Source organism: Streptosporangium sp. H16, from assembly GCF_051918855.1.
Lineage (GTDB): Bacteria > Actinomycetota > Actinomycetes > Streptosporangiales > Streptosporangiaceae > Streptosporangium.
Genome location: NZ_JBPXMD010000031.1, coordinates 1 through 57,671, shown reverse-complemented (window position 1 = coordinate 57,671; position 57,671 = coordinate 1). Strand labels below are relative to the sequence as shown.

The 57,671-nt window shown below is 70.6% G+C and carries 42 protein-coding genes and 1 pseudogene (1 of these 43 running past the window's edge); 20 read left to right on the top strand and 23 right to left on the bottom strand.

Annotation, left to right across the window (positions count from 1 at the left end; translation table 11 throughout):
• On the top strand, positions 1–1,485 hold the 3' portion of the coding sequence (locus ACTOQ2_RS35160; RefSeq protein ID WP_440105143.1) for an RICIN domain-containing protein. Its footprint begins 831 nt before the window's first position; the window shows 1,485 of its 2,316 coding nt (coding positions 832–2,316); its start codon lies off the left edge, out of view; its stop codon occupies positions 1,483–1,485.
• A 117-nt stretch (positions 1,486–1,602) separates the two neighbouring features.
• Here ACTOQ2_RS35160 and ACTOQ2_RS35155 read toward each other — a convergent pair whose 3' ends face one another.
• Both ACTOQ2_RS35155 and ACTOQ2_RS35150 read right to left on the bottom strand, forming a co-directional pair.
• Positions 1,603–8,853 (bottom strand): RHS repeat-associated core domain-containing protein, encoded by a 7,251-nt coding sequence (locus ACTOQ2_RS35155; protein ID WP_440105142.1) that lies wholly within the window; start codon positions 8,851–8,853, stop codon positions 1,603–1,605.
• A gap of 216 nt (positions 8,854–9,069) precedes the next feature.
• Positions 9,070–11,070, bottom strand: a complete 2,001-nt coding sequence (locus ACTOQ2_RS35150; protein ID WP_440105141.1) for a beta-galactosidase — start codon at positions 11,068–11,070, stop codon at positions 9,070–9,072.
• A gap of 33 nt (positions 11,071–11,103) precedes the next feature.
• Here ACTOQ2_RS35150 and ACTOQ2_RS35145 point away from each other — a divergent pair, with 33 nt between their 5' ends.
• Positions 11,104–11,283: a hypothetical protein gene (locus ACTOQ2_RS35145; RefSeq protein WP_440105140.1), complete on the top strand. Its 180-nt coding sequence runs from the start codon at positions 11,104–11,106 to the stop codon at positions 11,281–11,283.
• A gap of 199 nt (positions 11,284–11,482) precedes the next feature.
• Here ACTOQ2_RS35145 and ACTOQ2_RS35140 read toward each other — a convergent pair whose 3' ends face one another.
• Positions 11,483–13,750 (bottom strand): rhamnogalacturonan lyase, encoded by a 2,268-nt coding sequence (locus tag ACTOQ2_RS35140; protein WP_440105139.1) that lies wholly within the window; start codon positions 13,748–13,750, stop codon positions 11,483–11,485.
• Between the two features lie 764 nt (positions 13,751–14,514).
• Between ACTOQ2_RS35140 and ACTOQ2_RS35135 the strand changes: the two genes are divergently transcribed.
• Entirely contained in the window at positions 14,515–15,990 is a 1,476-nt protein-coding gene (locus ACTOQ2_RS35135; protein WP_440105138.1) for a family 43 glycosylhydrolase, read from the top strand.
• A gap of 222 nt (positions 15,991–16,212) precedes the next feature.
• Here ACTOQ2_RS35135 and ACTOQ2_RS35130 read toward each other — a convergent pair whose 3' ends face one another.
• Positions 16,213–17,583 carry an RICIN domain-containing protein gene (locus ACTOQ2_RS35130; protein ID WP_440105137.1) on the bottom strand — a complete coding sequence of 457 codons (1,371 nt, stop codon included), beginning with the start codon at positions 17,581–17,583 and terminating at the stop codon, positions 16,213–16,215.
• A gap of 329 nt (positions 17,584–17,912) precedes the next feature.
• Between ACTOQ2_RS35130 and ACTOQ2_RS35125 the strand changes: the two genes are divergently transcribed.
• From ACTOQ2_RS35125 to ACTOQ2_RS35115, 3 genes are all read left to right on the top strand, one after another.
• Complete coding sequence (locus tag ACTOQ2_RS35125) at positions 17,913–18,101, top strand: hypothetical protein (RefSeq protein ID WP_440105136.1); 189 nt, start codon at positions 17,913–17,915, stop codon at positions 18,099–18,101.
• A gap of 934 nt (positions 18,102–19,035) precedes the next feature.
• Positions 19,036–20,949 (top strand): hypothetical protein, encoded by a 1,914-nt coding sequence (locus ACTOQ2_RS35120; protein WP_440105135.1) that lies wholly within the window; start codon positions 19,036–19,038, stop codon positions 20,947–20,949.
• The gene (locus ACTOQ2_RS35115; RefSeq protein WP_440105134.1) at positions 20,946–22,070 is read left to right on the top strand and encodes a substrate-binding domain-containing protein; all 1,125 of its coding nucleotides are present in this window, start codon (positions 20,946–20,948) and stop codon (positions 22,068–22,070) included. Before ACTOQ2_RS35120 ends, ACTOQ2_RS35115 begins: the two co-directional genes overlap by 4 nt.
• A gap of 11 nt (positions 22,071–22,081) precedes the next feature.
• Here the strand turns inward: ACTOQ2_RS35115 and ACTOQ2_RS35110 are convergent, their stop codons facing one another.
• A complete protein-coding gene (locus ACTOQ2_RS35110) occupies positions 22,082–23,980 on the bottom strand; it encodes a DUF2264 domain-containing protein (RefSeq protein WP_440105133.1) in 1,899 nt (632 codons plus the stop codon).
• A 228-nt stretch (positions 23,981–24,208) separates the two neighbouring features.
• Between ACTOQ2_RS35110 and ACTOQ2_RS35105 the strand changes: the two genes are divergently transcribed.
• The 6 genes from ACTOQ2_RS35105 to ACTOQ2_RS35080 all read left to right on the top strand — a co-directional run bounded on the left by ACTOQ2_RS35105 (position 24,209) and on the right by ACTOQ2_RS35080 (position 31,062).
• Positions 24,209–25,222, top strand: coding sequence for a hydroxyacid dehydrogenase (locus tag ACTOQ2_RS35105; protein ID WP_440105132.1), 1,014 nt, complete (start codon positions 24,209–24,211; stop codon positions 25,220–25,222).
• Positions 25,223–25,314: 92 nt separating this feature from the next.
• Complete coding sequence (locus ACTOQ2_RS35100) at positions 25,315–26,553, top strand: ABC transporter substrate-binding protein (RefSeq protein WP_440105131.1); 1,239 nt, start codon at positions 25,315–25,317, stop codon at positions 26,551–26,553.
• Positions 26,554–26,621: 68 nt separating this feature from the next.
• The gene (locus ACTOQ2_RS35095; RefSeq protein ID WP_440105130.1) at positions 26,622–27,557 is read left to right on the top strand and encodes a carbohydrate ABC transporter permease; all 936 of its coding nucleotides are present in this window, start codon (positions 26,622–26,624) and stop codon (positions 27,555–27,557) included.
• Positions 27,554–28,453 (top strand): carbohydrate ABC transporter permease, encoded by a 900-nt coding sequence (locus ACTOQ2_RS35090; protein WP_440105129.1) that lies wholly within the window; start codon positions 27,554–27,556, stop codon positions 28,451–28,453. The genes ACTOQ2_RS35095 and ACTOQ2_RS35090 overlap by 4 nt, the downstream gene beginning before the upstream one ends.
• A gap of 5 nt (positions 28,454–28,458) precedes the next feature.
• Positions 28,459–29,127: a hypothetical protein gene (locus ACTOQ2_RS35085; RefSeq protein ID WP_440105128.1), complete on the top strand. Its 669-nt coding sequence runs from the start codon at positions 28,459–28,461 to the stop codon at positions 29,125–29,127.
• A 483-nt stretch (positions 29,128–29,610) separates the two neighbouring features.
• The gene (locus ACTOQ2_RS35080; RefSeq protein ID WP_440105127.1) at positions 29,611–31,062 is read left to right on the top strand and encodes a family 43 glycosylhydrolase; all 1,452 of its coding nucleotides are present in this window, start codon (positions 29,611–29,613) and stop codon (positions 31,060–31,062) included.
• Between the two features lie 294 nt (positions 31,063–31,356).
• Here the strand turns inward: ACTOQ2_RS35080 and ACTOQ2_RS35075 are convergent, their stop codons facing one another.
• From ACTOQ2_RS35075 to ACTOQ2_RS35060, 4 genes are all read right to left on the bottom strand, one after another.
• Positions 31,357–31,929: a hypothetical protein gene (locus tag ACTOQ2_RS35075; RefSeq protein ID WP_440105126.1), complete on the bottom strand. Its 573-nt coding sequence runs from the start codon at positions 31,927–31,929 to the stop codon at positions 31,357–31,359.
• A gap of 21 nt (positions 31,930–31,950) precedes the next feature.
• Entirely contained in the window at positions 31,951–32,868 is a 918-nt protein-coding gene (locus ACTOQ2_RS35070; RefSeq protein ID WP_440105125.1) for a carbohydrate ABC transporter permease, read from the bottom strand.
• Complete coding sequence (locus ACTOQ2_RS35065; RefSeq protein WP_440105124.1) at positions 32,865–33,812, bottom strand: carbohydrate ABC transporter permease; 948 nt, start codon at positions 33,810–33,812, stop codon at positions 32,865–32,867. The genes ACTOQ2_RS35070 and ACTOQ2_RS35065 overlap by 4 nt, the downstream gene beginning before the upstream one ends.
• Before the next feature lie 98 nt (positions 33,813–33,910).
• Positions 33,911–35,182, bottom strand: coding sequence for an ABC transporter substrate-binding protein (locus tag ACTOQ2_RS35060; protein WP_440105123.1), 1,272 nt, complete (start codon positions 35,180–35,182; stop codon positions 33,911–33,913).
• 948 nt (positions 35,183–36,130) lie between these two features.
• Between ACTOQ2_RS35060 and ACTOQ2_RS35055 the strand changes: the two are divergent.
• Positions 36,131–36,382 (top strand): annotated as a pseudogene (locus ACTOQ2_RS35055) (GNAT family N-acetyltransferase); the annotation flags it as partial.
• Positions 36,383–36,460: 78 nt separating this feature from the next.
• On the opposite strand, the gene ACTOQ2_RS35050 reads toward ACTOQ2_RS35055, so the two are convergent.
• The 3 genes from ACTOQ2_RS35050 to ACTOQ2_RS35040 form a co-directional block, all read right to left on the bottom strand.
• Positions 36,461–36,892 carry a VOC family protein gene (locus ACTOQ2_RS35050; protein ID WP_440105122.1) on the bottom strand — a complete coding sequence of 144 codons (432 nt, stop codon included), beginning with the start codon at positions 36,890–36,892 and terminating at the stop codon, positions 36,461–36,463.
• A gap of 156 nt (positions 36,893–37,048) precedes the next feature.
• On the bottom strand, positions 37,049–37,708 hold the full coding sequence (locus ACTOQ2_RS35045; RefSeq protein ID WP_440105121.1) for a DNA alkylation repair protein: 660 nt from the start codon (positions 37,706–37,708) through the stop codon (positions 37,049–37,051).
• A 137-nt stretch (positions 37,709–37,845) separates the two neighbouring features.
• Positions 37,846–38,019 (bottom strand): hypothetical protein, encoded by a 174-nt coding sequence (locus ACTOQ2_RS35040; RefSeq protein WP_440105120.1) that lies wholly within the window; start codon positions 38,017–38,019, stop codon positions 37,846–37,848.
• A gap of 376 nt (positions 38,020–38,395) precedes the next feature.
• On the opposite strand from ACTOQ2_RS35040, the gene ACTOQ2_RS35035 reads away from it, so the two are divergent.
• From ACTOQ2_RS35035 to ACTOQ2_RS35025, 3 genes are read left to right on the top strand one after another with little or no spacing between them, the layout of a single operon-like run.
• Complete coding sequence (locus ACTOQ2_RS35035; RefSeq protein WP_440105119.1) at positions 38,396–40,711, top strand: xanthine dehydrogenase family protein molybdopterin-binding subunit; 2,316 nt, start codon at positions 38,396–38,398, stop codon at positions 40,709–40,711.
• A complete protein-coding gene (locus tag ACTOQ2_RS35030) occupies positions 40,708–41,634 on the top strand; it encodes an FAD binding domain-containing protein (protein ID WP_440105118.1) in 927 nt (308 codons plus the stop codon). The genes ACTOQ2_RS35035 and ACTOQ2_RS35030 overlap by 4 nt, the downstream gene beginning before the upstream one ends.
• Positions 41,631–42,113: a (2Fe-2S)-binding protein gene (locus ACTOQ2_RS35025; protein WP_440105117.1), complete on the top strand. Its 483-nt coding sequence runs from the start codon at positions 41,631–41,633 to the stop codon at positions 42,111–42,113. The genes ACTOQ2_RS35030 and ACTOQ2_RS35025 overlap by 4 nt, the downstream gene beginning before the upstream one ends.
• 195 nt (positions 42,114–42,308) lie before the next feature.
• On the opposite strand, the gene ACTOQ2_RS35020 is transcribed toward ACTOQ2_RS35025, so the two are convergent.
• Entirely contained in the window at positions 42,309–42,509 is a 201-nt protein-coding gene (locus tag ACTOQ2_RS35020; protein WP_440105177.1) for a ferredoxin, read from the bottom strand.
• A gap of 56 nt (positions 42,510–42,565) precedes the next feature.
• A complete protein-coding gene (locus ACTOQ2_RS35015; RefSeq protein ID WP_440105116.1) occupies positions 42,566–43,777 on the bottom strand; it encodes a cytochrome P450 in 1,212 nt (403 codons plus the stop codon).
• 173 nt (positions 43,778–43,950) lie between these two features.
• Between ACTOQ2_RS35015 and ACTOQ2_RS35010 the strand changes: the two genes are divergently transcribed.
• Positions 43,951–44,589: a TetR/AcrR family transcriptional regulator gene (locus ACTOQ2_RS35010; protein WP_440105115.1), complete on the top strand. Its 639-nt coding sequence runs from the start codon at positions 43,951–43,953 to the stop codon at positions 44,587–44,589.
• A gap of 203 nt (positions 44,590–44,792) precedes the next feature.
• Here ACTOQ2_RS35010 and pcaG read toward each other — a convergent pair whose 3' ends face one another.
• The 5 genes from pcaG to ACTOQ2_RS34985 form a co-directional block, all read right to left on the bottom strand.
• Entirely contained in the window at positions 44,793–45,317 is a 525-nt protein-coding gene (pcaG, locus tag ACTOQ2_RS35005) for a protocatechuate 3,4-dioxygenase subunit alpha (protein WP_440105114.1), read from the bottom strand.
• A complete protein-coding gene (pcaH, locus tag ACTOQ2_RS35000) occupies positions 45,314–46,075 on the bottom strand; it encodes a protocatechuate 3,4-dioxygenase subunit beta (protein WP_440105113.1) in 762 nt (253 codons plus the stop codon). Before pcaH ends, pcaG begins: the two co-directional genes overlap by 4 nt.
• A gap of 101 nt (positions 46,076–46,176) precedes the next feature.
• Positions 46,177–46,806, bottom strand: coding sequence for a CoA transferase subunit B (locus ACTOQ2_RS34995; RefSeq protein ID WP_440105112.1), 630 nt, complete (start codon positions 46,804–46,806; stop codon positions 46,177–46,179).
• Positions 46,803–47,582, bottom strand: coding sequence for a CoA transferase subunit A (locus ACTOQ2_RS34990; RefSeq protein WP_440105111.1), 780 nt, complete (start codon positions 47,580–47,582; stop codon positions 46,803–46,805). The genes ACTOQ2_RS34995 and ACTOQ2_RS34990 overlap by 4 nt, the downstream gene beginning before the upstream one ends.
• Before the next feature lie 187 nt (positions 47,583–47,769).
• Positions 47,770–48,597 carry a class I SAM-dependent methyltransferase gene (locus ACTOQ2_RS34985; RefSeq protein WP_440105110.1) on the bottom strand — a complete coding sequence of 276 codons (828 nt, stop codon included), beginning with the start codon at positions 48,595–48,597 and terminating at the stop codon, positions 47,770–47,772.
• Between the two features lie 70 nt (positions 48,598–48,667).
• Between ACTOQ2_RS34985 and ACTOQ2_RS34980 the strand changes: the two genes are divergently transcribed.
• The gene (locus ACTOQ2_RS34980; RefSeq protein ID WP_440105109.1) at positions 48,668–49,267 is read left to right on the top strand and encodes a TetR/AcrR family transcriptional regulator; all 600 of its coding nucleotides are present in this window, start codon (positions 48,668–48,670) and stop codon (positions 49,265–49,267) included.
• 220 nt (positions 49,268–49,487) lie between these two features.
• Here the strand turns inward: ACTOQ2_RS34980 and yjfF are convergent, their stop codons facing one another.
• The 4 genes from yjfF to ACTOQ2_RS34960 are packed head-to-tail and all read right to left on the bottom strand — an operon-like array spanning position 49,488 to position 54,134.
• A complete protein-coding gene (gene yjfF / locus ACTOQ2_RS34975; RefSeq protein ID WP_440105108.1) occupies positions 49,488–50,480 on the bottom strand; it encodes a galactofuranose ABC transporter, permease protein YjfF in 993 nt (330 codons plus the stop codon).
• Complete coding sequence (locus tag ACTOQ2_RS34970; protein WP_440105107.1) at positions 50,477–51,595, bottom strand: ABC transporter permease; 1,119 nt, start codon at positions 51,593–51,595, stop codon at positions 50,477–50,479. Before ACTOQ2_RS34970 ends, yjfF begins: the two co-directional genes overlap by 4 nt.
• Complete coding sequence (locus ACTOQ2_RS34965) at positions 51,592–53,103, bottom strand: sugar ABC transporter ATP-binding protein (RefSeq protein WP_440105106.1); 1,512 nt, start codon at positions 53,101–53,103, stop codon at positions 51,592–51,594. The genes ACTOQ2_RS34970 and ACTOQ2_RS34965 overlap by 4 nt, the downstream gene beginning before the upstream one ends.
• 35 nt (positions 53,104–53,138) lie before the next feature.
• The gene (locus ACTOQ2_RS34960) at positions 53,139–54,134 is read right to left on the bottom strand and encodes an ABC transporter substrate-binding protein (RefSeq protein WP_440105105.1); all 996 of its coding nucleotides are present in this window, start codon (positions 54,132–54,134) and stop codon (positions 53,139–53,141) included.
• Positions 54,135–54,816: 682 nt separating this feature from the next.
• Here ACTOQ2_RS34960 and ACTOQ2_RS34955 point away from each other — a divergent pair.
• Entirely contained in the window at positions 54,817–56,352 is a 1,536-nt protein-coding gene (locus ACTOQ2_RS34955) for a S1 family peptidase (RefSeq protein WP_440105104.1), read from the top strand.
• Positions 56,353–56,697: 345 nt separating this feature from the next.
• Positions 56,698–57,546 (top strand): RNA polymerase sigma-70 factor, encoded by an 849-nt coding sequence (locus ACTOQ2_RS34950; RefSeq protein ID WP_440105103.1) that lies wholly within the window; start codon positions 56,698–56,700, stop codon positions 57,544–57,546.
• The last annotated feature ends 125 nt before the right edge of the window (positions 57,547–57,671 follow it).

Here is a 57,671-nt window from a genome sequence, read left to right as displayed (position 1 = left end):
GCGTTGCGCTTCGGCAACGGCTACCTGGACGTGCCGATCAGCCCGCCCAGCGGCAACCACACCGCCAGCGACGCGAGCACGGGCGACCTGGACGGGGACGGCAGGCTGGACCTGGTGCTGAAGTGGGAGCCCAACGACGCCAAGGACAACTCCCAGTCCGGGGTCACCAGCCCGGTCTACATCGACGGGATCAGGCTCGACGGCACCCGGCTGTGGCGGATCAACCTGGGCCGCAACATCCGCGCCGGCGCCCACTACACCCAGTTCCAGGTGTACGACTACGACGGCGACGGCCGGGCCGAGGTGGCGATGAAGACCGCCGACGGCACGGTCGACGGCCGCGGCACCACCATCGGCAACGCGAGCGCCAACCACGTCAACTCCTCCGGCTACATCCTGGCCGGGCCGGAGTACCTGACGATGTTCAACGGCCAGACCGGCGCCGCGATGTCGACCGTCGGCTACGAGCCGCCGCGCGGCACCGTCTCCTCCTGGGGTGACAACTACGGCAACCGGGTGGACCGGTTCCTGGCGGGCACCGCCTACCTGGACGGACAGCGGCCGAGCCTGATCATGGCGCGCGGCTACTACACGCGGGCGGTCATCGTCGCCTGGGACTTCCGCAACGGCTCGCTGACCCGCCGCTGGACGTTCGACTCCAACTCCTCGGGCAACAGCGGCTACGCCGGCCAGGGCAACCACCAGCTGTCCATCGCCGACGTGGACGCCGACGGCAGACAGGAGATCATCTACGGCGCGGCCACGATCGACGACAACGGCGCCGGCATGTACCGCACCGGCTTCGGGCACGGCGACGCGTTGCACGTCGGCGACCTGATCCCGGGCCGGTCGGGCCTGGAGGTGTTCACCATCCACGAGGCGGGCAACCAGCCCGCGGCCGACGTGCACGACGCCCGCACCGGGCAGGTCGTCTGGCAGCGGCCGAACAACGGCGGCGCGGAGGGACCCGGCCGCGGCGTGGCCGCCGACATCTACGCCGGCAGCCCGGGAGCGGAGTTCTGGGGCGCGGGGACCAACATGGGCAACCTGTACAACTCCTCCGGGGCCTCGGTCGGCCGCAACCCCTCCTCGGCCAACTTCCTGGCCTGGTGGGACGGCGACCCGGTCCGCGAGCTGCTGGACCAGACCCGGATCGACAAGTACGGCACCGGCGGTGAGACCCGGCTGCTGACCGCCTCCGGGGTGCACTCCAACAACGGCACCAAGGCCACCCCGTCCCTGTCGGGCGACATCCTCGGCGACTGGCGCGAGGAGGTCATCTGGCCCACCACCGACAACCGGGCCCTGCGGATCTACTCCACGCCGGCCGCGACCAGCACCAAGATCCACACTCTGCTGCACGACCCGCAGTACCGGGTGGCCCTGGCCTGGCAGAACACCGCCTACAACCAGCCGCCCCACCCGGGCTTCTTCATCGGCGACGGCATGGCCACCCCGCCGCAGCCGAAGGTCTACCTGCCCTGATCCCTCGCGCACGGCCTCCGCGCGCCGGTCCCCGGCACCCCCCGGTGCCGGGGACCGGCGCGCGGGCCACGGAGATGTCGAGGGCCCTCCCCCGCCGCCCTCACCGGTCGTCAAGGATCACTTCGGGTCCTTCCACCCGGAGAGGATGTCGGTGGGCTCCCCCTTCCCCGAGCCGCCGTCCCGGTTCGCGGCGTCGATCAGGCGGCCGAAGTCCTTGCGCGACATGGGCTCGTCCGGAGTGGTGGTCACCCGCTTCTCGGTCTCCGGATGGGACGGGCCGGCGCACTCGGCGTGCTCCGGGGTGCACATGCCGTACGCGCCCATCTGGTCCAGGGGCCCGTCCCAGGCCTTGCGCCTGGCGTCCTCCGCCCTGGCCCGCAACATCATCCCGTAGGCGATCAGGCCTCTCGCCGCGTCCCTCGCGCCGTCGTCGTCGTGGTCCATCGCGTTGGCCGCCACCATCCCGGGGGCCTCGTAGGTGAGGCCGTCCGCGCTGGTGTAGGTGGTGACGTCGGCGCCGGTCAGCAACCCGCCGGTGCCGAAGATGCCGACCTCGGCCTTGACCTGCCAGGTGCCGCCGCTCTCCGCGTCCGGGATGGCGGGTCCGTACACGGTCACCAGCATGGCCTCGGCGGAGTTCCCGTCGGCGACGGAGGTCTCCAGGTGGCCGACGTCCAGTTGCGCGGAGGTGCCCCAGGTCCGGCGGCCCGCGGAGATCTCGGCGTTGGTGGCGTTGACCTCGACGTGCATGAGGGTGCCGACGCCGCCGCCGTTGTAGTGGGTCTGTTTGGCGAAGGTGGAACCGTTCACCGGCCGGTCCTCCAGGCCGTCCGGGTCGACCAGGCCGACCGGGTTGTTGCGGGTGTAGGTGTAGAGGTTCGCCCGCCGCGGGTCCGCGGTGTCCGGTGTGAAGCGGTACTTCGGGTCGGTGGAGGTCCACTGCAGGGCCAGCGGGTCGTAGTAGCGGTATCCGTAGTAGTGCAGCCCCGCGGTGGCGTCGCGGTCCTTTCCGTTGAACTCCCGGGAGTACTTCCCCGCCGGGGTGCCCGCGGCGAGCGTCTCGGTGAGCAGCTCGCCGAAGGCGCCGTAGGAGGCGGTCCGCAGCACCGGGGCCTGGCCGGTGGCGTCGGGCGCCGCGCCGAGGGTGAGGACCTGGTGGCCCTGCACCGAGCCGACGTGGTGCTCGACGGTGCCGGTGGCGTGGTCGCCGTCGACGCGGGCCACGGCGTCGCCGCCGATCCGCACCAGGTGGCGGTACTCGGCGGCCGTGCCGGGCCGGTAGCGGGCCTCCAGGTCGCCGAACCAGCGGCGGACCTCGGCGAGGGTGCCGTCGGCGTCGTGCCGGACCGCGGCGACCCGGGTGTTGCCGTCGTAGAAGAAGGTCTCCTTCTCCCCGTCCGGCCGGGTCACCCTGCGCAGCCGGTAGCCGTCCCAGCGCTGGCCGACCACGGTGCCGTCGGGCAGCGCGCGGGTGAGCGTGTTGCCCGCCTCGTCGTAGGCGTAAACGGCCAGGTCGGTCCCGTCGGCCCGGCGCAGCGCGACCAGCCGCTGCGGGTCGCCGCCCGCCCGCGGGTCCTGGTAGACGTGGGTGACGTCACGGGCCACCGGCCGGGCCGCACCGGTCGCGGAGACGTCGGCCGCCGCCATCCGGCCGCCCGGGGTGTACCGGAAGGTGCCCCGGTAGCCGGTGCCGCCGGACTGCGCGGCGCCGGTGAGCTGGTGGCGGTGATCGTAGCTGTAGGTGGTGGTGCGGACCGGCTCGCCGGTGCCGCCGAGTTGCTCGGCGATCTCCTTGACCTCGCCGTTGTCGTGGTAGCTCAGCGTCTGCCGGTACCGCTGGGTGCCGCCGGCCTTGCCCATGACCTGCAGCGAGGTGGCGCGGCCGAACCTGTCGTGGCCGTGGAACACGACCGGGCGGGCGAACCCGGCGGTGGCGTCCTGGTTGGCGGACCTGACGGTGACCAGGCCGAGCCGGTTGCGGAAGGACTGGATCGTCATGCTCTTGCCGCCGACGGTGAACCGCGCCTCGGAGGGCACGCCGTCGTGGTCGTAGCCGGTGTGCACCGACGGCCCCTCGTAGGTGACCGTTCCGTGCGCCAGCACCGCGGAGTACGTGCCGCGCTCCTCGTTGCCGGCCGCGTCCCGCTGGTGGTCGACCGCCAGGTCGTCCGCCGTGACCAGTCCGGACAGCGCCGGCACGATCTGCCGGGCGCCGGCCAGGTGGCCGTACGGGGTGTAGCGGTTGACCACGGTGACCGACGGCGAGCTGGTGTACGACAGCCGGCCGACCTGGTTCGCGGCCTGGACGGCGGGCAGCGACGAGTGCGCCCGGTCGTAGCCGTACTCCTTCGGGCCGAGCTTGAACTCCTCCCGCTCCGCGGCGGTCAGGTCGCGCACCGCCGGAATCTCCTTGACGACCCGGTTCAGGTCGTCGTACTCGGTGGTGTGGGTGTAGGCCGCGGCCTGCGCGCCGGCCGGCAGCGGCTCGGTGATCGACGTCATGTTGCCGTTGGCGTCGTAGCCGTACGACCAGGTGCGGCCCGCGCCGGTGATCGACCGGCGGTTGCCGGAGTGGTCGTGCACCAGCGTGGTGGTCACGCCGTCGGAGTCCGACACCGAGGCCGTGCGGCCCGCGCCGTCGTAGGCGTAAAAAGTGGTGGCCCAGAGCGGGAGGTTCTCGCCGTCGGAGTCGCGGGTGCCACGCCGCTCGTCGATCGTGGAGACCTGCCCGGCCGCGTCCCGCCGGGTGATCGTCTGGGACGGCGGCGAGCCGTCGGCGGTCTGCTGCGAGACCGTGTGCGCGAGCCCGTCGTAGGTGTGCAGTTCGAAGACCTGCGACCCCGACCCGGTCTCCTGGACCCTGACCGGCCGGTCCAGCGCGTCGTAGGTCGTGCGCACGCCCACCGAGCCGGACTCGCCGTCGCCGCGCGGCACGAACACCTGGTACGCCCGGCCCGCGGCGTCGTAGTCGTAGCTCGTCGTGAAGTCCTGCTGTGCCCGCTGCCGCACGACGCTGCGGAGGGTGCGGCCCAGGCCGTCGAGCTCCGTCGTCGTGCTGCTGAACAGGCCGTCCCCGACCAGTTCCCGCGTCACGCGCGACACCGGCGCGCCGCCGGCGGGCGCGTCGTCGTAGGTGGCGCGGGCCACCTCGACGCCGGTCGCCCCGCCCGCGCCGGCGGCGTGCCGCAGGGTCTGCAGCGGCCGGCCGAACCCGTCGATCCTGACGACGGTGCGCTCCCGGAACTCGGCGTCGCCGAACGCGCACGCGGTCGCCGGGTCCGGCTCGCCGCCGGCGTCCGGCCCGTCCGGGCAGACATAGTCCGGGCCCGCCACGTCGAGCGCGACCCCGGTGCCGAGGTCCACGACGGACGTCGTCACGTGGCCGGCCGGGTTGGTCGTACGGACCACGTGCACGCCGTGGGCGTCGTAGGCGTACTCGGTGAACCCGGCCGCGTCGTTGGTGTTGCCGTACCTGGCGACCTGCGCCGGCTGCCACGTCCGGTACGGCAGGCCGCGGCGGGCGCCGTCGCCACCGTAGTACTGGTACCGGGTGGTCCGGTCGGGCACGCCCGCCATGGCGTCGTCCACCGTGACGTTCTTCGGGTAGTGGAAGTCGCCGTCGTGGTAGGAGGTGCGGGTCACCCCGAGCGGGGTGGTCACGCCGTCGAGCACGCGCTCCTCGACGGTGGTGTCCGGCGCCACCCGGTACACCGCGCTCGTCCAGGCCACCTTGTAGGACGGCGAGGCGCGCCGGATCTCCTGCCTGCCCTGCCCGTTGACGAAGCGGGTCTCGACCTTGCTCGGCAGGTCCGCGACGAACTTCCCGCCGACGCTGTTCCCCGCCCAGCCGGTCTCGACGACCAGCGACGGCGCCGACGCGACGCACGCGTCCGCGGTCTGCCCGAGGGCCCCGGTGCAGGTACGGGTGGTCGTCGCCCTCGGCAGCACCACCCGCGGCGAGAAGCCCGCCGCCATGCCGGGCGCGCGCAGCCAGAGTTCCCGCACATGGTAGGTCTCGTCCACCACCCGCATCACGCCCGTCTGGCCGGCCGGGTCGAACGCCGGGCCCGCGGTGAACGCCGTGTCGCCGCGGACCGTCACGGTGCGCCGGGGCAGCCCGCGGTGGTCCTGGTCGAAGGCGTACAGCCGGACCGTGGTCAGGTCGTCGCCGGCGTTACCCGGGTCGCCGACCCGCAACGTCCGCACCTCGGCGAACCCGCGGAACCGGGACTGCCCGTACGGGCCTGGCGTGAAGGCGGGCAGCCGGAAGTGGTGCCGGGTGGTCATCTCCGGCTCGCCCTGCCCTGGACGCACGGTGACCCGCGTGGCCGTCCACTTGCCGGCGGCCGGGTCGTAGCCGTACGACACCAGGGACGTGGCACCGTAGCCGTTGCTCACCGTGCGCAGCAGCCGCGCCGGGGCGTTGTGGCTCTCGCCGGTGTCCAGGATCGCCTTGGCGTACCGTACCGTCACCGAGCCGTCACCGTCGCCGTCCTCGACCAGGTCCAGCAGGCCGTCGGCGTTCACGTCGGCCGCCTTGTGCGCGTAGGTGTGCAGGTAGTCGGCGCGGTCCACGAACTGGTTCCGCATGGCCCCGCCGGTGACCCTGCCGCCGAGCCGGTGGGCGAGGGCTGCGTCCACGCCGGTGGCCCTCACCCACGCGGCGCCACCGCCCAGGTACAGCTTGGCCCCGGTGCCGGCGTTGTGGAACAGCACGTCCGGCACGCCGTCGTAGTCCAGGTCCACCATCCGGGTCCTCACGTACCGGGTGCTCGCGGTCGGGTAGCCCTGCCAGTCGTGGGAGTCCTCCACCAGCCGGAACGACTCCAGCCGCCTGGTGTCGGCCGCGCCCTCGCTGAACATCACCTGGCCGCCGCCGTCCGCGGTGCCGAAGCCGAACCCGGCGTTGTAGGTCACCCGGGTGCCGCCGTCTCGCACCTCGACCCGGTCGGGCAGCCCGTCTGCGTTGACGTCCGGCTCGACGCCGCCCCGCATGTAGCCGGTGTAGGTCTCCAGGCAGCCGGGGCAGCCGGAGCCCTCGGCCCGGTCCCTGCCCGGCGCGAAGTCGGCGTTCTGCGCCCCGTCCGGCAACTTGATCGGGTCGCCGAAACCACCGCCCTTCGTGCCGGGCAGCACGTAGCCGCTGTCCACCGCGAAGTCGCCGTAGCCGTCGCCGGTGATGTCGGTCAGCGTGCCGAGGACCTGCTTCGAACCTTCGAGGGAGGCGTACGGCGCGTGGAAGGCGCCCACGAAGCCCGGCTCGGGCACCGTGACGATCCGCTCGTTCAGCCGGGTGTCGGTGGTCCGGCCCGCCGGGACCTTCGCCGGGGTCGCCTCGAAGCCGGTGCCGGTGTTGCGGTACACGTACCAGTACGCCTGGCGCGCCGTCACCTGGACGGGGTCGATCGACGAGTTCGGGATGCGGAATTTGAACTCGGTCCGCCAGTGCGGGTCCGCGGGCACGCCGTCGCGCTCCGGGTCGTCCCAGAGCGGCGCGGGCACGCCGTGCGTGCTCGCGTACGGGCAGTGCACCGAGGCGATCGGCTGGGAGATCAGATCGGGGCGGCGGTCGCCGTCCACGTCGTAGAAGCCGTGCCGCACCTGCTGCATGGAGCCCCAGCCGGCGCGTGCCCCCCAGTTCGCCACCGTGTGACACGGTTTGGACGCGTCGCCCTGCCAGCCCGCCGAGGTGGAGCTGAACGAGCGGTTCAGCGAGCACAGCAGCTCGCCCACCCCGCTGTCGCCCGCGCCCGCGCTCACCGGCACGTCCGCCATGGCCTTGGCCAGGCTGAACGACGCGAAGAGGGCGTCGTCCCTGGCGAAGCCCTGGCTGCCCCGGTTCACGTACACCTCGACGTGGCAGCCGCCGGTGAACGGGCCGGCCGTGCTGGCCCGCGACAGGTTCATGTCGCCGGACTCGCCCGAACGCCTCAGCAGGTCCACCCGGCCGTCGCCGTTGATGTCCAGCCACATCCGGGTGACGCTCTCCCCGGACGCCTGCGCCGCCGACGCCTGCCAGGACAGGTGGTAGGAACTCGGCAGGTTCGCCGTGCCGTCGCCCGGCACCGCGCAGAACTTCGCGTCACAGGACCGGAAGCCCGACGTGGGCGCGAACAGCCCGGCCGTGTCGCCGAACTGGTCGACCGTGTTGGTGTCGACCGACTCCGGCATCCTCAGGTTCGCCACCGTCACCGCGGGCTGGTAGTGCTCCTCCCTGGTGTACGCGGCCGCCTTGCCGTACGTGAACCGGGTGGCGGGCAGCACCGTCGTGCCGCCCGCCCCCGAGCCGATGTTCGGCGAGTACGCGGTCTGCTGGACGCTCGCCAGCTCGCGGAACGGCGCGGCCGTTCCCGCCGCGCAGTCGTCGGTGCCCGAATAGCCGAGCTGGTACTGGCGCACGTGGAAGAACCCGGTGCCGTTCAGGTTCTTGCGCTGCGTGATGATCCGGTCCAGCTTGCGGGTGCCGGACAGCAGCCCCGTCCCGTACCGGTAGTCGAGCCTGCTGCCGACCGGCAGCAGGTCCGAGGTGTCCGGATTGCCGCAGAAGACCGGGTCCAGGTGGTCGAACACCACCCGGGCGTACGGCTGGTCGCCGCCGGCCTGGGACGAGCCGGGCGACCAGTAGTCGATGCTCGACAGCAGGAACTCCCGCGGGTGCCCGGCCGCGGGCGCGGCCGTGGTGCGCCCCACCACGGTGTAGTTGTACCTGAGCTGGTGGCCGGTGTGGTCGGTCTCGCTGACCAGCGGCGCGTACCCGTACGGGTGCCGGCTCTTCACCCCGAACCGCTGCACCGTGCCGTCGCCGCGGAACGCCTTCCACCAGTACGGCTCGGAGGCGACCTCGCCGAGATATTCGAACCGGGTGTAGCCGGTGTCGTTGAGCGCCCGGTACCCCACCCCGCCGGGCGAGACCGGCAGGCTCTGGTCCGGCACCATCGGGCTGCCGTCCGGCCCGGCGAAGTTGCGCGGATCGGCCGCGCCGCCGCCGTCCGGCCGCTCCGGGCGGAACGTCCCGGCCTCCGGGTCCACCGTGACCGCCCGCACCGGCAGGCTCCACCCCGCGGCCACCCCGCCGTGCACCGGCGCCGACGACGCGTACCGCAACGCCACCGCCGGGCTCTGCCCCCGCCGTCCCGGCGGGACCTCGATCGGGTACGAGTACGTGAAGTCACCGTCCGGGGCGGTCTGCCCGGATCCCCCCGCCGGTGCCGTCGCCTCCGGCGCCTTGTTCGCCCCCGCCATCAGGGCGGCCGCGTTTCCCGGCCGCCGCGCGTCCGCGCGCGCGGGCGCGCTCGTCACCAGCCCGCCCGCCAGTACGGCCACCGCGGCGACCACCGCGACCGGACCCCCGGCCCGTCTTCGTAACACGTGAAACTCCTTGGACAAGAAGAGGAGGGCCTGCCGTCAGGGCAGCACCCTCATGTCCACAGAAGTTTGTTCTACGACGCCCGCGACCAGGAGGCAGCAATACGCACAGCGAGTGCGTATTCCTGCACAGGCCCTTCGTGCCCGGCCGGAGAAGTGGACGGCGCGGGAGCGGACACGGCGTCCGGGAGGCGGGTGGCCGTAGTGGGGGCACCGCGGTCATGAGGTCGCCCGCCCGAAGACACGCCAGCCGTAGGCGCCGATGGTGTCACCGGCTTCGCTGGCCGCCTCCGGCCGGCGGCCGAAGGACGAAGGCGGTGTGAAGGGCTGTCCGGAGTGGTTGATGACGAACAGGCGCCCGTCGCGCACGACGGCCTCGACGTGCTGCGGCAGCCGATCCACAGGCGGGCGAACGCCGGCGCCGGCGAAGATCCGCGCGGTGACCGCGCGCATGCCGTCCTCATCGGGAATGGTGGCCAGGTAGTAGGCCGTTCCCGAACCGCTCGTCCGCGAGGTGAAGGCGGGGTGCCCCTGGAGTCTGCCGTCGCGGAAGTCGCCGATGACCGTCGCGTCGATCAGGTCGAGTTCCTCGGCGAACAGGCGGCCGGTCATCGAGGTGTCTCCGAGGGACACGGTCACCGTGGTGCGATCGTGCGCGTCGAGGGGGAGGGCGCCGAAATCCCTCACCCTGAGGCCGAGCGTGGCTCCCAGCCGGGTGGTGAAGCCCCCGGCGGCGAACCTGTCGTGCTCGTCGACCACGTCGCTGAACGCCGACAGCAGCAGCGTCCCGCCATCGGCGACATAGGCCGCGATGTTGGCCGCCGACGCGTCGGTCAGCAGGTAGAGCTGTGGTGCGATGACGACGGCGTACTTCGACAGGTCGTCGTCCGGATGCCGGATGTCGGCGGTGACGTGCTGGCGATGGATCGCCGCGTGCCACTGCCGCACGACCGCGAGGTAGTCGAAGCGCACCGGATGGTCGGAGTTCTCCACCGCCCACCGGTTCTGCCAGTCGTAGATCAGCGCCACGGGCGCGTCGACCTCTGCCGAGAGCCGAGGGAGCCCGGCCAGGTTCTGCCCGAGTTCGACGATCTCCCTCCAGGTGCGGGTGCGGGTTCCCGCGTGCGGCACCATCGCCGAGTGGAACTTCTCCGAGCCTGATCGGGACTGGCGCCACTGGAAGAACATCACCCCGTCGGCGCCTCGCGCGACGGCCTGCACGCTGAGGGCCGCCATCTGTCCTGGCGCCTTCGGCGAGTTGCTCGCACGCCAGTTGACCGCGTCCGGGGCCTGCTCCATGAGGACCCACGGAACTCCCGGTTTGAGGGATCGCATGAGATCCCGGTCGAAGGCGGCCTCCCGGAACGACTCGGCGTCCGCCGGATCGGGATAGCTGTCATCGGCGACCAGGTCCAGATCCGCCGCCCACGAGCGGTAGTCGATCGGCTCGAACGCGCCCATGAAGTTCGTGGTGACGGGCTGAGTGCCACCCGCCGCACGGATGATCGACTTTTCCATGCGATAGAGCTCGAGCAGCGCGTCGGAGGTGAAGCGCTTGAAATCCAGGAGACCGGAGGGGTTGACGCTGGAGGGCGTGAGCCGAGGCGGGACGACCTCCTCGAAATCGCCGTAGCGCTGCGACCAGAAGGCCGTGCCCCAGGCGTCGTTCAACGCCTCGATGTCGCCGTACCGCCCGCGCAGCCAGGCGCGGAACGCGACCGCGGCGTTGTCGGAGTAGTCGGCGTGCACATGGCAGCCGTACTCGTTGTTGACGTGCCACATCACCACCGCGGGATGGCAGGCGTAGCGTTCCGCGATCGCTCCGGCGAGTTCGGCCGCCAGGCGCCGGTACACCGGCGACGTGGGAGCGTACGCCTGCCGGCTGCCGTGCCAGTAGGTGGCCCCCGAGGCGTCCTTCGGCAGGATCTCGGGGTAGGCCCGGCTCGCCCACGGTGGCGGGGAGGCGGTGGCCGTGGCGAGATTCACCCCGATTCCGCCCGCGTGCAGCTTGTCGAGGATCCGGTCGAGCCAGCCGAAGTCGAACTCGCCCTCGGCGCGCTGGATGCGCGCCCACGCGAACACCCCCAGGCTGACCAGATTCACGCCCGCCGCCCGCATCAGCCGGATGTCGTCGTCCCATACCGATTCGGGCCATTGTTCTGGGTTGTAGTCGCCGCCGTAGTACACCTGAGGTGCTCTCCTGCCCGTGGTTCGTGTCAAAGCCGAGCGCGCCCCGGAGCGCGAACGCGCTCGGTGCCGCCGATCCGCGACTGGACGGGACGAGCCCCGCCGCCGACGTTCACCGAGGGGCACGCGGGGATCGGCGGCGAGCCGTGTGACGCGGTCCTCGGCCGCGGAGCCGACGTCGCCGAGTACAACGGTGGCCGTCGTCGCCAGGCCGCCGGGCGGCACATGCTCGTCACCGGAAATTAAAACGTTTCCATGGAATCGGTTCAAGCCCCTCACGCAGCGGAGGGGAGGTCTGCGCGTCATTTCTTGCTTTTCGTCGCTGCCCGAGCCTGTGACCGGCGAACACGGCGCCCTGGGCGGCCGCGTGCGGCGGATGCGGTCTCCGCACGGCATCGAAGCCGGGGCGTCCCGCTTTCGGACGCACCGGCTTCTCAGCGGCGGATCATCGGATCCTGGGCACGGGGACCTTGGCCCAGTCGAGGTCGGTGGCCAGGTAGAAGCCGGGGTAGGCGGGCTGGTTGTAGCCCGTCTGCTGCCTGGCCACCTCGACCCGGTACTGCGGGTCGTGCATGAGGGTGTAGAGCTTGCGGTTCGTCACCTCGGTGCTGATGTGGACGCGGGCGGCGGTGCTGTCGGTGGTGCGCACCACCAGTTCCTCGCGCCAGTCGCCGAGGATGTCGGCGACCAGGCCCGGATTGCCCTTGGTCCCGTTGTTGGCAAGGGTGCCGGTGGCGGTCAGCAGCGTGCCGCGCTTGAAGTCGTCGACGGTGGGTGTCTGCAGCACCGTGGTGGCGGTGCCGTTGACCAGTTGGGTGGTCATGTCGGCTGCCCAGCGGATGCTCTGGTTGGTGCCGGGCGTGGTGACGCCCAGGTGCTCGCCGCGCGCGGACCACAGGCCGGCCTGGATCTCCTGGTTGGGCGGCATCGCCGACCAGGCTTCCATGCCGCGGACGGCCGGGTCGATGTCACCGACCATGCCCCGGCCGGTGTCGCGACCGCTGTAGCCTCCGAACAGGACCCGGCCGGTGGCGGCGTCGCGCATGGCCCAGCCGTACGGCGCCGACGTCCCGCCCTCGTGCACGGTCCAGATCTCCAGACCGGGCCGGTCGGGGTCGAGGTCGCCGACGTGCATGGCGTCGCCGTGGCCGAGCCGGACGTTCTGGCCGGGCACGCCGCTGTTCGGCGGGGCCACGTCGAAGGAGGAGTACAGCAGGCTGCCGTCGTCGTCGACGGTGGCCGCGCCGTACACGATCTCCTGCCTGCCGTCGGCGTCGACGTCGGCGACGCTCATCGAGTGGAACCCCTGGGTGGTCAGGGTGGCGAAGGAGGGATCGCTGCCGTCGACGCCGTGCGGGGAGGCGTTGAAGGGGTTGGCCATCGGGGCGTGGCCGCTGTCGACGAACCAGCGTTCCTTGAGCCTGCGGCCGTCCCAGTCGTAGGCGACCAGGGTGGTGCGGGTGTAGTAGCCGCGGGCGAAGATCGCCGAAGGGCGCCTGCCGTCGAGGTAGGCCACCGAGGACAGGAAACGGTCGACGCGGTTGGCCGGCTCGATGCGGGCCATCGCGTAGTCGCCCCACAGCAGGCCGTCGTCTCCCCGGCCGGGCTTGTAGTCGACGGTCTGCAGCTCCCTGCCGGTGGCGCCGTCGAAGACCGACAGGTATTCGGGGCCCTTGACGACGAAGCCGGCGAACTCCCGCAGGCGGTTGTTGCCGCTGCGCGAGGGCGCGTAGACGTCGACGAAGTGGGTGGCGAGCTCGGTCGCCGCCTGGCGGGAGAGCGGGTAGGCGTGCGTCGGCGTGATGCCGAAGGCCTGTTCCAGCGTCGCGGGCCAGCGCCCGGCGACCACCTCGGGGTGCTCGTGCCACTTCATGAACGTGTCCACGAGGTGGTCGAAGTAGCCCGCGGCGCTCAGCCGGTAGTCGTCGGTGTGCGAGTAGCCGGGCCGCGGCATGGTGACGAACCGCTCCTTCTGGGGATTGCCTGCGGCGTCGTAGCGGATGACCCCGGTGCCCGGCGCGGTCTTCAGCATCACCTCCGAGCGGCCGTCGCCGTCGAAGTCGTAGACCAGGAACTGGGTGTAGTGTGCGCCCGACCTGATGTTGACGCCCAGGTCCAGCCGCCACAGCAGCTTGCCGTCGAGCGTGTAGGTGTCGAGGTAGGTCGGGCCGGTGTAGCCGCGCTGGGAGACGTCCTTGGCGTTGGAGGGCTCCCACTTGACCACCAGCTCGTAGCGGCCGTCGCCGTCCACGTCGCCGACGCTCATGTCGTTGGCCGCGTAGGTGTACGTCTCGCCCACCGGGGTCACGCCGTCGGCGGGCTTGCGGAGCGGCACATCGTAAAACGATTCACTCCAGGGCCGGACGGCAGCGCTTTTCCTGCCCTCCTTGCCCCTTGTGATCGGGGCGACCGCGTACCGGGAGGCGGGCGTGCCCGCGACGTCCCGGTAGTTGGTGCTGTCGGTGACCGTGGCGATCGGGCGGCCGTCCCTGTACAGGCGGAAGGCGGCGCCGAGCATGCCGTTCCGGCCCGCTCCGGTCACTTCGGATCCCAGTAAACGCCAGCTCAGGAAGATGCCGTTCGGGGTGGTCGTGGCGACGAGACCGCGGTCGAGGCGCTCCATCCACACGCGCGGTCCGGCGGCGGCGGGGGTGGCCGGGAGGATGCACGCGAGTGCGGCCAGGATCGTGAATGCTAAGCGGGCGGCGCGCATGACGGAGCTCCTGAGGGGGTCGGAGCGGTTAAATCGATATACCCGCTGGAGGTTATGAGCGTTGTCATCGGCAGTCAAGGCTTCGGTTTCCCCGGCACCTGGAGGTCGCTCTCCGGCTTCTTCGCCGCGTCACCCCCGTACTTCGCGGCACGGTCGAGCGCCGTTCGCGGCTCATACCGCACCCGACCTGGACGGCTTCCGCGACGAGACCGTCCGTGGCAGCCGACACCCGCGCCGCCGTTGATCCCGGCCCTCCACGGGCGGCGATGAGGGAAAAGCATGAAACCTTCACGTCACCGCCGGAGAAGGTCGAAGACTCTGGGAGCGTTCACAAGGCGAAAAAGGGCCTTGTCGCCGCTGACGGCGATCGCACGCTCGCAGGCCTCGGCCTTGATGAGTGCGCCGGTGTAGCGACGGCGCGACGAGGGGGAAGCCGCCTCCCTGGCGACCGGGAAGCCCGCGGTCGCGATGGGTGAGCGTGACGGCGCTGCGCGCCTTCGCGTTGTTCCGGCAGATCCCGAGCATCCCTTGACGAAGGCGGCGCCGGTGTTAAAACTAAGAACCAATCTCCTCACAACATCGTGAACCGCTGGTTACACAGAGGAGTGTTAGCGCTAACAGCATCGGCGACAGCCCTTTGTCGATTGCCCGCACCAGAAGACCTCCGCGAACAGAACCGCAATCGCCTCCGCTGTCGAATGTTAGCGCCAACAAGTGCTGTGACCTGTTCCCTCTGCTGATCGTCCAGACAAGAGGACTCCCCCATGAACAGACTCCCAAGCCCTCCCGTCCGACACCTCCGCCGCGGCGCCCGCGCCGCCTTCGCGGCAGCCGTCGTGGCACTGCTCGCGTTGTGCCAGTCGATCGTGGCCGCGCCCCCGGCCGCCGCGGCCGTCATCGACACCGGCGCCTCCTACGTCCTGGTCAACCGGCACAGCGGCAAGGCGATCGACGTCCCCGACCTCCCCACCGGCGACGGCGCCCCCATCGCCCAGCGGACCCGCGACGACGGCGTCCGGCAGCGGTGGCAGTTCGTCGACTCCGGAGGCGGCTACTACCGGCTGCGCTCACGCCACAGCGGCAAGGTACTCGACATCGCCTCCCGCTCCACCGCCGACGGCGCCAACGTCGCGCAGTGGACCGACAACAACGGCACCAACCAGCAGTTCCGCGTCCTCGACAGCGACGCGGGGCACATTCGCCTGATCAACCGCAACAGCGGCAAGGCCCTGGAGATCTGGGAATGGTCCACCGCCGACGGCGCCCGCCTGTCGCAGTACGCCGACACCGGCGGCGCCAACCAGCAATGGAACCTGGTCAAACTCAGCGGCTCCGGTGACCCCACCACCCCGCCGCCGGCCTACCCGGGCCCCGGGTACGTGACCGGCGACATCGGCGTGCACGACCCGGAGGTGACCAAGACCCCCGGCGGCGCCTACCTGCTGGCCCACACCGGTGACAACATCTCGCTCAAGACCTCCACCGACCGCACCACCTGGCGCAACGCCGGGTCGGCCTTCCCCGGGGGCGTCTCGTGGGCGCACTCCTACACCGGTGGAAGCAACCACGTGTGGGCGCCCGACATCACCTATGTGAACGGGCGGTACCACATGTACTACTCGGCCTCCAGCTTCGGCTCCAACCACTCGGCGATCTTCCTGGCCACGTCCGCTACCGGCGCCTCGGGATCGTGGACCCACCAGGGCCTGGTCGTCGAATCCCGCACCGGCGACACCTTCAACGCCATCGACCCCAGCCTGACCATCGACGCCCAGGGCCGCTGGTGGCTGACCTTCGGCTCGTTCTGGTCGGGCATCAAGCAGATCCAGCTCGATCCGGCCACCGGCAGGCGCACCGGCAGCACCCTCACCAGCGTCGCCGGCCGGGGCGGCGGCGCCATCGAGGCGCCCACCCTCGTCCGCCGCGGCGCCTACTACTACCTGTTCGTCTCCTTCGACTACTGCTGCCGGGGCGCCTCCAGCACCTACCGGATCATGGTAGGCCGCTCCACCTCGGTCAACGGCCCCTTCACCGACCGCAACGGGGTGGCGATGAACTCCGGCGGCGGCACCGAGATCCTGGCCGGCCGCGGCAGCGTCCACGGCCCCGGCCACCAGACCTACCTGGACGACACCGACGGGTCGATCCTCTTCTACCACTACTACGCCGACAACGGCGCCCCCCTGCTCGGCATCAACAAGCTCGGCTGGGACTCGGCCGGCTGGCCCTTCGCCTACTGACCGGCGCGCGGGACCGGAACCGGGGCACGGCCTGCTTCGTCCGCGACGGGAAACACGTCCTGAGTGGCGCACCACCGCACCCCGAACGAGAAGATCGCGCGAACGCGCCACCGACCCGGCACCACGGCGATCCCGCTCCCCCGGCACCGGGCACACGGCACGTGATCGGCACCGGGGGGCGTGAGGGCTTACCGCGGATCCGCGGTCACGTCGAGACGACCGTCAGACGGCCGTGCGCGACCACTGCTGGTTGGTGCCGGTGTTGCACGTGTACTGCTTGAGGATCACGCCGTTCGCGGTCGACGCGGCCGGTACGTCCACGCATTTGCCGCTGTGTCGTGCCCGGAGCTGGAAGTAGCCGCCGTTGGCGACCATCTGGAACTGCTGGTTGGCGCCGGTGCCACAGGTGTACTGGACGAGCTCGGCACCGTCGGCGGTCGAAGCGCTCACCACATCGAGACACTTTCCGCTGTGGCGGCTGATGATGCGCCAGTAGCCGCTGCCGGCGTCCTGGAACTTCCACTGCTGCCACGCGTTGCCGCCGTAGGTGTACTGGCCGACGCGCGCGCCGTTGGCGGTGCTCGCTTGCTGGATGTCCATGGCCTTGCCGCTGTGGCGTGCGTCGATCCGGTAGAACGTTTCCGGCGAGGGCGACGGTGAGGGCGAAGGGGTGGGTTCGCTGACGGTGTCGCCCCAGCCATATCGGATCCGGTTGGAGCCGTGGCCGTTGCGGGTGGTCAGGTTGAGGGTGGTGCCGCTGCCCCCCAGGGAGAACATCGAGTACCAGTCGTAGCCGATGGTGCCCGTCTTGCCGCCGATGGCGGGCCAGTAGGTGCCGCCCATCTGGTTGTCACGCATGACCTGGGTCATGGCGCGGATGTAGCGCACGAAGTTGTCGGTGCTGTTCGGGTCGCTGTAGTTGAGGCCGGTGGACATCGGCGCGCCGTACTCGGTCGCGACCGCGCGGGAGGCGCAGTTGCCCAGACGTGTCTGGATGTGGCTTCGGAAGGCGTCGTAGGTCATGGCGCCGTAGAAGAAGGCGTAGTAGTGGAAGGACAGCAGCGTCGAGTTGAAGCGGCTGTCGTTGCAGATGTCGCGCAGGTCCTGGCTGAAGCCGGTGCCGCCGATGAGCACCCGGCCGGGCACCGCCGAAGTGTGATAGCTGAGCCAGTTCGCCGCGACGTTGCGCCAGTCCGCCGACGAGTAGCCGTGCGGCTCGTTCATCGGCTCGAAGTAGACGTTGCTGTTCGAGCCGTACGTGTTGGTCACGCTGGACCACATCGTGTTCCATGCGGCGAGGTTCGTGATCCTGCCGCCGGAGGCGGCGCCGTCCTCCCAGTAGGCCAGGATGACCTTGAATCCGCGCTCGGTGGCGGCGTCGATGGCGCCGCGGTAGGCGTTCCACCAGGTCGTGTTGGCCACGGTGTGAGTGTTGATGGGCAGCCGGACGGTGTTGACCCCCATGAGGTATTCCATGCTGTCGTAGAGCGAGTTGGCCTTGGCCCGAACCGTCGCGTTGCTGTCGGACTGGCTCAGGCCCTGCACGACCAGCGTGCCGGTGCTGAAGTTGTCACCCAGCACCGCCCAGTTCATGCCTCGGAATTGCCTGGTGTCGGCATTGGCCGGCGGCGCGGAGACGACGAGGCTTGTCACTGTGGCGAGCGCGGTCGCCACAAGGGCGATCAGTAACCGGCGCGACGGCCGAGTGCTCCGCGATGGTCCTGATGAGTACCCATCGGACGCCATGATCGGTGCCATGAAATGTCCAATCACTAGATCTGAATTCCTGGGTCAAGCTCTCGGCAGGAGTGACGACCGGGTTGTTCTGGTTCAAGGGCATCCGGTGGAGACCGTCGGAGCTCACCGCCAGGTGGAGGGCGTGGTTGTCACCGGACTGGTTCGGCGACTCTTCGAGGTGGCCCATGACATGGGCCGGATACATGGCCACCGAGGCTGTCGGCGCCGCGGCGACGTGGACGACGCCGCTCAGCACGGCCGTCGGATACGTGCCGGTGGCGGCGATCTTTGACGTGGGGACACCGCGGGCGTCCTTTCCGGGAATCGGTGAGGAGACGGCGAGGGGCGACATCACCGCCGCGCACTCACGGTGAGGCCTCAGGGGCGATGGGGCACGTCAACGGGCGCACGAAAAAGTGTTAACGCTAACATTTATGCGTAAACCTCGTCCCTGTGAGCCTGGCAATGGGGCGACGGTTCCCGATGAAGGGCCGACGGTCGGGCCGCATTCATGTTTCTGTTGCATTTCCGCAAAGTGTTGGGGTTCACAAGCGGGATGTCAACATCTCGCTACGAGAAATTCATCTCCGCACAGCCGGCATCCCGTGGCGGCGGCGACGGCGTGGAGCGCCGGCCTCCGGTCACAGACGGTCATATCGCCTGTTCAACTCTTTTCGGCGCCCGGCGTCCGGTGGCCCGGATCGTCGTGCCGGCCTTCGGGTCACAGGCCGGAAGGTCCGGTGCGGTCGATGACAGCGGGTATTGACCGCACTCATGTCAACGCACACACTGGTGCGATGTCGACGTAGCCCGCCGCCCTGTCGCGGTTACGGGCCGCGCTTCGCGCATTGAAACCTGCATTGTTATCGCGTTCCAATAGTCATGTCCGATTACGTTGACGCCCACGTAATCGCGGCAATGGTGCCGCCCGCGCCTCTGTGCCGACGAGTCGCGTGGCGTCGCCTTCCCCGTCGCCCAGCCCGCCCGATCGTGCCCGATCGTGCCCGGTCTCCGAGGGTCGCCATCGCCGAAGGTGGCCGTGCCCCGGCATCTCACCTCGTCACCCGGATCGGGGGCGTCACGCGGATCCGGCCACCGCCCCCCGTCATTCCCCGCCTGCGGACCCCCGCGACGGACCCACGAGTGGCCCGTCCGCTCACCTGCGGCATCGGTCCACGGTTCCGACCGCGGTAGCCCCCTGAGGTGATCGCATGAACGTCGGATTTGATCGCTTTACCAGTGAATTTTACGAAGAGATCAACTTCGATCAGGTTCGATCGGTACTATGAGGGGGTCCTAAGGAGGAGCATGACCAGTACGGCGATCGGCCCCGCCGTTCAGCTCGCGAAGAGCGTCGCTTCAGGCCCGCTGCTCGGCAAGTGGGGGACGCTCGCCTCTCCGGGCGCGCTGATCGGCATCCTGGCGCACCCCGACCGTGCTCTGTCCCCCTCCTCTCCGCGCGGCGAGTCGCCGCCGCGGGCGCTGGAGCGCGTGCGGGAGCGGGCGGAGGCCGAGCGCGGGTCACCGTGGGCGCAGCCGCTCGCCACGCAGTACGCCAGGTACTTTCAGGACGGCGACCGCACGGTCTACGAGGGCGGCGTGTTCGCGCGCCAGGAGCGGCTCACCCGAGCCGTGCTCATGGCCGCGGCGATCGGGTCGGACGAGTGGCTGGCCGAGGCCGCCGACGGGATCGTTCTGCTGTGCGAACAGAGCTCGTGGTGCTGGCCCGCCCATGAGGAGTCCTGCCGATCGCGGGGCACGGTGTTGCCCGACCCGGCCGCCCCCTGCCTCGATCTCGGCGCCGGTGACGTGGCCGCCCAGCTCGCCTGGGCGGACCACATGCTCGGTGAGCGGCTGGACGAGCGATTCCCCGGGCTGCGGGATCGCCTCCGTGCCGAAGTGCGGTGGCGGGTTCTGGAGCCGTTCACCCGGCGGCGCGACTGGCACTGGCTGGGCCTGGACGGCCGCGTGCACAACTGGTGCCCGTGGATCTGCGGTAACGTGCTCGTCGCCGCGCTGCGTCTGGCCGAACCGGGAGCGGAGCGGGCTCTGCAGGTCGCGCTGGCGATCGAGGGCCTCGACCGCTACCTGGCGGCACTGCCCGGCGACGGATCGGTGGACGAGGGCTACGAGTACTGGTGGAACGGTGCCTGCCGTGCCCTGGAAGCGCTTGACGTGCTGGAGTACGCCACGTCCGGGGAACTGAGCGCGGTCGACGTGCCGGTGGTGCGCGAGACGGTGCGGTTCCCTTACCGGATGCATCTGGGCGGGACGTGGTATGTGAACTTCGCCGACGCCCGCGCGCTGCCGCCCGCCGGGCAGCCCTGGCACGTGCTGCACCGCTGGGCGCGGCGGATCGGCGATCCCGACGGGGTGCGGCACGCCGCCGCCCACCGCACCGGGACCGTCGCCCCCGAGGCCGAGCTGGGACGGGCACTGAGCGAGCTGGCCGACACCACCTGGCTGGAGGCCGGCCCGGCCGAACCGCCGCTGGTGGCCTCGGCATGGCTGCCCGGCACGCAGGTGGGCGTCGCCCGCCCCGCCCGCGGTACCGAGCGGGGTCTCACCCTCGCCGTCAAGGGCGGCCACAACGACGAGAACCACAACCACAACGACGTCGGCTCGGTGATCGTCGCCGTCGACGGGACACCCGCCGTGGTCGACGCGGGGCGGCCCACGTACACGGCGCGGACGTTCGGGCCCGACCGGTACGCGATCTGGACGATGCGGAGTGGCTGGCACAGCGTGCCCGAGGTGCGCGGCACCCCGCAGGGGCAGGGCGCGTCCTTCGCGGCCGGGGACGTCACGGTGGCCGACGGACCGGACGCCTTCCAGGTGAGGCTCGACCTCGCGGGCGCCTACCCCGTGGACGGGCTTGAGCGGTGGTGGCGCACGGCCAGGCTGGACCGGGTGGCCGGTGGCGTGACGATCGAGGACTCCTGGGCCTTCACCGACGCGGGCCCGCCCAGCGAGGTGCGGTTCCTGCTGTCCGGCCGGGTGCGGCAGGAGGCGCCGGGGCAGGTGACGATACGGCCGCCCGGCGGGAGCCGGTCCGCGGTCCTCTCCTGGGATCCGGAGCACGCGGCCGGGTCGCTGGCCGAACGCGAGCTGGACGATCCCCTGCTCGTCGCGGTGTGGGGCGACCGGCTGACCCGGCTGCGGCTGGAACTGCCCGGCACCGCGAGCGGATCGCTCCTGGTACACGTAGAGGTGCGGCCATGACCGTGTCCGACTCGCCGACCCCGATGCCTGACGAGCGCCGTACCCAGATGGTCGAGTTGCTGCGGCGGCGTGGCCCCGTCCGGGCTACGGATCTGGCCGACGAGCTGGACGTCTCGGTCATCACCATCCGCCGTGACATCGCGTTCCTCGCCTCGCAGGGGCTGATCCGGCGGGTACGGGGCGGGGCCATGCCGCACGGCGACACGCCCGCCGAACAATCCGGTAAGGAGGCCTCGCCTCAACCGGTCGCCGAGGAGAGCGCCGGCGACCGGCAGCGGCTCACCATCGGGATGGTCGTGCCATCGCTCGACTACTACTGGCCGGAGGTGATCCGTGGCGTCCGCGAGGCCGCCGCGGCGGCCGGGGTCAGAGTCGTGCTGCGCGGCGCCACCTACCAGGCCGCCGACGAGCGGCGGCAGTTGTCAGGGCTGATGGAGCTCGTCGGCGTGAACGGGCTTCTGGTCGCGCCGACCACCACCGGTGACGACGGCGAGGAACTGGTGCGCTGGTTGCGGCAGGCACCGGTGCCGGTCGTGCTCATCGAACGGGCCGTCGCCACCGGACCGTACAGGGAGGCCATGGAGTCCGTTGTCAGCGATCACGCGCTGGGAGCGGCCATGGCCGTACGCCACCTGGCGGCGCTCGGGCACCGGCGGATCGGGGTGATCACGACCTTGCACAGTCCGACCACACCGCACGTACGGCACGGATGGCGGCAGGCGTGCCAAGAGCTCGGTCTCGAGCTCGACGGCACCCCGGACATCACCACCGTCGACCAGCGCGACCCTGAATGGATCAAGGTCATGGACCAGGCCCTCGGCTCATGCCTCGACACGGGCACCACCGCGCTGCTGGTTCACTCCGACCCGGAGGCGATCAACCTCGTGGAACGGTGTCAGGAGAGGGGCATCCGGGTGCCCGCGGACCTGGCGGTGGTCACCTACGACGACGAGATGGCGGAGCTGTGCGATCCGCCGCTGACGGCGGTCCGCCCGCCCAGGAGAGCGATCGGGCGCGCGGCTTTCTCCCTGCTGCTGGCCCGCCTGACGGATCAGGATCCACATCGGCCGACGCATCGCGTGGTCATCGAGCCTCGGTTGATCGTGCGCTCCTCCTCCTGAGGAAAGGCTGTTCAGGACAGAAGGGACATGGGGTCCAGTATGTCTTTGACACCGTCCGCCCAGGTGAGCCGGGCGGAAGCGTTCGCCCAGCTCACCTCCGGAGGTGCCGACGGCATGTCGGAACCGAGGTGAACGCGGGCCTCGTACCATCTGCCGGGCTCGGCGGTCGCGCTGGTGCCGCACCAGGGGACGAGCGTCCGGGCCGACAGGGGGGTGGCGTTCTCGGCGAGCGTCACGTCCGACAGGTCGAGACCGGGGCCGGGGAGGATGCGGGAGATCACGTGTGACGACGGGGTGGCGCCGGGGACGGGCCAGCCGCCCAGGCGAAGCGGGGCCGCGCACGTGGGCGAGACGAGGACCAGACGAACCTCCCAGGGGCCCCGCAACGCCGACAGGACCGTGATCCAGGGTCCCAGGACGGCGGCACCCGATCGGCCGTAGCCGTGGTCGGCGGTATCGGGGTCCGGGTCCACCCAGTGGGCCCGCCAGCGGGAGGCGCCGACGGCGGTCCCCGTCGGCAGGCGGTCCACGAGGAGGGTGTCGAAGCCGGTGCGGTGGCTGGGCCGGCCGTCCGGGTCCAGAAGCGTGACCGACTGGTCGAGAGGGGCTCCGGCGTGCGGGCCGGCCAGGATGGGCGAGGTGGCGCTGGAGTATCCGAGGCGGGCGTACAGCGGCGAGTCCGTACGGTGGTCGCCGGGGGTGGCGTGGTCGGTGCCGTGGTTGACGACGCGCACGACGCCGTCCGCGCGGGTGCCGGAGACCAGCCAGCCCGGTGACCGGATCACGAGCTGGAAGTCCTCCCGCTCGACCGGCAGCGGTTCCTCGACCGAGGTCCACACGGGGTGATCGGCGGGCAGCGCCAGCCCGTACAGGCCTTTGGCGGCCCAGTAGGGGGAGCCGGTGCCGGAGTACGACTGGGCGATCGGCCGCCAGGGGCCGTGCCAGCCGAGTGTCAGGACTCCGTCGTCGTCGGGGCTGCCGTGCTCGGCGAAGTGGCGGGCGATGCCGGAGGCGGCGCGGCGCAGGAGACCCGGCGCGGGGGTCGCGACACCGGCCCGCGCTCCCGCCCAGAACTGGGCGGCGGCCGCGAACCGGTAGGTGAGGCTGCGGCCCTGTACGAGCGGAGAGCCGTCCGCGCCCACCAGGTGCACGGCGTCGTGGAGGTAGCGCGTGAACCGGGACAGGTAGGCGGTACGACGGGTGTCGGCGGCCGGGTCGCCGGCCGCCATCTCGGTCCACAGCAACGGGTAGAAATGGAGGGCCCAGCCGACGTAGTGGTCGTAGCCGCGCCGCTCGCCGTCGGAGTACCAGCCCTCCTCCCGTACGAACCCGTCGGTGAGCGCGAGCCCGGCCTCGACGTCCCGACGTGAGGACGGGCCACCCACCGAGGCGAGGAACTGCTCGACCACGAGCTGGAACCAGATCCAGTTGATCGGCGGATACGCGGCGCCGACCGCCGGGGCCAGGTAGCCGATCACCCGCTCGCGCACCCCGTCGTCGAGGCGGTCCCACAGCCACGGGCGGGTGAGGTGCAGCACCAGTGCGATGGAGGCGGCCTCGACCTTGGCCTGGTCATGCTCCTCCAGCCGCACCCATCGCTCGGGAGAGCCCGGATCGGTGCCGGCCGCCAGGCCGCGTGCGTACCACTCCAGGTAACCGTGCGGGTCACGGCCCCCCTCCCCCGCCACCCGGAAGCCCGCGGCCAGGAATGTCCGGGCGAACCCTTCCAGCGCGTCGACGTCCGGCCCGTACCCACCAGGCTCGCCGGGAAAGGAGATCCGCGCGTGCGAGGGGGAGGCGTGTCGCCGTGCGGACAGCAGCAGACGGTCGGCCAGAGCGGCCCAGTGATCTCTGGTCCAGCCGGTGTAGGGCGAGAGCCGCCGGTCGTCCAATTCCCGCAGCCAGCGCATCGGGCCTCCTGTCGCGACTCCGAACGAAACCCCGTGATGCTGGCACCGCCTCGACGACCACGTCAAGCGGCAATGAATCAAAAGCGTTCATACTGATCATCGTTGACGGTCTTCAGGATTCCCGGATGATCGTATTGATCATATTAGCGTTAACAATCTATTGACCTGATTGAAACGATCGGTCATGATCGGCGGCACTGGCAAGCGCTGGCTGGCGAAGGGACCGGTGTGAGAGACCGACGATCACAGGCTCTGCTGGTGATGGATCCCGTGCACGTCGACGTGCAGTTCCAGGAGCCACAGCTGCGGCGGTTGCACGGTCTCGTCGAGCTCACCGACCCCGTGGCGACGGCGGACCTCGACGATCCGCTCGTGCGCCGCCGGCTGCGCGAGGTCGAGGTGCTCGTGACCTCGTGGGGCTGTCCTCCGCTCACCAAGGAGCGGCTGGACTGCGCGCCGGAGCTTCGGGCGATCTTCCACTGCGCGGGGACGGTGCGCCCGTTCGTCACCGACGAGGTCTGGCGGCGCGGGCTGCTGGTGACCAGCGCGGCGGACGAGAACGCCGTCTCGGTCGCCGAGTTCACCCTCGCCGCGATCATTTTCGCGGGCAAGAAGGCTCCGTTCCTGGCCCAGGACGCGCGCAGGCATCGCGACGACTGGTCCTACCTGGAACGGCGGGGGGAGCTGTCCAACCGCGGGCGCACGATCGGCGTCGTCGGCTTCTCACGGGTGGGCCGCCGGGTCGTCGAAAGGCTGCGCAGCCTGGACGTGGACATCCTGGTGTACGACCCGTACGCCGGCGCCGCCAAGGTCCGTGAGGCAGGCGGCCGGCTGGTCGGTCTGACCGACCTGCTGCCACGCTGCGACGTGCTCACCCTGCACGTCCCGGAGCTTCCCTCCACCCGTCACCTCATCGGGGCGCCGGAGCTCGCCCTGCTGAAAGACGGCACGACCGTCATCAACACGGCGCGCGGCACCGTCCTGGACACCGCCGCCCTGGAGACCGAGTGCGCGAGGGGACGCCTGGACGCGATTCTCGACGTGACCGACCCGGAGCCGTTGCCCGCGAACTCGCTCCTGTACGACCTTCCCAATGTCATGATCACCCCCCACATCGCCGGATCCCTGGGATCGGAGACCCGGCGAATGAGCGAGAGCGCCCTCGACGAACTCGAACGCTACCTGTCCGGCCGGCCGCCGCGTGCGGTGGTGACGGCCGACGAGTTCGCCGTGAGCGCCTGAGCCCGGCCTCAGGGAAAGGAAACAGACCGATGTTCAACCCCGTTCCGCCCCCCAGGAATCGAACGCGGCGCCACGTCGTGAAAGTCGCGGGGGTGTCCGCCATCGCGCTCGCGCTCGCCGCGTGCGGCGGCTCCGGCGAGCCGGCCGAGGGCGGCGGACCCACCACCCTCACCGTCACCGTGTGGAACCTCGCCAAGACCCCCGAGTTCACCGCGCTGTTCCAGGCGTTCGAGAAGGCGAATCCTGGCGTCAAGGTGAAGCCGGTCGACATCCTCGCGGACGACTATCAGGACAAGGTCACCACCATGCTCGCCGGTGGTGACAAGTCGGACGTGATCACGATAAAGAACGTGACGGACTACGCGCGCTACTCCAGCCGCGGGCAGCTCATCGACGTCACCGATCTCGCCACGTCGGCCGACGCCGCCAAGCTGGCGGGTCTGCAGGCCTACAACACCGGGAACACCTACTACGCGCTCCCCTACCGCCAGGACTTCTGGCTGCTGTACTACAACAAGACCCTGCTCGACAAGGCGGGCATCAAGCTCACCGACGCCATGACGTGGGACGACTACGCCAGGTACGCCCAGCAGCTCACCGGGGACAAGGACGGCAAGAAGGTCTACGGCACCTACCACCACACCTGGCGTTCGGTGGTCCAGGCGATCTCCGCGGCGCAGACGGGCGGCGACCAGCTCGGCGGTGACTACGCCTTCTTCACCGACCAGTACACGATGGCCCTGGACCTGCAGAAGAAGGGGGCGGTCATGGACTTCGGCACCGCGAGCGCCCAGCAGGCCGACTACCGGAACATGTTCGGAACCGGCGCGGCGGCGATGATGCCCATGGGCACCTGGTACATCTCGGGCATCCTGGAGGCCAAGAAGAAGGGCGAGAGCACGGTCGACTGGGCGCTCGCCCCGATGCCGCAGCGGGCGGGCGGCTCCGGCGAGGTCGTCACCTTCGGCTCCCCGACGGGGTTCGCGGTGAACAAGCGGAGCGAGTCCGCCGACCTCGCCAAGAAGTTCGTCCAGTTCGCCGCCGGTAAGGCGGGCGCGGAGGCGATCGCCCAGGTGGGCGTGGTGCCGGCGCTGCAGGATCCGGCGATCACGGAAGCCTACTTCAAGCTTGAGGGCATGCCGTCGGACGAGCTGTCGAAGAAGGCGTTCGAGCCCGGCAAGGTCGTGCTGGAGATGCCGGTGAGCGACAAGAGCTCCGATGTCGACACCATCCTCAACGAGGAGCATCAGTTGATCATGGTCGGTGAGAAGCCGGCCGCCGACGGCATCCGCTCGATGAACGAGCGCGTCAAGAACGAGGTCCTCAACTAGGGCGGCCGCGGCGGGCTCCGGTCCGCCGCCCGTCCACCTGGTCTGCGAAGGAGTCACGAAGGACGACCATGACCCATGTCATGCCGCAGCCCGCGCCGACCGAGCCGGGCGAACCTCGGGTGCCCCACGGCGGCCGGGCCTGGCGCAACACCCTGATCGGGTGGAGCTTCATCCTGCCGAACTTCCTGGGCTTCGCCCTGTTCACGCTCGTCCCGGTGATCGCGGCGTTCGTGCTGGCGTTCATGGACTGGGACTCCTACGGAACGCCCGAGTGGGTGGGGCTGAGCAACTTCGAACGATTGTGGGGGGACGAGAACTTCCACGTCGCCCTTCGCAACACGTTCTACTACGCGCTCGGCCACATCCCGCTGACCCTGATCGCCGCCCTCGCCCTGGCGCTGGCGCTGAACCGGCGGCTGCGCGGGGTGAACTTCTTCCGCAGCGCGGCGTTCTTCCCGTACATCACCTCCCTGGTCGCGGTGGCCGTGGTCTGGAACATGCTGTTCAATCCGACGGCGGGACCGATCAACCTGCTGCTGGAGGCGATCGGCGTCCAGGACCCCCCGCGCTGGATGTCGAGCACCGGCTGGGCGATGCCCGGGGTGATCATCACCAGTGTGTGGCGCGACATGGGCTACTACATGGTGCTCTACCTGGCCGGCCTGCAGACCATTCCCAAGGAGTACTACGAGGCGGCCAAAGTGGACGGGGCCAACGCCTGGCAGCGGTTCTGGGGCATCACGTTGCCCTCGCTGCGGCCCACCACCTTCTTCGTGCTGGTCATGCTGACCATCCAGAGCTTCAAGGTGCTCGACCTGATCATGGTCATGACCGGAGGCGGCCCCGGTCGCAGCACCCTGGTGCTGGCCCAGCTCGTCTACCGGGAAGGCATCGTCGAGGGCCAGTTCGGCTACTCGTCGGCGATCGCGCTCGTGCTGTTCCTCATCGTGTTCACCGTGACCATCGTCCAGTTCCGGATCAACGAACGGAGATACGCGTCATGACCACATTGCGCGATGCTCCTTCGGCCACGGTGCCGCCGCCGCGACACGCCGGGCCCACCGGATCGCCGGGCTCCCGGTACCCCGCCGCCCGCAGGACGCTGGCCTACCTCGGGCTCGTCACGGTGACGTTGCTGACGCTGGTGCCGTTCGGAATGATGCTGTCGGCCTCACTCAAGCGCAACAGCGAGGTCCTGGCGGTCCCGATCGAGTGGATTCCGGACGAGCTGCGCTGGTCGAACTTCGTGGAGATCTGGGAACGCGTCCCGATGGCGACCTACCTGGGCAACTCGCTTTTCCTGTCGGTCACCATCACGTTCCTGCAGGTGCTGACCGGCAGCTTCGCCGCCTACGGGTTCTCCAAGGTCCGCTTTCCCGGACGCGACGCGCTGTTCCTGGGCTACCTCGCCACCATCGCGGTGCCGTGGCAGGCCTACATGGTGCCGCAGTACATCATGATGCAGCGACTGGAGCTGGCGGACACGTACTGGTCGCTCATCCTGATACAGGCGTTCGGCGCGTTCGGCGTGTTCCTCATGCGCCAGTACTACATGTCGATCCCGGACGAGCTGTGCGAGGCGGCCAGGATCGACGGGCTCAGCGAGTACGGCATCTACCGGCGGATCATGCTCCCGCTGTCGAAGCCGGCGCTCGCCAGCCTGGCGCTGCTGACGTTCGTCACCACGTGGAACGACTACATGGGGCCCTTCATCTACCTGACGAGCAACGAGCTGTGGACGGTGCAGCTCGGCCTGCGCTCCTTCGTCGGCCTGTACGAGGCCGAACACGCGATGATCATGACGGGTGCGGTGCTGTCCGTGCTGCCGATCCTGGTCCTCTTCCTGTTCGGGCAGCGCTACTTCATCCAGGGCGTCGCGACGAGCGGGCTGAAGGGGTGAGCCCGATGCGCGGCCTGCTGCGCCCTGCCCGGCAGGAGACGTACGAGAAGGTCTTCGGCATGGTTTACGTCGGATTGACGACGAACCTGCTGCTGGCGATATCGTGCGCACCCCTGCTGGTGGCGCTGGCCCTGGTACGGGATCCGTCGGCGTCGTGGCCGTTCTTCGCGGCGCTCTCGGCGGTGTGCGCGCCGGCGCTGGCGGGCGCGTTCCGGTGCTTCGCCCTGCTCGACGAGGGGTCGACGGCGGTGTTCGCGGCCTTCTGGGACGGTTACCGGCGGGCGGCGGTGCGGGCGCTGGTCACCTGGCTGACGGGCGCCGCGGTGGTGAGCGTGCTCGTGGTGGACGTCATGGTGGTCGGCCGCACCTCGTGGGGTCCGGCGCTGCTGCCGTTCTTCGTCACGGCGGGCGCGCTTGTCGTGGCCACGACGATGACGGTGCTGGTCGTGGTGGCCGAATCAGCGCGTCCGGTCCGCGGCCTGGTCCTGCCGTGCCTGTACCTGGTGGCGCGTCGCTGGTATCTGACACTGCCGACACTGATGGTGCTGGCGCTCACGGTCGCCATGGTGCTGCTCAGACCGGTCTTCGGCGTGCTGCTGGGAACGGCGCCCCTGCTCTATGCGGCCTGGGCCACGAGCCGGTTCGTGGCCCTGCCGCTCCTGCCGAGACCTTGACCGGCCTTCGCTCCCGATCCACGACACCGGTACGGCGAGGACGGCCGGCACCTCGGCGAAGCGCTGCGGCTTCGCGCGGCGCGCGCGAACCGCGATCTTCCGGAAAGGGGGACGAGTACGACACGATGATCAGCCGCACGCCTCGCCAGGCCCGTCTCACCGTCGCGAACGCATTCTGATTGTCGCGGTGTCGCCGGACCCGAATCGCGCGCCGTCCATTGACCGGGGGCCCCTCGCCGGGCTAATAATGCGCCTACGCCCGAATCACCATTACCGCGCGGTCACCGTGAGATGTTAGCGCTAACATCATGGAGGTATCGGAATGCGCACATATCAAAGGACTTCGGCCGCGTTGTTCGCCGTTGTCATGGCCCTCGTCATGGCACCGGTGGCGGGCCCACCTGAAGGCGTCCACTTCGGTCTCCGCCTCCGACGCCTCCTTCGCCGTGACCTCTCCCCCGGCCTGACAGAAGGATGACCCTGATGCCCCCACCGCACGCGCGCCGCGCCCTGGTGACCGCCCTGGCCACGCTGCTCGCCGTGATCGCCGGCCTGCTCTCACCGATCGCGGCCCACGCCTCACCGCCCGCCCAGTACACCAACCCCCTGGCCGCCCAGCGCGCCGACCCGCACATCTTCCGCCACACCGACGGCTACTACTACCTCACCGCGACCGTCCCCGAGTACGACCGCATCGTGCTGCGCCGCGCCACCACCATCCAGGGCCTGGCGAGCGCCCCCGAGACGGTCATCTGGCGCAAGCACACCAGCGGCGAGATGGGCGCCCACATCTGGGCGCCGGAGATCCACTTCATCAACGGCAAGTGGTACGTCTACTTCGCCGCCGGCCGGGCCGACGACGTCTGGCGGATCCGCATGTACGCGCTCGAAAGCTCCGCGGCCAATCCCCTGACCGGCGCCTGGACCGAACGCGGCCGGATCACCACCCCCTGGGACACCTTCGCCCTGGACGCCACCACCTTCACCGCGAACGGCGTGCGCTACCTGCTCTGGGCCCAGCAGGAGCCGGGCATCGCCACCAACTCCAACCTGTACATCGCCCGCATGGGCGCCAACCCCTGGACGATCACCGGTGCCACCACCCGTCTGACCGTACCCACCCTGGCGTGGGAGACCCGCGGGTTCAAGGTCGCCGAGGGCCCGGCCGTGCTGCAGCGCAACGGGCGGCTCTTCCTCACCTACTCCGCCAGCGCCACCGACGCCAACTACTGCCTGGGCATGCTGACCGCCTCCGCCTCGGCCGACCCGCTGCAGGCCTCCTCCTGGACCAAGAGCGCCAACCCCGTCTTCGCCAGCAACGCCTCGACCGGCCAGTACGGCCCCGGCCACAACTCCTTCACCGTCTCCGAGGACGGGCAGAGCGACATCCTCGTCTACCACGACCGCAACTACCGCGACATCAACGGCGACCCGCTCAACGACCCCAACCGCCGCACCCGCGTCCAGAAGATCTACTGGAGGGCGGACGGCACCCCCGACTTCGGCATCCCCGTCCCCGACGGCGCGACCCCCGTGCGGCTAATGTCCCACGACACGCCGGGCTCGGCGATACGCCACTGGGAGTACCGGGCCCGCCTGGAGGCGAACGTCTCCCCGCTGGCCGATTCCCAGTTCAGGATCGTCACCGGCCTGTCCGGCTCGGGCACCGTGTCGCTGGAGTCCACCAACTTCCCCGGCTACTACCTGCGGCACCGCAACCACGAGGCCTGGGTGGAGCGGAACGACGGCACGAGCCTGTTCAGGGCCGACGCCAGCTTCACCCGCCGCACCGGGCTCGCCGGTTCGGGCACGGTGTCGCTGGAATCGGTCAACTTCCCCGGCTACTACCTGCGCCACCGCGCCGGCCAGGCGTGGGTCGAGCAGAACGACGGCACCACCGCCTTCCGGGGAAACGCCAGCTTCGTCCTCGAGTGAGGCCCGGACGGGAAACACGAACATGAGAAAGAGGGGTGACAGCGGCGCACCCCTCTTTCGGCTCTCTTCCGGGGGCGCCGTCCGGCCGGTGTCAGGGGCTCAGCAGTTTGCACGTTTCACCCCGCGAAGTGGGACTGCCCCTTTTTGGGAACAGATCAGCTTTTTGGGAACAGATCAGCGCATCAGGGGTGTCGACCTCGACATGGTTTCCCGTTGGTCGAGGGGAAGAAGCGCCCAGGCGCGCCGAACCGCACCGCCGTGCGTGCCGGCAGCCGAGTACGTGATCGACCGTGGTCAGGCGTGCCGGGGGCGGACCCGCGCGTCGACGGCGACGGCGGCGAGGGCCAGCTGGCCCGCGGCCAGCGGGGTGACGACGGGAAAGGTCGAACAGATGACCACGGCGACGGCCACCGCCATGATCAGAAGCACGGTGCCGTAGACGTCGGCGCCCGTGGCGGAGCGATAGATCCGGGGCCAGGTCGCTCCGGGGCGCCAGGCCGCGGCCGAACGCAGGGCGAGCGCGCCGATCACCGCGGCCGACAGCGGCAGCAGTACGGCGAGCGTCTCGTGTCCGGGCAGCCCGGCCGTGACGGCCACCCAGTCGGCCAGCAGCACCGTGCCCACCCCGATGGGTACGGCGAAGCCGAGCGGCCCGGTGCGGGTCACGGCCACGAGGCGACGGGCGTAGGGTCGCAGGCCGACCGAGACGTCCCCCCTGTCGCGCAGCAGCGCGCACCCGGCGGTCATCGCGATGAACGCGGTGACCAGGGGCAGCGAGGCCAGAAAGATCAGCACGCCCAGCAGGAGCGACTCCGACAGCAAGGTGAGACGCGAGGTGTTCATGGGGTGGCGTCGCACGGGGTTCATCCCTTGCCCCTCATCTGCCCCTCATCCCTTCAGCCCGGAGGTGGCCATGCCCTGGACCAGGAAGCGCTGGAAGGCGGCGAAGAAGAGCAGGACCGGCAGGAGCGAGATCACCGAGAGGGCGAACATCGGGCCGAAGGAGGCGGCGCTCTCCTGCAGGTCCACGAAGAGCCGCAGGGCGAGCGGCAGGGTGAGGTTGTCGGGTGAGGACAGGTAGATCAGCTGGGTGAAGAAGTCGTTCCAGGTCCAGATGAACGTGAAGATCGCCGTGGTGATCATGGCGGGTTTGATGAGCGGCAGGGTGACGTGGGCGAAGATCCGGATCGGTCCGCATCCGTCGATCCGGGCCGCCTCGTCCAGTTCCCGGGGGAGCTGACGGATGAACTGGACCATCAGGAAGACGAAGAACGCGTCGGTGGCCAGGAACTTGGGCAGTATCAGCGGCCAGAAGGAGTCGACCATGCCGAGCTGCTGGAAGATCGTGTACTGCGGGATCAGCACCACGTGCTGAGGCAGCATGATCGTGGCCAGCATGAAGGCGAACAGGGGGGTGCGCAGCCGGAAGCGCAGCCTGGCGAACGCGTAGGCCGCCAGCGAGCAGGTGAGGACGTTGCCGATCACGGCTCCACCGGCCACGATCGTGGAGTTGAGCAGGAAGCGCCAGGCCGGGGTGCCGGACAGCTCGCCCAGTGCCGAGCCGTAGTTGTCCAAGGTGAAGGACGTGGCCCAGAGCCCGACGCTGGAGGCGATCTCGCCGCCGGGCTTGAAGGAGCTGGCGACCAGCCAGGCGACCGGGTAGAGCATCACGGCGAGCGCGGACAGCACGAGCACGTGCCACAGCAGCCGGCGGGCCGCCGCCCGGCCGGCGGCCGGCGCGGGCCGGGCCGGCGGTGGGGGCGAGGGCGACGGCCGGGGTGCCGGGCAGGTCGTCGTGTGGGTCATCGGTCCTCGCCTCCGTAGTGCACCCAGGACCGCGCGGACCTGAAGATGAGCGCGGTCACCAGGGCGATGCCCAGCAGCAGCACCCACGCCATGGCCGAGGCGTATCCCATCTTGAAGTCGACGAAGCCCTTCTGCCACAGGTAGAGGGTGTAGAAGAGGGTCGAGTCGCCCGGGCCGCCGGTGCCGTTGCTGACCACGAAGGCCGCGTTGAACACCTGGAAGGCACGGATCGTGTCGAGTACCAGGTTGAAGAAGATCACCGGGGAGAGCATCGGCACGGTGACCGACCAGAAGCGTCGCCACCATCCGGCGCCGTCCACCGAGGCGGCGTCGTACAGCTCGCCGGGGATCTGCTTGAGCCCCGCCAGGAAGATCACCATCGGGGCGCCGAACTGCCAGATGCCCAGCAGCACCAGCACCAGCAGCGCCAGGTCGGGGTCGGTGACCCAGCCCCCGGTGCGGATGCCGAAGATCGACAGGACCTGGTCGGCGGCGCCGTCGGCGGAGAACATGGCCCGCCAGACCAGCGCCACCGCGACGCTGGCGCCCAGCAGGGAGGGGGCGTAGAACGCCGAGCGGTACAGGCCCTGCACGCGGCTGGCCCGGTTCAGCAGCATGGCCACGGCCAGGGCCGCCACCAGTTGCACCGGGACCGAGAAGACCACGAACTTCACCGTCGCCCAGACCGCGTTCATGAAGTGCGCGTCCTGGGTGAACAGCCGCGCGTAGTTGTCGAAGCCGACGAACGACGGCGTCGTGAACAGGTCGTAGTCGGTGAAGGACAGATACAGGGAGGCCAGCATGGGGCCGATCGTCAGCAGGACCGCTCCGATCACCCAGGGTGACAGGAACAGGTAGGCGATGCCCGCTCGCTCGCCGTACGCGCTTTCAGCCGGAGCCGGAGGGGCCTTCGGGCGCGTCCGTTCCAGCGTGGGGGTCCGCACGCTCACCGCCTCGCTTCCGGCTTGTGACGGTGTCGGGTTCGCTCCATCGATCACACTTCCTCGACCCGGTGGGACCCCGGACGGGGCCCCACCGTCGGTCATCCTGCGAGAACCTGCTGGGCCTCGGCGAAGTAGCGCTTGGCGGCGTCGGCCGGGGTGGCCTTGTCGTACATCACGTCCTGGTAGTACTTGTCGAACAGGGTGAACAGCGTGCCGGCGCCCTTGGGCGGGGCGGGCGGACCAACTTTGATCTTTTCGGAGATGAGCTGCTCGTAGTCGTAGACCTGCTTCCAGGCGCCGGTCAGGGCCGGCTCGACGGCGGTCCGGTTCTTCGTGTTGGCGGGCAGGCCGCGGGCCATTCCGAGGATCTTGGCGGCGTCGGGGTCGTTGATGAGGAAGTCGGTCAGCTTGAGCGCGGCCTCCTTCTGCTTGGTCCTGGCGAAGACGCTCAGCAGCATGGGCGGCTCGCCGTAGAGGCCGGGGGTGTCGCCCGACTGCGGTGGCGGCGCGAGCTCGTAGTCGTTGTCGTAGGCCTCCCAGGCGTTGGGGGCCACCGTGGAGTCAGGCAGGAACTCCGAGGCAGAAAGCTTGCGCGCCAGCGGCGAACCCGCCGGGTTGACCGCGGTGATCTCGCCGGGGGTGGAGGCGCCCGCCTTGCGGAACCTGGTAGCCATCTCCCACCAGGTGGCGACGTCCTGCTCGGTGTAGCCGATCTTGCCCTCGGGGGTGTAGAGGCCCTTACCCTGCTGCGAGAGCCAGATCTTGAACCAGGACTCGATGCCGCCGAAGTCGCTGGCGCCGTAGACCTTCTTACCGGTCTTGTCGCTGACCTTCTTGGCCGCCTCGAAGTAGTCGTCCCAGCTCCAGCCGAGCTCGGGCTCCTTGGCACCGGCCTCTTTCCACAGCACCGGGTTGTAGACCATCACGACGGCGGTCTGACCGAGCGGCAGGCCGTACAGCTTGTCGCCGAGCGTGCCCAGGCCCATGACCTCCTTCTTGAGGTCGGCGGTCTGGACCTCCTTGCCGACGTGCGGCTGCAGGTCGAGGACGGTGTTGCGCTGGGCGTACTCCTGCAGGTGGCGGTCGCTCATCTGCATGACGTCGGGGGCATTGCCGCCGGCGGTCTCGGTGGCCAGCTTCTGGAAGTAGGCGTCGTAGATGGCGGTGCTGGTGACGACCTTGATGGTGGGGTTCTTCTTCATGAAGAGCTGGACGGCCTCGTTGGTGATCTTGGCTCGCTGGTCACTGCCCCACCAGGCGAAGCGGATCGTGGTTTTGCCGTCCGCAGCCTGGCCGCCGTCACCGCATGCGGTGACGGCGGCCAGCAGGCCGGTCGCGAGCGTTGCGGCCAAGACCTTGCGGATGCGCATTTCGCCTCCAGTATGTAAGCGCTTTCCCTCGCGGCACGACGGTGAGAGGTCCTGATGGATCAGTTCTCGCAGATGATTCCGGCGTCGCCTGCGGCGACCGGGTGCCTGCCCATACCCGCGCAGGCCCCCCTGCCAGGTAGGCCAGGGAGTCGCGCCGCGGCCTGCCGGACACCTTGGCCGGCTCTTCGGCGAAGCTCCAGTGGTCCATGTCCCGGTGGGCGCCGACCATCAGGTTGGTGGTGGCCGGGGCGAGCTCGGTGGGCACTGCTCGGGATTCCAGTCCCCGCCGTAGACGATCACTGATCCTCCTTCACAGCGACTGCTCCGCCGTTGTCCACTCATGTCCATTGGTTTGTTACGTCTGCTTTATGGGGGATTAAAACGTTCTTCTGCATGCCGCACAAGACCCGGTTTTCGTGATGCCCGCCGCGAGAGATGCCCGCGGAAGGCTCACTGTCGTTGGCCGCGCTCCGGCGATGGGCGCCTGAAGTAGACGGCGTCCTCCGTGAGGGCGGTGGCGAGGGTGGTGGAGGGCGGGTCCTGTCCTTTTCGGAGGTTTTCCAATGCGGCCGCCCGGGACCGCGGGCCGGCCGTCTCATGCCGCGGGCCCGCACTGACGCCGACGCGGGCGCCACCGGACCGCCACCGGACCGCCGCCGGACCGCCGCCGGACCGCCGCCGGACCGCCGCCGGAAAGAAGAACGTTTCAACGAACGGCGGGTGGGTGCCTGGCCGCCCGTCCGCCCGGTTCGAGCCTGCGGACCGGGCGGAAGATCCCCCGGCAACGCCTCCTTCGTCCAGGAATGAAGGCCGAGCAAGGAAGCGGCATACCGGGTCGCCGGACGGATCGAAGGCGTCCACGCCCGAGACGCCCGCCCTCCGTCGACCGGCGGATGCGCCCACCTCGTACGTCCGCCTGCCGTGCCGGGCCTCGTACAAGCAGTCTCGGGCCCGTGCGCCGTCCTGCCCGGCCACCAAAGGCGGGGTGCCGGTTCGGCCGCCATCCGCGCCGCCCTGCGAGCCGCCCGCGACCAGGGCGAGAACCTCGTCCTGGTCCTCGACCACGCCGAGTACTACCCCCGGTTCGGCTTCACCCCGGCCTCGGGTCACGCCATCCGGCCCCCGTTCGACGTCTCCGACGAGCACATGATGGCGCTCGTCCTCGATCCCGCGCGTCCGGTCCCCGCCGGCGGCGTTCGGCGTCTAGCCTCCGGACGGCCCTCCCGCCGGCCGGTCACGGCATGGACGCCCGCGCCGGCTCCCCGGTTGTTCGCCGCGTCAGGAGGCGAAGACCTGGGAGTCGTCGGCGAACGCCTTGAACTCCAGGGCGTTGCCCGCCGGGTCGAGCAGGAACATCGTCCACTGCTCGCCGGTCTGCCCCTCGAAGCGGACATAGGGCTCGATGACGAATTCGGTACCCGCCGCGCGCAGCCGTTCGGCGAGCGCGCGGAACTCCGCAATCGTCAGGATCAGGCCGAAGTGCGGCACCGGGACGTCATGGCCGTCGACGGGGTTGTGCACCGGCCGGGCACGGCCGGGTGCCAGGTGCGTGACGAACTGGTGGCCGTGCAGGTTCCAGTCCACCCAGGTGTCCGCGCTGCGGCCCTGTTCCAGGCCCAGCACCTCGCCGTAGAAGTGGCGCGCGGCGGCCAGGTCGTCGACCGGCACGGCCAGATGGAACCTGGGGATCGGGGAGTCGAGAACGGTCATGGGCGTGGGCTGCCTTCCTGGACGCGGGCCCGGTGGACCACCAGGCCCGAAGCGGTTGTCCCAATGGTGACACCAGGACAACGGGGAGAGTCCGCCGGGCAACAGCGGAGGGTGGCTCCAGCGCCCGTCGTCGAGGCGACCTGTCTTCCTGTCGTGCTACCGGCGCACCATCTCGGCGATCCAGATGGGCGCGAACGGAGACGTGCAACCCGGGGAGGTCGGGTAGTCCTTGAGCACCTCCAGGCGCTCACCGATGTCGATGGCACGGGCACGGTGCTCGGCGTGCTCGATCCCGATCTGCGCCAGGCAGTGGTTCATCGCCCACTGCAGGCGATCCGGGGCGTCCTTCATCTCCGCCTCGATGACGTCGAGCAGCCCCGCGAGGTCGAGGACCTCGGGCTTCCTCGCCACGCGTTCGGTGGTCAGCGCCCAGCCGGCACTCGCGACCACCGGATCCGGATCGGCCGTCCAGGCCAGGCGCAGCTCTTCGGAGTGCGGGCTCTTCTTCACCACGTAGTTCACGAGCCAGTCGTGCACCTTGGGCGTGCGCGCCTCGCGCACCATGGCGTCCAGCTCGTCACGCCCGAACGCCTTCGGGCGGCAGATCAGGATCGCCAGCAGTCTCGCCGCGCTGTCGTCCGTCTCCCAGAGCCGGCACGCGAGCTCCTGCTGCGTCTTCAGCCGCTTCGCGAGCGCGCGCAGCTTGCCGAGATTCACACCGTGATCGTCGCCGTGTCTCTCGTTGACCTCGCGAATTCTCGGGTCCGCGAGCTCGGCCAGCTCGGCCATCACCTCGGCCACCATCGTCTCGGCCACCTCAGCCTTCCCTCCATCACGTGCGAGATCCAGCCTACGACGGAAGCCGGCCTCCCGCCGTACCCTCCGGTCCGGCGGCGGGCACCGACACGAGATCCCGCCTCTTCGCACACCCGCGGCGGTTCCCGGCACCCGCCTCAGCCGGTGATCGGGACGTGCTGAAGCGCACGGGCGAGCCGGGCGAGATCGACGCCTTCGAGGTGGTCGAGAAAGTGCCGGCGCACGCTGGCCAGGTTGCTCGGCCACGCCCGTTCCAGGCGGGCGAGGCCGGCCGCGGTGAGGACGGCGCTCCACCCGCGGGCGTCGTACATCACCGGCGCCAACTACCCGGTCGACGGCGGCGCGACCGCCTGGTAGCTCCACCGGGAGGTTGCGCGAACCGGACCGCCGGCTGAAGCGCTCGAACCCCGTGCCCGCTCCCCCGCGGAGGTGATCGGCGACCGGAAAATACCCGGCCGCCGAAACCCGGGAAAATCATCCCAAAGTTCCCTTCAAGCCCAGCAAGACCCCATCAAATTCACATGTACCGTTGATTCAGTACGTCTCATTCGCGCACCCGGTGCGTCCACAAACGACTCGCGCCACCTGCCATCCGGCGGCTCACCACGAATGCCCTTCGCCCCCCACGCATCCCACTGGAAATCGACCGAACCATGCGATGACATGCGCGGCGCGGAGGTCTTGGTTGTGGAGCAATGGTCAAGGCGTGAGGACGAACGGCTGCTCACCGGTGAGGGCCGCTATGTCGCCGACATGGACGTGCCGGGTTGCCTGGACGCCGTGTTCGTCAGGAGCGACGTCGCGCACGGCGTACTGCGCGAGGTGGACTGCTCCGCCGCCTGCGAGGTGCCGGGAGTGGTGGGAGCCTGGTCCGCCGCGGATCTCTCCGAGATGCCGCCGTGCGCGCGGTCGGCCGCCGTGCTGCAGGATCTGCCTCCGGTTCCGTACGTGCTGCTCGCCCAGCTGTCCACGGAGGAGGCCGTGGCCGGCCGGGAGTGGCCGGTGCTGGTGAGGGACCGGGTGCGCTACCCGGGCGAGGCGCTGGCGGTGGTCCTGGGCGAGGACCGCTACCGGGCCGAGGACGGGGCTGCCGAGGTCACCTTCCGGATCGATCCGCTGCCCGCGGTGGTGACGCCGTCCGCCGCCGCGGAAGACTCCGTCCGCCTGTTCGACGGGCTGAGCAACGTCGCCCTGCGGGGAGAGGCCGGGAAGCCGATCGAGGAGTCGGTGTGGCGGGAGGCGGCGGTCGTGGTGGAGGGCCGGTACCGCCAGCAGCTGCTGATGCCCACCCCCATGGAGTGCAGGACGATCCTCGCCGTGCCCGAGGGAGACGTGCTGACGGTGTGGGCAGGCCATCAGGCACCGCACCGGTTGCGCCGGGAACTGGCCGCGCTGCTGGGCCCGCGGGTCGAGCGGGTGCGCGTGGTGGTGCCGGACACCGGGGGCGCGTTCGGGTCGAAGAGCGCGACCTTCCCGGAGTTCATCGCGGTCGCCTTCCTGGCGGTGGGGCTCGGACGTCCCGTCCGGTGGATCGAGGACCGGCTGGAGTCGATGATGGTCGCCACCCGGGGCCGGGGTCAGGACCAGAGGGTCCGGCTCGCCGCCGACGCCGACGGGCGCCTGCTCGCGTACGAGCTGAACATCGACGCCGACATCGGCGCCTACCCCCACCTCGGGGTCGAGCTGCCCATGCAGACCGCCTGGATGGCGACAGGTCCGTACGCCACCCCGCGGGTGCACGCCACCGTCCGTTCGATGCTCACCAACACCATGGTGACCTACCCCTATCGAGGCGCGGGGCGCCCCGAGGCGGCGATCGCGCTGGAGCGGTCGATGGACACGCTGGCCCGCCGGCTGGGAATGGACCCGGCGGAACTGCGGCGGCGCAACTTCATCCCGCCGGAGGACTTCCCCTACAAAACGCCCACCGGGCGGCGCTACGACAGCGGGAACTACGCCGCCGCGCTCGACCTGGCGCTGGAGACCCTCGACTACGACGGATGGCGGGCCGAGCAGGCCCGCCGCCGGGCGGACCCGGAGTCCCTCCCCCTGGGGATCGGCCTGTCCTGCTACGTGGAACGCTCCGGCGGCGAACCAGGGGGGCTGCACGAGTTCGCCGGCCTCGAGGCGCACGAGGACGGCACGGTCACCGCTCGCTGCGGCACGGCCTCCAGCGGCCAGGGCCACGAGACGGTCTTCCCCGCGCTGGTCGCCGGGACCCTCGGTGTGGACGGTGCGCGGGTCCGGCTGGTCGAGGGCGACACCGACGAGCAGCCGGACGGGGTGGGCTCCTTCGCCAGCCGGTCGGCGCAGGTGGCCGGCGCGGCGCTGCGGAACGCCGCCACGCTGCTCGTCGAGGAGGCGCGGACGCGGGCGGCGGCCCTGTGGGAGGTGCCGCAGGAGGAGGTGGCGTGGTCCGGCGGCACCGTGCACACCGTCCACGACGGCTCGGCGGCGATGGACCTGGCCGAGCTGGTGAAGGCGACCGGGCCGATGCGAATGGGCGGCCGGTTCGAGTCGGGCATGGCGTTCCCGTTCGGCGCCCACGCGGCGGTGGCGGAGGTCGATCCGGAGCTCGGCACCGTGCGCGTGCTGCGGCTGGTGGCGGTGGACGACTGCGGGGTGGTGCTCGACCCGGCCGTGGTGCACGGGCAGGCCTTCGGGTCGGCCGTGCAGGGCATCGGCCAGGCGCTGTACGAGAGCATCCCCTTCGGCGAGAACGGCGTGCCCCTGCTCGCCGAGGCGCTGCTGGACTACCTGCTGCCGACGTCCGCCGAGATCCCGCCCATCGAGCTCAGGGACACCCGCACGCCGAGCCCCAGCACGCCGCTGGGCGCCAAAGGGGCGGGAGAGTCGGGCTGCATCGGCACTCCGGCCGCGATCGTCAACGCGGTGGCCGACGCGCTGCGGGTGGCCGACCCCGGCCTGCTGCAGATGCCGCTCACCCCGGACGTGGTGTGGCGGGCGGCCCGCGCCCCGAAACTCCCGGAGGAGGTCCGGTGAAGCCCGCCGCCTTCGACTACGTCGTGCCGCGCACGGTGCGCGAGGCCGTCGACGCCCTCGGTGCCGGGCGGGACGCCCGGATCCTCGCCGGCGGCCAGAGCCTCGTCCTGGAGATGCGCCTGCAGCGCGTCCGCCCCGAGCTGGTGGTCGACATCAACCGCGTCCCCGAGCTCGACCACATGAGCGTCGACGACGGCACGTTGCGGGTCGGCGCCCTGATCCGCCACGCCTCCTTCGAGCGGGAGCGGGCCGTGCCGGGCCCGCTCGGCACCCTGTTCTCCCGCGCCGTCGTCAACGTCGCCCATCCGCCCATCCGCTCCCGCGGCACCCTGGTGGGCAGCCTCGCCTGGGCGCACCCGGCCGCGGAGTGGTGCGCCCTCGCCATCGCCCTCGACGCCGGCATCGAGGTGCACGGCGCCGGCGGCCCACGCGAGATCGCGGCTCGCGACTACTTCCTCGGGCCGTTCCTGACCTCGCGCACGCCGGACGAGCTCATCACCGCCGTACGGTTCCCGCTGCTCGCCGACGACACCGGCGTCGGCTTCGTCGAGCACCGGCGCACGCACTTCTGCTTCGCCCAGGTGGCCGTGGCGGCGACGCTCACCGCACCCGACGGGGTGATCACCGAGGCGAGGATCGGGCTCGTCAACTGCGCCGACCGGCCGGTACGGGCCCGCGCCGCCGAGCAGGCGCTGATCGGCGCCGAGATCACGCCCCCGGCCGGACGCCGGGTGCCCGGCGACCACCCGTTCGCCCGCGCGGGCCGCGTCGCCGCCGAACAGGACGCCGCGCCCCTGCCCGAACCGTACGCCGACGTGGAGTACCGGCGCCAGGCCGTCGCCGTCCTGGTCGGCAGGACCCTGTGCGAGGCGGCGAGGGATCGGCTGTCGCGGACCGGCACGTCCCAAGGAGGCCACCGATGAGGATCACCATCACGGTGAACGGCGAGGAACGCGCGCTCGACGTGGAGCCCCGGCGCGTGCTGGCCGACGTGCTGCGCGAGGACTGCCGCCTCACGGGCACGCACCTGGGCTGCGAGCACGGCGTCTGCGGGGCCTGCACGGTGCTGGTCGACGGCGAGGCCGTCCGGTCGTGCCTCATGCTGGCCGTACAGTGCGACGGCGGCTCGGTGCGCACCGTCGAAGGGCTGTCCGGCCCCGGCGGCGAGCCCCATCCGCTGCAGCGGGCCTTCTCCGCCGAGCACGCCCTGCAGTGCGGTTTCTGCACGCCGGGCTTCCTGATGGTGGCCGCCGGGGCGCTGGAGTCGGACTCCTCCGTCGGCGACGACCCGGAGCGCGTCGCCGCCCTGGTCGGCTCCAACCTCTGCCGGTGCACCGGTTACGAACCCATCTGGCGCGCGATCGCGCGGGCCGCGAGCGAGTGGCCGCAGACCCCGTCCTGAGGTGACCTCCGCCAGATCTGCGGGCGAAGGTGACGATCGAGGAGGGCAAGATGGCCGTGAGAGGACGACGTGGACACCGCCCGGCGGGAGATGACACGGCCGGCGGCGGTGGAGCGCGTCGCCGGCGTCGCCGTCCCGCCGCTCGTGCGGGGACGGTCTTACGGCGAGGGCGTCACGCGCGAGGCGCGGTGCCGCTCAGATCTCCTCGCTCAGCGCGATCGCGGCGGCGGGGCAGACGGCGGCGGCCTCGCGGACCAGGGTGTGCTGGTCCGCACCGGGCTCGGGTTCGAGCAGGACGACGATGCCGTCGTCGTCGCGCTGGTCGAACACCTCCGGCGCGATCAGCACGCACTGGCCGGCGCCGCAGCATTTGTTCTCGTCCACGGTGACCTTCATGGTGACCTTCATCTCGAGTTCCTCTCTACCGGCCGGCCGGGTGGGACGGTGCCCGGTCACCAGCGGACCGGCACCGTGCGCAGGCCGCCGACGGCCAGCCCCTCCACGCGTTCCAGCTCCTCCACCGGGACGGCCAGCTCCAGGGACGGAAGCCTGCGCAGCAGCACCTCGAGCACGACCTGCAGCTCGGTGCGCGCCAGTGACTGGCCCAGGCAGGAGTGGGCGCCCGCGCCGAAGGCCAGGTGCGGGTTCGGGCTGCGGCTCAGGTCCATCTCGGCGGCGGCCTCGAAGACGCTCTCGTCCCGGTTGGCCGCGGCCATGCTGCACACCACGGTGGTGCCGCGGGGCAGGGCCGTACCGCTCACCTCGGTCTCCACGGGCAGGTAGCGCGGCAGGCCGAAGCCGGAGTTGGCGTCGAGCCGCAGCGTCTCCTCCACCGCCGTGCGCACCAGCGAGGGATCGGCGAGCAGCCGCTCCCACCGGCCACGCTCGGCCAGCAGCATGGAGACCATCTTGCCGATCATGTTGGCGGCGGTCTCGTGCCCGGCGACCAGCAGTCCCATGCCGGTGACCAGGATTTGCATGTCGGACAGCCCGCCGTCCTCGGGGCCGCCGGCCGCGATCAGCTCGCTCAGCAGGTCCTCGCCCGGCTCGGCGCGCTTGGCGGCGACGTGCTCGGACATGTACTGGAAGAACTCCACCTGGGCGGCCTCGGTCTCGGCCCTGGTGTAGCGGGTGAGGTTGAGCAGGGTGTCGGACCAGTACGAGAACCGGTCCCGGTCGGCGGCCGGCACGCCGAGCATGTCGCAGATGACGTACACCGGCAGCGGGAAGCCCAGGCCCGCCCTGAGGTCACCGGGGGCGCCGCGCTTGACCATGTCGTCGATGAGCTCCTCGGCGATCCGGGCCATCGAGGGCCGCAGGGCGGCCATCCGCTTGGCGGTGAACCACTTGCCGACCAGTCGCCGCCAGTGCTGGTGCTCCTCGCCCCCGTCGGGGATGATCTGCGCCATCTCGCTGCTGAAGACCCCGCCGCCCTCCGCCGACAGCCGTGCCGCGTCGGGGGCGGTGAGCCGGCGGGTGAAGCGCGGGTCGGCGAGCACCTGCCTGACGTCGGCGTAGCGGGTCAGCAGCGTCGCCCGGTCGCCGCTGGGCAGCTCCACGCGCGCCACCGGGCACGTGCCGCGCAGCTCGGCCCATTTCGCGGGCGGCTCCAGCGCCTTGTCGTTGGGGATCGGGTAGCGCAGGACCTGCTCGTCGGCACTCATGCGTCGTCTCCTTGCGAACGGATGGATCGGCGGGCGCGTACGCGGAGGGGGCGCGGCGGCCCGGCCCGCGTGTGCCCGCATGCGACGAGGTCCTTTCGGTCGTCCTGCGTCGTCACGCTACCCTACATGTGTCGGGAAACCTACATGTGTAGTTTGCCGGTAAAGTGAAGGATGTGGCCACGACCAAGAGCAGCGACACTCCCTCCGGCGACCGGCGCGTGCGCCGCACGCACACGGCCCTGGCACGCGCACTGATCCAGCTCGTCGAGGAGCGGGACCTCTCCCGGATCACCGTCGCCGACGTCGCCGAACGCGCCGGGGTGAGCCGCTCGACCTTCTACGACCACTACCGCGACGTCCACGAGCTCGCCGAGGCCGCCTGCACCGCGATGATCGACGAGCTGATCGGTTCCCTGCCCGCCCCCGGCCCGGAGACGGCGGACCCGGCGCCGGAGGCGACCCAGTCACTGGAGGCGTTCTTCGCCAGCCTCGCCGAGCACGCCGGGCTCTACCGCACCCTGCTGGGGCCGCAGGGCAGCGCGCGCGTCGTCGACCACATCCGCCGCCGCATCGCCGCGGCCGTCTACGGCCGCCTCCACCAGATCACCGCCGGCGATCTGGTCGGATACTCCGGCCCTCCGTCGGACATCCCGCACGACGTCCCGGCCGCGTTCACCGCCGGGGCGCTCATCGGCGTGGCCGCCGACTGGCTCCAGCGCGGATGTCCGTGGCCCCCCGCCGATATGGCTGCCCTGACCTGGCCACTCTTCAGCTCGCTCTACCACCGCGTCGACGCCGGCACGCCCACCTGAGGCCGCCCGTCGCGCCCCTGGAGTCGTCCCGGGGCGAGTCTCGAGCCCGTGCGGGCCGCCGGCGCGTCCGTCGCCGCCCCGTGAAGACCGCCGCCCCGTGAAGACCGCCGCCCCGTGAAGACCGCCGCCCCGTGAAGACCGCCGCCCCGTGGAGGCGGGCGCCCGGTGAAGGCCGCCCGCCTCCACGGGGTGGCCGCCCGGGATCAGCCGAAGTCGAAGAAGATCGTCTCCTTCTCGCCCTGCAGGTGGATGTCGAAGCGGTAGCGGTCCTCCCCCTCCCGCGCGGCCAGCAGCGTGTGCGCGCGCTCGGGCGGCAGCGAGTCGAGAAAGGCGCCGTGGGCGAGGTAGACGCGGGTGTAGAGATGGTGCAACAGGCCGCGGGCGAACACGCACACGCTGATGTAGCCGTTGCCGGGCACGAGCGTGCGCAGCGTCCAGCGGCCGTCGGCGTCGGTGGGCACCCGGCCGAAGCCGGTGAAGTCGACGCCGTGCCTGCCGATGACCGCGCCGGTCACCGGGTCGCGGCGCAGCGTGCCGGGGGCGCCGGTGAGGTCGCCGGACGGGGCGGCCTGCCAGAACTCCAGCAGCGCGTCCGGCACCGGAACGCCCGCGCCGTCGTAGACGCATCCGTGCACGGTGATCCCGCCGGTCGCGATGTCACCGCCGCCGGGGAACGGGAGCGCGTAGCCGTAGAAGGGGCCGACGGTCTGCGAGGGGGTGGGGTTCATCGGCCCTCCTCCGTCCAGGTGGCGGCGGGGCCGTCCAGAACGATGTCCCACCGGTAGCCGAGGGACCACTCGGGGACGGACAGGTCGTGCTCGTAGGCGGCGACCAGGCGCTGCCGGGCTCGCTCGTCGGCGACGGAGTTGAAGATGGGGTCGTAGGCGAACAGCGGGTCGTTCGGGAAGTACATCTGGGTGACCAGGCGCTGGGTGAAGGCGGTGCCGAAGACCGAGAAGTGGATGTGCGCGGGGCGCCAGGCGTTGGTGTGGTTGCGCCACGGGTAGGCGCCGGGCTTGATCGTGGTGAAGGCGTAGCCGCCGTCGTCACCGGTGAGACAGCGGCCGACGCCGGTGAAGTTGGGGTCGAGCGGGGCCGGGTGGTCGTCGCGCTGGTGCGGGTAGCGGCCGGAGGCGTTGGCCTGCCATATCTCCACGAGCTGGCCGCGCACCGGGCGGCCGTCCCTGTCGAGGACACGGCCGTGCACGGTGATGCGCTCGCCCAGCGGCTCGGCGAGGTGCTGCCTGGTCAGGTCGGCGTCGAGCGCGGTGACGTCGGTGACGCCGAAGACCGGCCCGGCCAGCTCGGCCGCTTCCGGGTCCTTGAGCGCGATCAGTGGTTGTTTCGGATGGCGGAGCACGGTGCTGCGGTAGGGGCCGTAGTCGCGGGACGGGTGGTGCGCCTCCCGGCCGTCACCGGCGTTCCGGAGGTCGCGGAGCTCGGCGATCTCGCGGTCGATGTCGGCCTGCGTGAGGGGTGTGGACATGAACTCCTACCTTTCGGGAACGACGGCCGGGCCCTGACCGGCGCCGACGCGCGGGAAGGCGAGACCGGAGCGGGCCGTCCCGGCCACGGCGGAGACGCTCCTCACGCCCTCACCTCCGCGTCCGTACGATCGCGCAGCTCCGCCAGGCTCACTCCGGGGGCGGTCTCCACCAGAGTCAGCCCCTCCCCCGTGACGTCGAGGACGCCGAGGTCGGTGATGATCCGGTGGACGCACTCCTTCCCCGTGAGGGGCAGCGAGCACTCCTCGACGATCTTCGGCGAGCCGTCCTTGGCGACGTGATCCATGATCACGATGACCCTGCGGGCGCCGTGGACCAGGTCCATCGCGCCGCCCATGCCCTTGACGAGCCTGCCGGGGACCATCCAGTTGGCCAGGTCGCCACGGGCCGAGACCTGCATCGCGCCCAGCACCGCCGCGTCGATGTGACCACCGCGGATCATGCCGAACGACAGCGAGGAGTCGAAGAACGACGCGCCGGGGAGCACGGTCACGGTCTCCTTGCCCGCGTTGATCAGGTCGGGGTCGACCGCGTCCGGCGCGGGGTAGGGACCGACGCCGAGGATGCCGTTCTCCGAGTGCAGGATCACGTCCGTGCCCGCCGGCAGGAAGGAGGGGATGCGGGTGGGCAGGCCGATGCCGAGGTTGACGTGGTCACCGTCGCGCAGTTCGGCCGCCGCGCGCGCGACCATCTGGTCACGGCTCCAGCTCATGAGGTGGTCCCCCCTCGCTCCGCGGGCACGGAGGTGGTACGCCGCTCGACGGCCTTGTCGGCGGCCTGCTCCGGGGTGAGCGGCACGACGCGCTGGACGAACACCCCGGGCAGGTGGATCTCGTCGGGGTCGAGCTCGGTCAGCTCCTCGACCTCGGCGATCGTGACCCGCCCGGCCATCGCGGCCAGCGGGTTGAAGTTCCTGGCGGCCTTGCCGAACACGAGGTTGCCGTGCCGGTCTCCCCTGGCCGCCCGCACCAGCGCGAAGTCGGTGGTGATGCCGCGCTCCAGCACATAGGTCCGGCCGTCGAACTCGCGCACCTCCTTGGGCGGCGAGGCGAGCACCACCGAGCCGTCCGGGCCGTGCCGCAACGGCAGCCCGCCGTCGGCGACCGGCGTGCCGACCCCGGCCGGGGTGTAGAAGGCGGGGATGCCGCAGCCGCCCGCGCGCAGCCGCTCGGCCAGGCTGCCCTGCGGGGTGAGCTCCACCTCCAGCTCCCCCGTCAGGTACTGCCGGGCGAACTCCTTGTTGTCGCCGATGTAGGAGGCGGTCACCCGGCCGATCCGGCCCGCCTCCAGCAGGACGCCCAGGCCGCCGCCGTCCACGCCGCAGTTGTTCGACACCACGCCGATCCCGCGCACCCCCGTGTCGTACAGGGCCTGGATCAGCACGTTCGGGATGCCGCTCAGGCCGAACCCGCCCACCGCGAACGACGCGCCGTCGCGCACGTCCGCCAGGGCCTCCGCGGCCGTGGCGATCACCTTGTCTCCGCGCACGGCACTCCGTTCGGCCAGATGTTCGCTCTGCGAACTTTGGTTCATTATCGCGCACTTGAGTATGTGTACCGGCGACCGTCCTGTCAAAGCGCCCTCGTCGGCACGGGAGGCACCGGCCCGCGCTCCAGGAGGGCCGGCCGGCTCCCCGGAACGCGGGCCGGCCGCCGTACCGCGCACGCCGGCCGTGTCAGGCCGCGCCGGTGCGCGCGGCGGTGACGGCCACCGTGGTGTAGGGCATCGTGAAGCCGCCCCCCATCGCGTCGACGGCGGCGCCGGCGCCCTCCAGCACCTCCGCCAGCCTGTCCTGCGGGAGCCGGGTGAGAGCGCCGGAGGTGGGCAGCTGGTCCAGCCACGCGTCCCGGGTGTAGTGACACTCCCAGTCGAACCGCCACTGCTCCGGGTCGCCGAACCCGCCCACCTCCCGGATCCCGTCGGCGGCCCTGGCGAACAGCGCCTGGTATCCCTCCAGGGCGCTTCCCTTCTCCTGGAAGACGAACGGCGAGTCGGGCACCACCCGCCGGTAGACAGCGGCGAAGGCCTCCGCCACGCCGGGCGGAAGCTGGAACACGTGCCAGAACGCCGCCAGCCGCCCACCGGGCCGCAGCACCCGTGCCGCCTTGGCGGCTCCCGCCACCGGGTCCACCCAGTGCCAGGCCGTCCCGGCGACGACCGCGTCGAACATCCGGCCGGCGGGGTCCCAGGCCTCGAACGTCGCCACCTCGACCTCGACCCCGCCGCGCCGCGCGAAGTCGGCCATCCGCGCGTCGGGCTCGACGCCGAGGACCTCGCAGCCGGCCGCCTGGAACTGCCGGGCCTCTATGCCGGTGCCGCAGCCGACGTCGAGGACGCCGGGCCCGGGGCAGGCGGCGACGATCCGGTCCACCATGGCGTCGGGATAGCGGGGCCGGGTGCGGTCGTAGCGTTCGGCGTCCACGCCGAACGACTCCGCCACCTGCCGGTGTCGATGAAGGTCGTTCCCAGGAAGAGGCGCTCCGGGCGGCGGTATAGTGGGCATGCGCCCACGCTAGTGGGCACATGCCCACTCGTCAACGGGCGGGCTCCTCGACCGGGAAGAGGGATGCACGGTGCCGACGGGGGTGGCCATGCGCGACGCGCGCGAGCAGCTGTTCGACGCCGCCGAGCGCGTTCTGCTCAGGGACGGGCCGAACGCGCTGACCAGCCGGGCGGTCACCACGGAGGCCGACTGCGCCAAGGGGGTCCTGCACCGGCACTTCGCCGACTTCGACGCCTTCCTCGCCGAGCTCGTGCTGGACCGCGCCGCCCGGATCGGCCCTCAGGCCGCCGCCCTGTACGACTCCGCCGGGACCGGCACCGTCGCCGGCAACCTCACCGGCGCGCTGACGGAACTGTTCGAGACGGTCGCCGTGGCGATCGTCGGCCTCGTCATCTCCCGGGACGACCTGCGCGCCCGGCTGCGCCGGGCCGGGTCGACCGGCGTCCCGGTCCTGGCGGAGGCCGGGGCCATGCTCGCCTCCTACCTCGCCGCCGAGTGCGAGATGGGCCGCATCGCGGCGGACGCCGACACCGACACGCTCGCGTTCACGCTGGTCGGGGCCGGGCACCTGCTGTACGCCGGCGCGGGGGGCACCCCGCCCGAGGCCGGAGCCGTCCACCGAATCGTGACCACGGTCATCGCCGACGTGGTGCAAAGACGGCTGCTATGAGCCGCCCGCCCGCGCCGGCGACCCGCTGGGAGCGCGGCGCGGCTCACCGTCTCGTCACCGCCTCACGGAGCGGCGCCGGACGCGCGGCCGGCCGTCGTGGTCGAGGGCGGACGTGGACATGGACGTGGACGGGGACGTTCATGGCGTACCGCGGACAAGGCGGTCACAGCCGTGAGACGTGAGCGGAGGGACCGGCCGCCGGGCGGCCGGTCCCTCCGCCTCAGGTCCGCCGGACGCCGATGAGCCGTTGCAGCAGGATGAAGGCGAACAGCAGCAGGCCAATGAAGATCTTGGTCCACCAGGAGCTGAGGGTCCCCTCGAAGCTGATGATCGTCTGGGTCAGGCCGAGCACGAGGATGCCCAGCACGGTACCGAAGAGATAGCCCGAGCCGCCGGTGAGCAGCGTGCCGCCGATGACCACCGCCGCGATGGCGTCCAGTTCCATGCCGACGGCGTGCAGGCCGTACCCGGACAGCATGTAGAAGGACAGCAGGATCCCGCCGAGCGCGGAGCACAGCCCGCTGATCGTGTAGACGGCGATCTTCGTCCGCCCCACCGGAAGACCCATGAGCAGCGCGGACTGCTCGCTGCCGCCGACGGCGTAGACCGTGCGCCCCAGACGCGTGTGGTGCAGCACGTACGCGGCCACCAGCACCACGATCGCGGCGATCACCACGCTCGGCGAGATCCACATCTCGCCGCCCAGGTCGATCCTGGTCTGCGCGAAGGCGGTGAAGATGCCGTCGGTGATCGGAATCGAGTCGGTGCCGATCGTGTAGCACAGCCCGCGGGCCAGGAACATCCCGGCGAGGGTCGCGATGAAGGGCTGAACCTCGAAGTAGTGGATGATCGCCCCCATCCCGAATCCCAGCGTCGCGCCGATGGCCAGCACCAGCACGATCACCACCGGCGCCGGCCAGCCCTGGTTCGTGACGAGACTGGCCGTGACCATCGTGGACAGCGCCACCACCGCGCCCACCGACAGGTCGATGCCGCCGGCGAGGATCACGAACGTCATGCCGACGCCGACGACGAGCAGGAACGCGTTGTCGACGAAGACGTTGAGGATCACCTGCCCGCTGGCGAACCCCTCGTACCGGATGCCGCCGGCCGCGAACATCGCGATGAGCAGGCCCGCGGTCACCATGACCGGGACGTACCTGCGGGGGATCGCGAGCCGCCCGGCCGGGCCGGCCAGGGTGGTGTCCGTCATCTGTTCCTCACCGTCTCTTCCCGTACCTGCTCGCCGGTGGCCGTGCCCGCGAGGGGGCGGCCGGGACCGCCCTCCGGAGCGGGCGGCGGTGCGGGATCGTCCCGCTCCCACTGGAAGATCCTCCGCCGGAAGGCCGGCGACTGCAGCAGGCAAACGATCGTCACCACGAGCGCCTTGAACAGCAGCGTCGTCTCCGGCGGCACGCCGATCGAGTAGATCGTGGTGGTCAGGGTCTGAATGATCAACGCCCCCAGCACGGTGCCGCCGAGGGAGAACCGGCCGCCCGCCAGCGAGGTGCCGCCGATGACGACGGCCAGGATGGCGTCCAGCTCGATCCACAGGCCGGCGTTGTTGCCGTCCGCGCTGGACACGTTGGAACTGATCATCAGTCCCGCGATGCCCGCGCACAGCCCGCAGAAGGTGTAGGTCACGATCAGCACGCCCCGGGAGCGGATCCCGGACAGCCTGCTGGCCTCGGCGTTGCCGCCGACCGCCTCGATGAACATGCCCAGGGCCAGCCTCCGGGTGAGGAAGGCGGTCAGCGCCGTCAGCGCGATCACGATGAGGATGCCGAACGGCAGCGTGAGCCAGTAGCCGCCGCCGACCAGCTTGTACGGGGCACTGTTGATCGTGATGATCTGCCCGTCGGTGATCAGCTGGGCCAGGCCCCGTCCCGCGACCATGAGGATCAGCGTCGCGATGATCGGCTGGATGCCCACGGCGGCCACCAGGAACCCGTTCCAGGCTCCGAGCGCGAGCGCCACCACCAGCGTGACGCCGATCGCCGACAGCACGCCGGCGACGGAGTTCTGGTCGGCCAGGCCGCTGATCTGCATGCAGGCCAGTGCCCCGCCGATCGCCACCACCGAACCGACCGACAGGTCGATGCCGCCGGTGGCGATGACCAGCGTCATGCCCAGCGCGACCAGGATCAGCGGCGCCCCGAAACGGAGGATGTCGATGAGGCTGCCGTAGAGGTGCCCGTCCCTCATCTGCACGTGCAGGAAGTTGTCGGTGAACACCACGTTGAGCACCAGCAGCGCGACCAGGATCACGCCGGGCCAGAGCAGCCGGTGCCGCGCCAGGGCACCGACGCGGTTTTGTACAGAACTCATGCCGGCGCTCCGCTCGCGATCTTCTGCATCAGGATGTCGGTGGTGAGCGCGTCGTCGTTGTCGAGCTGGGCGACCAGCGCGCGGTCGCGTAGCACCCCGACCCGGTGACTGAGCCGCAGGACCTCCTCCAGCTCGGCGGAGATGAACAGCACGGCCATGCCTCCGTCGGACAGTTCGGCGACCAGCCGCTGGATCTCCGCCTTCGCGCCGACGTCGATCCCCCGGGTGGGCTCGTCAAGGATGAGCAACCGGGGCTCCATGATCAGCCAGCGGGCCAGCAGCACCTTCTGCTGGTTGCCGCCGCTGAGGGTGCGGACCGGCTGCTCGGGGTCACCCGGCCGGATGTTCAGGGTGGCGATGTACTTGGCGACCAGCTCGTCCTGCTTGCGCCGGGACAGCGGCCTGCTCCAGCCGCGCGAGGCCTGCAGCGCGAGGACGATGTTCTCCCGCACCGTGAGCTCGTCGACGAGTCCTTCCGCCCGCCGGTTCTCCGAGCAGAAGGCGATCTTCCGGTTCATCGCCGCCCGCGGTGTGCGCAGCGCGATCTGCTTGCCGCCGACCTCCAGCGAGCCGCTGTCGGCGTGGTCGGCACCGAACAACAGCCGCGCCAGCTCGGTGCGGCCGGAGCCGAGCAGGCCGGCCAGCCCGACGACCTCGCCCTGCCTGATGGTCAGGGTGAAGGGGGCGATGGCGCCCGCCCGCCCGAGGTCGCTGGCCTCCACCAGCGGCTCCGCGACCCGGGCGGGCGGCTTCTCGTCGAGTTTCTCCAGGTCGGCCAGCTCCCGCCCGATCATCTTGGCGACCAGGTCGACCTGGGAGAGCTCGCGGGTGAGGTACTCCCCCACGAGCTTCCCGTCGCGCAGGATCGTCATGCGGTCCGACACCTCGTAGATCTGGTCGAGGAAGTGCGAGACGAACAGGATGGCGATGCCCTGCTCCTTCAGCCGGCGCATCACCCGGAACAGCTGGGCCACCTCGCCGGCGTCGAGGCTGGAGGTCGGCTCGTCGAGGATCAGCACCTTGGCGTCGATGTCGATCGCCCTGGCGATCGCGACCATCTGCTGCACGGCCAGCGAGTGCGACGCCAGCGGCGCCGACACGTCGACGCGCAGGTCCAGGCGGCCCATCAGTTCCTTGGCCCGCCGGCGCATCTCCTTCCACCGGATGCGGCCGAACCTGCGCGGTTCCCGGCCCACGAAGATGTTCTCCGCGACCGAGAGGTTCCCGCACAGGTTGACCTCCTGGTAGACCGTGCTGATACCGGCCTGCTGGGCGGCCGACGGGCTGGAGAAGGCGACCGGCTTCCCGGCCAGCTCGATCTCGCCCTCGTCGACGCCGTACACGCCGGTGAGGACTTTGATCAGCGTCGACTTCCCCGCGCCGTTCTCTCCCATCAGCGCGTGCACCTCGCCCGGCAGCAGCCGGAAGCCGACGTCGTCCAGGGCCTTGACGCCGGGGAATCGTTTGCCGATTCCGCTCATCCGTACGATCGGTGCCGGTGCGTCCATGCCGCGCTCCTTTCTTCTTTCCCGGGGTGGGCGGCTCAGTACTGGCGGGTGGGCAGGGCTTCCTTGGCCTGCTCCTGGGTGAAGGTGGTCTCCTCGGTCACCACGCGGGCGGGCACCTGCTCACCGGCGACGACCTTCTTGGCCAGGTCCATCAGCTGGGGGCCGAGCAGCGGGCTGCACTCGACGATGTAGCTGATCTTCCCGTCGGCCAGGGCCTGCATCCCGTCCTTCACCGCGTCGATCGTGATGATCTTGATGTCCTTGCCCGGCACCTTGCCCGCGCCCTCGATCGCCTCGATCGCACCCAGCCCCATGTCGTCGTTGTGCGCGTACAGCACATCGATGTCCGGAGTGGACTTCAAGAACGCCTCCATCACCTCCTTGCCCTTGGCCCGGGTGAAGTCACCGGTCTGCGAAGCGGCGATCTTGAACTTCGGATCGGCCGCGATCACCTCCGCGAACCCCGCCTTGCGGTCGTTGGCCGGCGCCGACCCCGTGGTGCCCTGCAGCTCCACGATGTTCACCGGGTCGGTGGAGTCCTTGTACTCCTCCACCAGCCACTGACCGGCCTTCTTGCCCTCCTCCACGAAGTCCGAGCCCAGGAAGGTCTTGTACAGCGTCTTGTCGGCCGAATCCACCGCCCGGTCGGTGAGGATCACCGGGATCTTGGCGTTCTGCGCCTCCTTCAGCACCGTGTCCCAGCCCGACTCCACCACCGGCGAGAACGCGATGACGTCGACCTTCTGCTGGACGAAGGACCGGATCGCCTTGATCTGGTTCTCCTGCTTCTGCTGGGCGTCGGAGAACTTCAGCTCCACGCCCGCCGTCTTCGCCGACTCCTGCACCGACTTGGTGTTGGCCGTACGCCAGCCGCTTTCCGCGCCGACCTGGGAGAAACCCATGGTGATCTTGCCGTCGTCGGCGACCTTGCCACTGTCGGTGCCGGTGGCCGGCGTGCTCGTGCTACCGCAGCCCGTCATCGCCGTGGCGATGACGCCCGCCAGGACGAACGCTGAGACTTTTCGGAACATGGGGGGTGTCCTTTATGTGAGCGTTAACATTTGGGCGGAAAACCGTGAATTGTGCTGGTCGTCCGATTTGACGGCTACCTCTGCCGAGTACCGTTATCCCGCAGGATGAGCAAGGGCGCGCGCGAGATGTTCACCTGGCGCGCCCGCCGCGCGAACCCGCCACGACAGTGCGCCGGTGCCGCGTCGCCGCGCGGCTCCGCGGTTTCCGGGCGCCCGTCCTCCATGCGCCCGGAGGCTTGTTGAGCATCCAGGCGACCGTCCGGCGCGACACGCTCGCCGACCCGGACGCCTCGGCAGCCACCGGCGGGTGGAGCCCCACACTTGTCTGCACGGCCGCTCCTCATCTTGCGTTGGACAAGACTGTGAACGCTAACAACCATGCCGTCAAGCGATCGCCTTATTACGGTCTAATCACACCGGAAACGTGAAGCCGTGAGCCACCGTGGTCCTCGCGGTCGCCGGCGGCGGCCGGACGGGGGTGTTCGGCGTGGCCACGCCCGCCGGGGCGCGCGGGAGAGGCGGGGCCGGCCGGCGGAAATCCACGCCCGCGTGGCGAGCGGCCTTCGCGCCCGCGATCGGTCCCGGTTGATCTAAGGTGGCACTGTCCTGTCGCATGATCCACTGGTTACGCAGGGTGATCTCCCCGCATGCTTCGACGACCGAGGTCAAGGGGAGAAGATCCATGTCTCGCAGACATGCCGCCACCGCCGGATGCGTCCTGATGGTCACCGCACTCGCCCTCGCCGCCGTTCCGGCCGGCGCCGATCAGCAGAGAACCACCTCCGCCGGGGCGGCCGTTCCGGTCGCGCCGATCGCCCCGAAGTCCTCGGCCGCGCCGGAACCGCCGCCGGGCATGCTGGAGGCCGTCCAACGCGACCTCGGCCTGTCTCCCAAGCAGGCCAGAGCTCGTTTGCTCAACGAGGCCCGCCTGATGCCGATCGCGGCGCGGCTGCAAAGAACGCTCGGTACCCGCTTCGGCGGCGCCTGGCTTCGCCCGAAGACCGCGCACACCCTGATGGTGGCCACCACGGCGATCTCCGACATCCCCACGATCCTCGCCGCGGGGGCCCAGGCCGAGATCGTCGCGAAGTCGCTGGCGGAACTCTCGGAGATCAAGAGGAAACTGGATGACGCACTGCCGTCGCAGCCGCTCATGTCGACCGTGCGCTACGTCGACATCAAGCGCAACAAGGTGGTCGTCCTGAGCCCCGAGCCCGCCCAGGTGCGCAACGTCATCCAGAGCACCGGCGTGGACGAGACCACGACGATCGTGCTGCCCTCCGACGAGGCACCCCTGCCCCTGTACGACCTGGTGGGCGGCACCGCCTACTACATCGACGTCACCAGCCGCTGCTCGATCGGCTTCTCCGTGCTCAAGGGCGGCCAGGAGGGTTTCGTCAGCGCCGGCCACTGCGGCAGGACCGGCGCCACCACCGCCGGCTTCAACCGCGTCACCCAGGGCACCTTCCAGGGATCGGTCTTCCCCGGCAGCGACTACGCCTGGGTCGCGGTCAACGGCAACTGGAGGGGCACTCCGGGGGTGGACAACGGCGAGGGCGGCACCGTGCCCGTCGCCGGTGCCATGGCCGCCGTCGAGGGCGCCTCGGTCTGCCGGGCGGGCTCCACCACCGACTGGCACTGCGGCCTCATCCAGCAGCGCGACGCCAGCGTCACCTACCCGCAGGGCATCGTCTCGGAACTGGTCCGTACCAGCGTCTGCGCCGAACCCGGAGACTCGGGCGGCTCGTTCGTCTCCCTCGACCAAGCCCAGGGCGTCACCTCCGGCGGCTCGGGCGACTGCGCCTCGGGCGGCACGACCTACTTCCAGCCGATCGGCGAAATCCTCACCGTCTACGGCCTGACCCTGCGGACCACCGCGGGTGACCCGCCACCGATCACGGTCACCTGTACCGGCTACCCCAGCACCTACAGCGGCACCCTGGCCGCCGGCCGGTCGGCCTACCAGCCGAGGAACGTCTACTACCGCGCCGGCGTCTCGGGAGTTCACTCCGGTTGCCTGAGCGGCCCCGACGGCACCGACTTCGACCTGTACCTGCAGAAGTGGGACAACAGGAGCGCCTGGCGAACCGTCGCCACCTCCGGCGGCCCCGGCCCGGACGCGCAGATCACCTACACCGGCACGGCCGGCTACTACCGCTACCGGGTGACCGCCACGGCCGGCTCCGGCGCCTACACCATGGCTTTCAGGGCGCCCTGACCCGGCACGCACCTCACCTCCTTCTCCCGCCCGCTCGCCGCGAGGCCTCCGGGCGCACGAGGTAACCGAGCGTGACAGCGCGGTGGTCGGAGTCGTCGGCCACCGCCGGTACGCCGGCGCCGGGAATCCGCGACCGGAACGATCTTTGGGGGGCGAGGTCGCGGACCCGGCCGGCACCGGGTACGCACGCGAGGCAGGCCATGGACGCCAGGCGCGGCAAGCCGGCGGGGAGGGCCATCGGCCTGGGGCGTGGTCCCCCGATAAGGTGAGAAAGGGGCGATGACCATGGCGGATACCGCGCCGACGAACGAATCGGGTGAATCAGAAGATCTCCAACAGGCCACGATGATCTTCGCGGACGTGCGGCCGCGCCTGTTCGGGATCGCGTACCGGATGCTGGGCAGCGTCGGCGAGGCCGAGGACCTGGTGCAGGACGTCTGGCTGCGCTGGCAGACCTGCGACCGCCGCGCGGTGGTCAACCCGGTCGCGTTCCTGGCGACGGTGACCACGCGGCTGGCCATCAACGCCGCCCAGTCCGCGCGGGTCCGCCGCGAGACCTACATCGGCCCGTGGCTTCCCGAACCCGTCGACACCAGCGCGGATCCGTATCTCGGCGCCGAGCGGGACGAGGCTCTGGGGTTCGCGGTCCTGCTCCTCCTGGAGAGACTTTCGCCCAGGGAACGCGCCGCGTACGTGCTGCGGGAGGCGTTCGACTACCCGTACTGGCAGATCGCCGAGATCATCCGGCTCAGTGAGGCGGCGGCCCGCCAGCTGGTCAGCAGGGCTCGCAAACACGTGGTCGCCGAACGTCGCGCGCCGGTGACCGGCGCCGAGCAGCACAGGCTCCTGAGGGCCTTCGTCGCCGCCGCCCGTTCCGGCGACATGGCCACGCTGGAGAAACTCTTCGCGGCGGACGTGATCAGTTACTCCGACGGCGGTGGCGCCGTCCGGGCCTCTCGCATCCCCGTGGTGGGCGCCTTCCGGGTGGCCAAGTACCACAGGGCGTTCGCGAACCGGTTCTGGGCCGGGGTCGAGGTGGAGTGGGCGAGCCTGAACGGGCAGGCGTCCGCCCTGCTGAGCCGCGACGGCGCGGTGTTCGCGGTGGCCACCGTCAACGCCTCGGCCCAGGGCATCGACCAGGTGCTGTGGATGATGAACCCGGCCAAGATCACCACGGTGTCCGCCGCGGGCTGACCCGCCGCCGGGCGCCGCCGGCCCCGGGTCGCGGCCATGGCGGCCCGCCTGAGGGCAGATCGGCGGTGATGCAGGGGACTTTGGTCCCTAACGTCGTCGCGGGGCGGACGGGCAGCCTGGAGGGT

What these genes read in the sequence shown, in the direction of transcription:
- ACTOQ2_RS35130 (WP_440105137.1), bottom strand. Translation starts at nt 17,583, where the DNA reads ATGAACTGGGCGGTGCTGGGTGACAACTTCAGCACCGGCACGCTGGTC.
- ACTOQ2_RS35125 (WP_440105136.1), top strand. Translation starts at nt 17,913, where the DNA reads ATGACATGGGCCGGATACATGGCCACCGAGGCTGTCGGCGCCGCGGCG.
- ACTOQ2_RS35020 (WP_440105177.1), bottom strand. Translation starts at nt 42,509, where the DNA reads ATGAAGGTCACCGTGGACGAGAACAAATGCTGCGGCGCCGGCCAGTGC.
- ACTOQ2_RS35060 (WP_440105123.1), bottom strand. Translation starts at nt 35,182, where the DNA reads ATGCGCATCCGCAAGGTCTTGGCCGCAACGCTCGCGACCGGCCTGCTG.
- ACTOQ2_RS35080 (WP_440105127.1), top strand. Translation starts at nt 29,611, where the DNA reads ATGCCCCCACCGCACGCGCGCCGCGCCCTGGTGACCGCCCTGGCCACG.
- ACTOQ2_RS35120 (WP_440105135.1), top strand. Translation starts at nt 19,036, where the DNA reads ATGACCAGTACGGCGATCGGCCCCGCCGTTCAGCTCGCGAAGAGCGTC.
- ACTOQ2_RS34960 (WP_440105105.1), bottom strand. Translation starts at nt 54,134, where the DNA reads ATGTTCCGAAAAGTCTCAGCGTTCGTCCTGGCGGGCGTCATCGCCACG.
- ACTOQ2_RS34985 (WP_440105110.1), bottom strand. Translation starts at nt 48,597, where the DNA reads ATGCCCACTATACCGCCGCCCGGAGCGCCTCTTCCTGGGAACGACCTT.
- ACTOQ2_RS35015 (WP_440105116.1), bottom strand. Translation starts at nt 43,777, where the DNA reads ATGAGTGCCGACGAGCAGGTCCTGCGCTACCCGATCCCCAACGACAAG.
- ACTOQ2_RS35025 (WP_440105117.1), top strand. Translation starts at nt 41,631, where the DNA reads ATGAGGATCACCATCACGGTGAACGGCGAGGAACGCGCGCTCGACGTG.
- ACTOQ2_RS35135 (WP_440105138.1), top strand. Translation starts at nt 14,515, where the DNA reads ATGAACAGACTCCCAAGCCCTCCCGTCCGACACCTCCGCCGCGGCGCC.
- pcaH (WP_440105113.1), bottom strand. Translation starts at nt 46,075, where the DNA reads ATGTCCACACCCCTCACGCAGGCCGACATCGACCGCGAGATCGCCGAG.
- ACTOQ2_RS35040 (WP_440105120.1), bottom strand. Translation starts at nt 38,019, where the DNA reads ATGTACGACGCCCGCGGGTGGAGCGCCGTCCTCACCGCGGCCGGCCTC.
- ACTOQ2_RS35095 (WP_440105130.1), top strand. Translation starts at nt 26,622, where the DNA reads ATGACCCATGTCATGCCGCAGCCCGCGCCGACCGAGCCGGGCGAACCT.
- ACTOQ2_RS35075 (WP_440105126.1), bottom strand. Translation starts at nt 31,929, where the DNA reads ATGAACCCCGTGCGACGCCACCCCATGAACACCTCGCGTCTCACCTTG.
- ACTOQ2_RS34965 (WP_440105106.1), bottom strand. Translation starts at nt 53,103, where the DNA reads ATGGACGCACCGGCACCGATCGTACGGATGAGCGGAATCGGCAAACGA.
- pcaG (WP_440105114.1), bottom strand. Translation starts at nt 45,317, where the DNA reads ATGAACCCCACCCCCTCGCAGACCGTCGGCCCCTTCTACGGCTACGCG.
- ACTOQ2_RS34970 (WP_440105107.1), bottom strand. Translation starts at nt 51,595, where the DNA reads ATGAGTTCTGTACAAAACCGCGTCGGTGCCCTGGCGCGGCACCGGCTG.
- ACTOQ2_RS34950 (WP_440105103.1), top strand. Translation starts at nt 56,698, where the DNA reads ATGATCTTCGCGGACGTGCGGCCGCGCCTGTTCGGGATCGCGTACCGG.
- ACTOQ2_RS35090 (WP_440105129.1), top strand. Translation starts at nt 27,554, where the DNA reads ATGACCACATTGCGCGATGCTCCTTCGGCCACGGTGCCGCCGCCGCGA.
- ACTOQ2_RS35070 (WP_440105125.1), bottom strand. Translation starts at nt 32,868, where the DNA reads ATGACCCACACGACGACCTGCCCGGCACCCCGGCCGTCGCCCTCGCCC.
- ACTOQ2_RS34955 (WP_440105104.1), top strand. Translation starts at nt 54,817, where the DNA reads ATGTCTCGCAGACATGCCGCCACCGCCGGATGCGTCCTGATGGTCACC.
- ACTOQ2_RS35140 (WP_440105139.1), bottom strand. Translation starts at nt 13,750, where the DNA reads ATGCGCGCCGCCCGCTTAGCATTCACGATCCTGGCCGCACTCGCGTGC.
- yjfF (WP_440105108.1), bottom strand. Translation starts at nt 50,480, where the DNA reads ATGACGGACACCACCCTGGCCGGCCCGGCCGGGCGGCTCGCGATCCCC.
- ACTOQ2_RS35085 (WP_440105128.1), top strand. Translation starts at nt 28,459, where the DNA reads ATGCGCGGCCTGCTGCGCCCTGCCCGGCAGGAGACGTACGAGAAGGTC.
- ACTOQ2_RS35115 (WP_440105134.1), top strand. Translation starts at nt 20,946, where the DNA reads ATGACCGTGTCCGACTCGCCGACCCCGATGCCTGACGAGCGCCGTACC.
- ACTOQ2_RS34995 (WP_440105112.1), bottom strand. Translation starts at nt 46,806, where the DNA reads ATGAGCTGGAGCCGTGACCAGATGGTCGCGCGCGCGGCGGCCGAACTG.
- ACTOQ2_RS35110 (WP_440105133.1), bottom strand. Translation starts at nt 23,980, where the DNA reads ATGCGCTGGCTGCGGGAATTGGACGACCGGCGGCTCTCGCCCTACACC.
- ACTOQ2_RS35050 (WP_440105122.1), bottom strand. Translation starts at nt 36,892, where the DNA reads ATGACCGTTCTCGACTCCCCGATCCCCAGGTTCCATCTGGCCGTGCCG.